Here is a 54,951-nt window from a genome sequence, read left to right on the forward strand (position 1 = left end):
GTGGCCGCCGCGGCCCGGGGCGGGGGGGGGCGCGGCTTCTCCCCCCTCCCCCCCCCCCACCCCCGCCGCCCCCCCCCGGGGGCGGGGGTCGGCGCGCGGCCCCGCCATAGGGCGGGGCTCGTCATTGCGACGGCAACCTAGGGCCGCGGGCGGATCGCATCAACCACGGCCGCGAAACGGCCGGGGCCGGGCCTTGCCTGCCCCCTCCTGCGCCCCCTGCCGCTGGTGCGGCAGGCGGGCGCTGCCGGTCAGGCGGCGGGGCGGGACGGGTTGGCGGCCTGCGTCGTGCCGGTCGTCTGCGCGCCATGCGGGGCGCCCGGCGCGGCGATGGAGCCCGCGGGCTGCGCGGGCGTCTGCGCCGCCGGGTCGGCCGCCATGGAGGCGTCCTTCACGTCGTCTTCCTTCATGTTCTGCTTGAAGGACTTGATGCCCTTGGCCAGGTCGCCCATCAGGCCGCTGATCTTGCCGCTGCCGAAGAGCAGCAGGATGACCAGCAGCACCACGAGCCAGTGCCAGATGCTGAAGGAACCCATCGTGACGCCTCGATCCCAAAGGGGCCTGCCCCCAAGGTGAATCCCTGGGGCCGGCCGGACAATTTCCAGGCGGGAGACTAGTGCGCGTCCCCGCCCGGCGCAAACCGTCACATGGCGCGTCCGTCATCTTCACACAACGGGGGGTGGACATTTTGCCGCCACGCGGCCCCTCGCCCGGCCCCTGTACCGCCAGCCCGGTGGTAGCCGTTGCCATCACGCGCCTTAGGTCGCGGTTAACGTTTCATCCCCATCATGGCGCCATAGAGCCGCGATGCGCCGGAACGCCCGTGGCCGGCGCCAAATTTCATGGATAAGGGATTGCGTGAGGGTAATGCCTCCTCTATCTCGGTCCTGATCCGGGCCCCTCTGGCGTCCGGGCGTCGCGTGCCCGATGGGCCGCCGCGCCCGTCGCGATGTCGGATCGCCAGAGAATAACACACGACCCGGCCCGGATCGTGTCCGCGCCGGGACACCCCATTCACGTCTTGTGGCCACCCCACGGATTGGCCCCAGCGGCCCGGAGCGAACAACCATGGAATTCATGATGGCCGAGTGGATCGGCAAACCCGTCTGGATGTGGGCCGGCTTCTTCACCATCGTCTTCACGCTGCTCGCCTTCGACCTTGGCGTGCTGCACAAGGAAGACAAGGAAATGGGGATCGCGGAAAGCCTCAAGCTCTCCGCCTTCTATATCTGCTTCGCCATGCTCTACGGCGGCGCGATCTGGTGGGCCTATGAAGCCGGCCACATCACGACCGAGGACGGCACCCATGCCGGCCTGACCTACTTCACCGGCTTCTTCATCGAAAAGGCGCTGTCGATCGACAACGTCTTCGTCATCAGCCTGATCTTCGGCTTCTTCGCCATCCCGCGGAAGTACCAGTACCGCGCGCTGGTCTGGGGCATCATCGCCGTCATCGTGCTGCGCGGCATCATGATCGGCATCGGCGCCGCCCTGGTGCAGGAATACAGCTGGATCCTCTACGTCTTCGGCGCCTTCCTGATCGCGACCGGCATCAAGATGCTGGTGGTGCCGGAAGGCGACCAGGACGTGTCCAAGAACCCGGTCGTGCGCTTCCTCAAGAAGCGCATGCGGGTGACGGACGAGCTGCATGGCGAGAAGTTCTTCGTCCGCCAGCCCGACCCGAAGACCGGCAAGGTCGTCGCCTGGGCGACGCCGCTCTTCCTGGCGCTGGTCGTCATCAACATCGCCGACCTCGTCTTCGCGGTGGACAGCGTGCCGGCGATCTTCGCGATCACGACCGACACCTTCGTCGTCTACACCGCGAACATCATGGCCATCCTCGGCCTGCGCGCCCTGTACTTCGCGCTGGCCGCCATGGTGCACCGCTTCCACTACCTGAAGTTCGCGCTCGCGATGGTGCTGGTGTTCATCGGCGGCAAGATCTTCTGGAACCAGATCTTCGGTAAGGTGGACCCGGCCATCTCGCTCGGCGTCACCCTGGCGATGATCGCGGGCGGCATCTTCTACAGCCTTTGGAAGACCCGCAACGACCCGCCGGTCGCCCCGGCCGCCTGACAACGCCGGGCCTGAAAGGGTCCGCACAACGGGGGCCGGCCGGCAGCGATGCCAGCCGGCCCCTTTGCGTTCCAGGCGTCGATGCCGATGCCATCCCTGCGCGCCGGGCAACACCCCTTTCGGCCGCCCGCTTCGCCCATCCTGATGCAATCAGGCGGCATGACGCCGCGCCGGCGCGCGTCGCACGGGTCGTGGCGAGCGGACGGACGGCCGAAGCTTCGCGCGGTGGCGGGGGTGGAGGCGGTAGCGGGGGCTGGCGCTCAGTGCCGGCGGAAGCGACGGGCCAGGTACAGTGTCTGCCGCCGCTCCAGCGCCCCGCGCAGTGTGGAACCGCGCATGGCGGCGAATTCCCGCGTGATGGAGTGGAAGGCGGGCTGGCGCGCGATCTCGGCGGCCTTCTCCGCCTCCATCGCGTCCAGCGCCGCCAGCACCCCGTCATTCAACTCGGCACCGTCGAGCCGTTCCAGCGCCGGATGGGCGAAGGCCGCGTCCAAGGCCGGCAGCATGGCGGGGCTGCGCATATCGGCCCAGGTGAAGACCCCGCCCGGCCGCAGCACGCGCGCCGCCTCCGCCACGAAGCGGTCCATGCGCCCGTAGCAGTGGGAGGATTCGATGTTCACCACCGCATCGAAGCTGCCGTCCGGGAAGGGCAGCGCCTCCGCGTCCCCCTGCCGGAAGACCAGGCCGGGCACGTCCCGGTTCAGCGCCCGCGCCTTGGCCACGGTGGCGGCGGAAAGGTCCACGCCGGTGACGCTGGCGGCGCCCGTGTGCCGTGCCAGCCAGGCTGCGCCGCCGCCATGGCCGCTCCCCACCTCCAGCAGCGCAGCGCCGCGCAGGTCCAGCCCCTGCACCGCCTGGTGGTACAGGCCGATGAAGGCGCGCTCCGCCTCCTCCGCCGCATCCAGCACGAAGGGCGGTCCGGGGGGAATGTAGCCGTAGTTCATGAAACGCCAGCGCGGCTGACGCCAGGCACCGGAGATCACCGTATAGGCCAGCTTCCAGCCGGCGCGCCGCAGGCGGGGGAAGGCGCCGCGCTCCGTCGCGCGCAGCATCCGGGCGAAGATCGGGCTCGGCATCAGGCCATGGCGGCGGCGGGCGCCTGCCGCTGGAGTGGCGGCGCGGCTTGCGGGGGGTCCTGCTCCAGAAGCCGCCGCCCTTCCGCCAGCAGCGCCGCATCCACGGGGCCACCGCCGCCGGCGTAGCCGGGCCGCAAATAGGCGAGGTAGGGCATGATCAGCGCATAGGCGAAGCCGGGCCGGCCGAGCAGCACCCAGGCCAGCCGCGACCGCAACCGCCAGCCGAGCTTGCCATCCTTCGCGCCCAGCAGCGTCTCCATGTTCGACACGGCCAGGCCGAACATCCGCAGGATGACGATGTTCAGGACCATGACCCTGTTCAGGTAGCGCCGCCAGGCCGGCATGCGCAGGTCCACCGCCCGCATCACCCGCAGTGCCACGGCGGAATGCTCGATCTCCTCCAGGGCGTGCCAGCGCCACAGTCGGCGATAGGCGGGCGCGGCCTGATCCATCAGCGCCGGGCGCTTGAGGATGAAGCGCGCCAGCGCGAAGGTCAGTTGTTCCATCGCGCAGGTCGCAAACAGGCGCTGTGCCGGGCTCTTCACAGCCCCCAGCACACTCGCCGATCGCGCCTCCATCGCATCCACGTCATGGCCGAAGTCGCGGATGGCGTCGTTGTAGGCCTCGTGCTCCCGCGTGTGGAAGGCTTCCTGGGCGCCGAAGGCGTGGATCGCCTCCCGCAGTGCCGGATCCTCGATGCCCGGCAGATAGGCACGGAGGGAGCGGATGAAGAACCGTTCCCCCTCCGGCAGCATCACGGCAAAGCCGTCGAAGACGGCGGAAAGCACGGGATCACCGCCGAACCAGGCGCAGTCCGCATTCTCGCGTACCCCGAAACGCAGGTTGCGCGGCACGATATCCTCGGCGGCATCCACTCGGTTCGCGCCCCTGGGTCACGGAAATGAGATGTCCGGTGGGCGATAACAAAGGAAACCGTTTTGAACAATTAAGAAATCACGGCGGAGCCGCGCCACCCCGCGTCACCGGGGCGGTCCGTCCTGCAACCCCACCAGCGCCAGGTAGCGCGGCAGGGCCCGCGGCCAGACGAACTCCGCCCGCACCCGCGCCGCGGCCCGCTCGCCCATCGCCCGCAGGCGGTCCGGTGCCGCCAGGAGGTTGCCGATGGCGGCTTCCACCGCGGCCCCATCGGCACCGTCGCAAAGCATGCCAGTCACCCCATCCTCCACCGCATCGGCCGCGCCGCCATCCAGGCCCGCGAGGGAAGGCAACCCATGCCAGGCCGCCTCCAGGTACACCAGGCCGAAGCCCTCCACCGAATTCCCCTCACGCCGCGTCGGCATGACGAAAAGGTCCACGGCCTGGAACAGCGCGGCCTTCATCGCCTCATCCACCCGCCCCAGCCAAATGACGCGGGAGGCAACGCCAAGCTCCAGGGCCAGCGCCTGCAGCCGCCCCTGGTCATCCCCGCTGCCGGCGATGAGGTAGCGAAGCCCCGGATGCCCCGCGACGAGCCCAGGCAGGGCACGCAGCACGGCATCGATCCCCTTGCGCGGCTCCAGCCGCCCGATCGTCAGCAGCACCGGTCCCTCGCCCGCCATCATGGCGCGCAGTTGCGCCGCCTCGGCCTCTCCCGGCAGGGGTTGGGGTCGGATCGGCAGGCCGATCGGCACACAGGGTACGGTGGGCGGCAGGTAGGGCCGCAGCAGGCCCGCCGTGTAGCGGGAATTGGGGGCGATGGCGGTGGCGCGGGAGAGTGCGGCCCGGATTCGCGCCGCCTTGCGCGCCGAAGGCCCTGCCGGGAATTCCATGCCATGGGCCAGGGCCAGCAGGGGCGCCACGCCGGGTGGCAGGGCCTCGATGCTCTTCCAGCTGTCGCAGATGATGGCGTGCGGCGGGCGGCGCGCCGCGGCCCGGGCGATGGCCCAGCGCTTCGCCACACGACGCAGGGGCCGGGGGCCGCCGAAGCGGCGCAGCACGAAGCCCGGCGACACGAGCTCTGCCGCATCGCCACGGATGCGATCGGCGAAGACCTCCACCGGATGGCCCGCCTCCACCAGCGCCTGGGTGAAGGCGCCCATCAGGGCCTGGATACCGCCGGTGTCCGGCGGAAAGTTCTGGGTGACCACGAAAAGCGGCGGCTTCACCATGGCCGGAGGCCAGGTCCTGTGAGACCAGCTGCGAACTCTCGCCCCCCTCTCATTCGGCCCGCCCCTTCCCCCGTCCTGGCGGCGGCCTCAGCTTTCCGGCCTCACGCCCAGGCGGCGGATCAGCCCACCCCAGCGTTCGATTTCCGCCTTCTGCAGGGCGACGAAATCGGCCGGGCTGCTGCCCACCGGCTCGAACCCGGCCGCTTCCAGGATGCGGCGCTGGTCGGGATTCTGCAGGCCGATGCGGGCCTCCGCCGCCAGGCGCGCGACGCGGTCCGGGGCCATGCCGGCGGGGCCGAACAGGCCGATCCAGGCCACCACGGGCTCCCCCGGCGCGCCGGCTTCCCGCAGCGTCGGCACCTCCGGCAATTGCGGCATCCGCGCCGGGCCGGTGACGGCCAGCGCCCGCAGCGCGCCTTCACGCACCTGGCCCGCCACACCCGCCAGCGGCGCCATGAAGACCTGGATGCGCCCCGCCACCAGGTCCAGCACCGCCTGCGCAACACCGCGGTAGGAGACGTGCACCGCCTCAAACCGCTCCGCCGCCGCCAGATCCTCCGTCGCCAGGTGGGACAGCGTGCCGGGGCCGGTTGATCCGTAATTGAGCTTGCCCGGATTGGCGCGGGCATAATCGAACAATTCACGCGCGGTCCGGGCGGGGACGGAGGGATGCACCACCAGCACGAAGGGCAGGCGGGCGAGCAGCGAGATCGGCACCAGATCCGTCGCGGGATCGTAACCCAGCGCGGGGTTCAGGATTTTCGCCGTGCTGCCGGGGCCACCGATCGTCACGCCGATGGTGTGGCCATCGGTCGCCCGCGCCACCGCTTCCGTCCCGATCGCACCGCCGCCGCCGGCGCGGTTGTCCACCACGAAGGGCTGGCCGAAGACCGTGGCGAAATGCCCCGTGACGGCGCGCGCCGCCATGTCCGGCGTCGATCCCCCGGGGAAGGAGACGATGACCCGCACCGGCCGGTCTGGCCAGGCAGGTTGGGCGGGGGCCAGACGTGGCACGGCGACCAGCGCGGCGGCGGAGGCGGCAAGGCCGCGGCGGGTGAGGCGCATGAGGAATCCTCCCGGGATGTTGCGCGGGAGAATGCCCTACCGTGGCGTTGTCCTCAACGCGCCGCGACGGCCATCTGCGCATGGACGAAGCCCCGCGCGGGAAAGGCGGTGGTGCCGAGGTCGTTGATCCGCGGATACCACACCCGCACCAGCGACCAGTCGTTCCTGGGCGAGACATCCACCACGCGCTGATCCGTCGCGATCCGCCCCCGCGCGGCGCCGGACGCCCAATTGGCGTGGTCCACCAGGACTTCCCGGCTGTTCACCACGCGGGTGACGACGGAGAGGTGCCCCGACGGCATCCGCGCCGTTCGCTGGATGACGAGCACGCTGCCCGCCCGCGGCGCTTGCCCGCGGTCATACCGCCCGGCCGCCGCATCCCACCATTGCCAGGCGTCGCCGGCCAGGCTGATGCCCGACCGGGCGCGGGCGTAGGGGACGCAGGAGATAGGCTCCCCCAACTCCGCCCGGTGCGGCGCCAGCGCGCCGGTCGCCGGGCCCGCCTGGCGGGAGGACCCGCAGGCGGCCAGGCCCAGCAGCAGCAGCATGGCAAGGACGGCGCGCATGCGCTTGTTCTAGCGCCGCAATCAGGGCGACGCCACGACGGAATCAGCCCCTTCCGCCCTATGCCACCCGCGCCGCCGGCACCGCCCGCATCCGCCCGCCCGGCAGCGCGCCCGGGATGGCGGCGGCGTAGTCGGCGGCCTGCAGCAGCTTCGTCCAATCGATGCCCGTGCTCACGCCCATCCGGCGCATCAGCCAGGCCACATCCTCGGTCGCCACATTGCCGGTCGCACCCGGCGCGAAGGGGCAGCCGCCCAACCCGCCGGCGGCGCTGTCGATCACGCGGCACCCGGCTTCCCAGGCGGCGGCGCAATTGGCGACGCCCATGCCGTAGGTGTCATGGCCATGGAAGGCCATGCGCGGCTTGCGATCCGCACCGGGCCAGGACCGGATGGCGTGGTCGAAGATGCGGCCCACCTGGTCCGGCGCCGCATTGCCGGTGGTGTCGCAGATCGCGATCTCGATGGTGGGATCCAGCGCGACGACGCGCTCCACCCAGTCCAGCGCGTCATGCTCCGACACCACGCCCTCGAACGGGCAGTGGAAGGCGCAGGAGAGGTTGAACCGCACCTTCATCCCCGAAGCCACCGCATCCCGCACGATGCCCGACAGATCCGCGAAGCTGTCCTCGCGCGACCGGTTCACATTCGCCTTGTTGTGGCTTTCCGTGACGGACATGAAGACGCCGACACGATGCGCCCCGGCATCGCGCGCCATCTCGAACCCCTTGCGGTTCGGCGCCAGCACCGTGCTCTCCAGCCCCGGCAGGGCGAGTGCCGCCTTCAGCACCGCGCCCGTATCCGCCATCTGCGGGATCGCCCGGGGGCTGACGAAGCTGCCGATCTCCATCCGCCGCAGCCCCGCGGCGTGGAGCCTGCGCACCAGCTCGATCTTCATCTCCGTGGCCACGAAGGGACCGATGGATTGCAGGCCGTCGCGCGGCGCGACCTCGCTGATGATGGCTTCCATCGCGGTCATTCCTCCCCGAGCAGTTCACGAAACACATGGTCGTTGTGCGCGCCGACCGCCGGCCCCGTCCAGCGCACCATCTCGCGCGGCTCGATGCCATCGAAGCGGAAGGGGGCGGCGGGGTGCAGCAGCGTCTCCCCCACCAGCGGGTCCGCCACCTCCATCACCGTCTGCCGGGCGCGGAAATGCGGGTCCTCCGCGCAGTCCCGCATGTCGAACAGGCGGGAGCACGGAACATCCACATCCTCCAGCCGCGCCTGCGCGTCGGCCGCCGGCAGGGTGCGGGTCCAGGCGCCGATGGCCTCGTCCAGTTCGCGGGCATTCGCGCAGCGGCCGCGATTATCGGCCATGCGGGGATCGTCGCGCAGATCCTCCCGCCCGATCAGCGTCATCAGCCGGTGGTAGATCAGGTCCGAATTGCCCGCCACGCAGAGCCATTTCCCATCCGCGCAGAGATAGGTGTTGGTCGGCGCCGCCGTCAGGATCGCCGATCCCGCGGGCTGCCTTATGGCGCCGGTCAGCCCGTATTCCGGCAGCATCCCCTCCATCAGCGAGAAGACGGAGGAGACGAGATCGACATCGATCACCCGCCCCTTCGCATCCGGATCACCCTTCACGCCCCAGCAGGCGGAAGCGACGGCGAGCGCCGCGTACATCCCCGCCAGATCGTCGCTGATGGAGACCCCGCAGCGCGGCGGCGCATGTTCCGTGACACCCGGCGTCGCCGTCAAATGCCGCAGCCCGCCCATCGCCTCCCCGATCGCGCCGAAGGCGGGCTTGTCGCGATAGGGGCCGTCCTGCCCGTAGCCGGAGACGCGGGCGATGATCAGGCGCGGATTGGCCTGGTGCAGCGCATCGGGGCCGAGGCCGATGCGCTCCAGGTAGCCGGGCCGGAAATTCTCCACCAGCGCATCGGCCCGCGCGCAGAGCTTGCGCAGTCGCTCCCGCCCCTCCGGCTTCTTCAAATCCAGCGTGACGGAAAGCTTGTTGCGGCCATGGATGCTGAACCAGACGGGATGGCCATTGTGCCGGCTGCCCCAGCCGCGGATCGGGTCGCCCTCCGGCGGCTCCACCTTGATGACCTCGGCCCCCAGATCGGCCAGCAGGCGCGTGGCGAAGGGCCCGGCGATGTAGTGGCCGAGTTCCACCACCTTGAGGCCCTGAAGCGGCAGGTTCCGCGGCGTCGTCATGCTGTGTCCCGTCCCGGCGTGGTCGTACCCCCTTACCGCAAAGCGGGCGGGTCGGCAGCCGGGGGGCCGCTCACGCGGATTCGATGGCCAGAATCGAAAAGTTGGCCCTCCGGAAAGGATCGGGAAACCAAGCTGCGCGATAACACCCTTGGGTTGCCGATCTTCGCAGCCCGTCTCTCCCTCCCGGGTGCCGGCCACTTCCCCCCGATCTTGCCGGTACCCATCAACTTGGCCGGGGCTTCCCCAGGGAAGCCCCGGCTGATTTTTTTCAGCCCGGTTTGGTCAGCCTGCTTTGTTCAGCCCGCTTTGATCAGCCCTGGCGTCCGATCCAGGCCGCCAGCAGCGCGGCCACCGACAGCAGCAGGCCGGCACCGAAGACCGCCGCATGGCTCTCCGCCGTGGCCGCGAACAGCGCCGCCAGCGCGAAGGCCGTGCCGGCCTGCGCGATCGCATAGCCCGCCGTGGCCCGCACCCAGACGATGGAAGCCTGCACGCCCGCGACCTCCCGCGCCGCCACCAGCGTCACCGCCGTGGCGCCCACGCCGGCGAAGCCGCCGAGCGGCGCCGCCAGCAGCAGCGCCGGCCACCAGGGCAGCAGCGCCGCGGCCAGGGCCACCACCTGCACCGCCATCCAGGCGGGCAGCGCGCGCCGCCCGCCGATCCGCCCCGCGATCCGCCCGCCCAGCAGCGTGCCCGCCACCGCGCCCGCGCCGAACAGCACCCAGACCAGGCTGCCCGATGTCACCGCCAGGCCGCGCCCCCGCACCGCCAGATCGGCCAGGTAGACCATCGGCGCCACCATCCCCGCGCCGGAAAGCCCGTAGGCCAGCAGCAGCCGCACGGCCCGGGGCACGCCCTGCCCGGCCCCCGGCGCGGGCACCACGGCGGGGTCCGGCCACCAGCGCCGCACCACCAGCCATATCACCAGCACGGCGACCGATAGCCCAAGCCAGGCCATCGCCAGCCCGCCCCCCAGCAGAAGCGGCACCAGCAACCCCGCCAGCATCACCCCGGTGCCGGCACCCGCCATGACCATGCCGCCCGCCAGGCCCCGCGCCTCCGCCGGCACGCTCGCCTGGACGGATGGCCCGGACAGCGCCATCAGGAACCCGCCCGCCACGCCGGCCAGAGCCCGCCACAGGCAGAACCAGGCAAGCCCTCCCTGAACCGCACAGGCGGCAAAGGACAGCGCTGCCAGCGCCATGCCCGCATCCAGCGCCCGCGGCACGCCGACGCGCCGCGCCAACCCCCGCCCCGCCATGACGCCCGCGAGGTAGCCCGCCAGGTTCGCCGCCCCCAGCAGCCCGCCACCCCCGCCATCCACCCAGCCGGCCGCGACCATGGCCGGGAACAGCGGCACATAGGCGAAGCGCGCGAGACCGATGCTGGCGCAGATCGCCCCCCAGCCCGCAACCGCCGGCCGCCACCAGGTCATCGAAGAAACGGGCCCCTGGCCCCGCCCTCAGCCCCCTTGGGCGTGGGTCGCGCGCAGCGCGCGGCGGAGCTTGGCGATGCCGGTCCGGATATGCCCGCTGTCGCAGAGCCGAAGCCCCTCCGCCGCCAGGGCCATGGCCTGCCGGTCCACCCCCTGCTGGGAGGTAAGCCGGGCGGCGAGAAGCCCGCAATACTCAGGACTGTCGGTGGTGACGCGCAGCGGCTGGTCCGCGATCGCGGGGGCGGCAAGGGCAACACCGAAGAGCAGGGACGGCAAGCGCATGCCCGGATCATGGCAAACCGCACCCGGGCCAGCCCGTGGCCTGCCCGTGAAACCGGCGTCATGCGGCAGCCCGCCAGCGCAACGATCGGCCCCCGCTGCCTGGGCTGTGCCGCTTCATCCCTTCGGCAGGCGCAGCCGCACGGTCAGCCCCGGCGGCTGTCGGCCACGCACCGTATCCTCCAGCACCACAACGCCCCCATGCAGCGCCACCACCGCGCGCACCAGCGACAGGCCGAGCCCGGACCCCGGCGTGTTGCGGGAGGTATCGGCCCGGAAGAACCGTTCCCCGGCCCGGGCGCGATCATCCGGCGCCAGGCCCGGCCCGCTATCCGCGACCGCGATCTCCACGACCCCATCCAGCACCCGCGCCGACAGCGCGACCCGCCCGCCATCCGGGGTGAACTTCAACGCGTTGTCGAGCAGGTTTGCCACGGCCTGCAGCAGCAGATCGCGGTCGCCCACCAGGTTCAGCGCCTCCGGCAGGTCCACCGCCAGTTCCTGCTCCCGCGCCTCCGCCGCCGCGCCATACAGGTCTGCCGCATCGGCCAGGGTCGGCACCATGTCCACCGGCGCGAAGGCGGCACGGCGGGCGCCGGCCTCCACCTCCGCGATGCGCAGCACCGCCTTGAAGACGCGGGCGATGCCATCGAGGTCGGCGATCCCCTGCTCCACCGCCGCGCGCAAGGCTTCCTCATCCGCCGCGTCGTTCAGCGCCTCCTCCAGCTTCGCCCGCGCCCGGGCGATGGGGGTGCGCAAATCATGCGCGATGGCGTCGGACACGCCGCGCACGCCCTCCATCAACTGCGCGATGCGGTCCAGCATCGCGTTCATCGTCATGCCCAGCCGGTCGAATTCATCCTGCCGGTCGGATAGCGGCACGCGGCGGGACAGGTCGCCGGCCCCGATCGCCGCCGCGGTCCCATAGACCGGCATCAGCCGCCGTTCGAGCGACCGTCGCAGCAGCCAGGCCCCCAGCAGCGCAATGGCGGCGGAGGAGGAAGCCGCCCATGCGATCCCCTCGCTCAGCAGCCCGCGCAGCCGCAGTTTCTCCGCGACATCGCGGCCGACCAGCAGCCGATGCTGCCCGGCGAGGTCGATGCGCAGCATCCGCGCCTCGCTCTCCGTGCCGTCGCGCAGCAGGGGCATGCGGATCCAGGGGGCATCCGCCTCCGCCTCCGGCGGCCAGACCGCCAGGTTGCCGGCCAGCACGCGGCGATCCGGGGAGAGCAGGAGGTACAGGCTCTCATTCTGCACATCGAGCGCCAGGCGATCTTCGATGGCGGCGACCAGGCCGGGCAGGCCGGCATCGCGCTGGCGTTCGACCAGGGCGGTGGCATCGGCGCGGATCGCGGCATCCGTCTGCCGGTCCAGCGCCCCGGCGGTGTTCCACCACAGCACGACGGCCGCCGCGGTGGCGGCGGCGGCGAACATGGCGGTGAACAGCAGCGCGAAGCGGCCCGACGCGCTGCGCAGCAGGCCGATCAGCGGCAAATTGGCCGGCGACGTATTCGGCATCACGTCATTCCCGGCCGGCGATCCGGCGTGCGGCGGTTCAGGCTTCCGCGCGGATCATGTAGCCGGCGTTGCGCACCGTGTGGATCAGCGGCTTGTCGAAGCCCTTGTCCAGCTTGTGGCGCAGGCGGCTGACATGAACGTCGATCACGTTGGTCTGCGGGTCGAAATGATAGTCCCAGACCTTCTCCAGCAGCATGGTGCGCGTCACCACCTGCCCGGCATGGCGCATCAGATGCTCCAGCAGCCGGAATTCCCGCGGCTGCACATCCACCTTGCGGCCACCGCGCGTCACGGTGCGGGACAGCAGGTCGAGTTCCAAATCCGCGACCTTCAGCCGCGTGGTCGGCACCTCCGCCGCCGGGCGGCGGCCCAGCGCCTCCACCCGCGCCAGCAATTCGGCGAAGGCGAAGGGTTTCGTGAGGTAGTCGTCGCCGCCGGCCTTGAGGCCCTTCACGCGTTCATCGACGGCGTTGAGCGCGGAGAGGAACAGCACGGGCGTGCGGTTGCCCTGGCCGCGCAGCGTCTCCACCAGGCGCACGCCATCGACGCCGCCGGGCAGCATGCGGTCGAGGACCAGCACGTCGAAGCTTTCGGACGCGGCCATGAACAGCCCGTCCCGGCCATTCGGCGCATGCTCCACCGTATGCCCCGCCTCCTGCAGCCCCTTCTTCACGAAGCGGGCCACCTCGGCGTCGTCCTCCACCAGAAGGATTCTCATGCCGTTCGCACCAATCCAGAGAGAAGTCGGACACTAGTCCCGGGGCGGGCCAGCGGCAACGCCCCTCTAAAACCAAGAACTTACAGCCGCGTCATCCCGTTTTCGAACGCCGTGGCGGGGGTACGGGCGCCGCGGTCGCGGGCAGCGGCGGCAGCACCAGCCCACGCAGCCCCGCGCCCAGATGCGCCGCGGGCTCCGAGGGCGGCGCGACGCGGCGGCGCGTCTCCTCCGCCTGCACGCAATCCCGCGTGCGCTCCCGGATGCCCAGCACCGGCCCGCCCTGCGCCAGGGATTGCAGCAGGCAATCGTCGAAGACCGTCAGCTCGAACCCCGCCCCGCAGCCGAAGGAGGACCGGTCCGGCCGCGCCGCCGTCAGCACCACCCGGTTGTCCCGCGCCATCGCCCCCGTGGCGAAGGACCCTGTGTAGCAGCCGGAGGCAACCACCAGCGTCGGCGCATTCCCGCAGCCGAGTTGCAGCACCTTGTCGAGCAGGTTGGGCGTCAGAACCTGGTTGCCCGGCGCGAAGACCAGGCCCGCATCCTGCGCGCCATGCATGGTCAGGAACACCAGGCACCCCTCCCCCGCCGCGGGGCGAAGCGCCTGGATGGCCTCGATCGCCGCGGGAAGGCCGCCGGGCCGGGCGCCCGACGCCACTTCCTGTGGCCGGGCGGAAAGCCGCGTCACCTGGCCGGGCACCACCACCCCGGCCGCGACCAGCCTTTCCGCCAGGGCCCTCGCGGCATTGTCCCAGACCGGCAGCGTGGGATCACCCGCCACAAGCACCGCCCGCCAGCGGATACCGACCGGCTGGGCCCCCGCCGGCTGCGCGGCCGCTGACAGGCCGGACATCGCCAGCACGGCCACCAGGCCCAACAGGGCTCTCATCCTCATGCGGCACCTCTCATCCCGGGCGGGCCAGCCTGCCAGGGTACCGGCGCCGCTTCAAATCATCCCTGCGGCTGGGCCGGGCGGCGGCCGACCTGCACGGGCAGTTCGCTCGGCCGTCCCTCCCGCAGGATGGAAAGCCGTACTGTCTGACCCGGAGTGATGGCAGCGATGCCGCGCACCAGGGCGCGGGATGTCTCGACCTTGTCGCCATTGATGGCCAGCACCTGGTCCCCCGGCCGCAGCCCCGCCCGCGCCGCCGGGCTGCCCCGCTCCACCCCCGCCACCAGCACGCCCCGCGGCACGGCGGCAGCGGCGGCAGCGGCGGGTGCTCCGCGCCGCGGCGCTTCCTCCGGCCCGCCCGCATCCTGCACCGACACGCCGAGCCACCCGCGTTCCACCCGCCCGCTGGTCCGCAGCTGGTCGATCACGCCCCGCGCCAGATCGGACGGCACCGCGAAGCCGATGCCGACGGAGGCGCCGGAGGGCGAGTAGATCGCCGTGTTGATGCCGATCACCTCCCCCGCCATGTTGAACAGCGGGCCACCGGAATTGCCGGGATTGATCGGCGCATCGGTCTGGATGAAATCGTCGAAGGGCCCGGCCCCGATCTCCCGCCCGCGCGCGGAGACGATGCCGGAGGTGATGGAGCCACCGAGCCCGAAGGGATTGCCCGCCACAAGCACCCAATTGCCGACGCGCATGGACCCCGAACTGCCCCAGGGCACGGAAGGCAGCGCGCCGCGCGCTTCCACCCGCAGCAGCGCCAGGTCGGTCAGATCGTCCATCCCGACCAGCCGCGCCTGGTATTCCTGGCCGTTCTGCAGCGCCACCACCACGCGGGTCGCGTTGCCGATGACGTGGTTGTTGGTGACGACCAGGCCGGAGGGATCGATGATGAAGCCCGACCCCGCCCCCTGTACCGGCTGGCCGCGGCCACGGAAGCGGTCGCGGAAATAACGCTCGAAGGGCGTGCCGCGCAGCTCGGACGGAATCTCGCCCCGCTGTTCGGAGGTGACGGCGATGTTCACCACCGCCGGCAGCACGCGTTCCGCCAGATCGGCGAAATCCGGCAACAACGCCCCCCGTTGCGCCCGGGCGGGCGGGACGGCGCAGCCAACCACGGGAACCAGGGCAAGGCCGGCCAGGGCACGACGGCTGAGCAAGGGGGACATGCGGGCTCCGGGGTCAGGGAACGAGAGCAGCAACAGGGGCGGATATAGTCGGTTCGCCCCTGCACGCCATGCTGGCAAAGCGGGGGCCTGGATTCACGCCCGAATTCGCGGGGGCTACGCCGTATGGCGCGGGGGCTACGCCGTATGGCGCGGCGGCGGCGGTTCGGCGCCCCAGGGCTCCTCCGGCCAGGCGTGCTTCGGGTAGCGCCCGCGCATGTCCTTGCGCACATCCGCCCAGCCGCCGCGCCAGAAGCCGGCCAGATCGGCGGTCACTGCCACCGGCCGCCCGGCGGGGGATAGCAGCGCGATATTCAGCTTCACTCGCCCTTCCGCCAGGGGCCGCAGCGACGCCAGGCCGAACAGGTGCTGGGCGCGCGCCTCCAGCGTCGGCACGTCCCGGTCATAGTCGATCGCGGCGCTGCGGCCGGCGGGAAGATCAAGGCGCGCCGGCAGCGCCGCATCCAGCCGCCGCGCCTGCGCATGGGGCAGCATCCCCCTCAGGATGGAAACCAGGTCGAGCCCCTTGGCCTCCGACAGCTTGGTCCGGCCATGCAGGTGCGGCGCGAGCCAATCCCCCGCGGTCGCCACCAGCACGGCATCCGACAGGTCCGGCCAATCGCCGGGTTCCACCCGCGCCATCCAGCCGATTCGCGCCCGCATCTGCTTCGCGCCCTCCGACCAGTCGAGGTCCCGGAACCCCCGCTCCGCGATGGCGGTGGCCAGCGCCGCCGCGACCGTCGCGGCATCGGGGGTCGCGAGGATGTGTTCCTCCAGCACCAGCGGCCCGAACATCAGGCGGCGCCGGGCGAGCACCGCGCCTGCCCGCTGGTCGAAGGCCGCTTCCTCCCGCCACCGCAGCCGGTCGGGGAAGCGGGCCTCCAGCGCCGCGCGGTCCAGCGGCGCCGCCATGCGGATGCGCGCCTCCGTGCCTTGCAGTTCCAGGTCCGCCACCGCCAGCAGCGGCGCCTTGCCCAGCCGGTCCGTGGCCGCCAGGCGCGCGCCCTGGCCCGATGCCAGGCGGAACGCGCCCTCCATCGTCCCGCGCCGCGCCGCGATCCGGTCCGGGAACCCCGCCGCCAGCAGCGGCCCGGCCTCCCCGCCCGGCAGGGCATTGCCATGCAGGCGCAGGCGGCGGCGGTGGAGCGCGGCGGCGCGGGCGATGCGGTGGATGGTGGCGCGGTCCGCATCCCGGTGATCCCCGCCATGCAGCAGTTCAAGGCGGAGGTTGATATCCGCTGGCGCCTCCCGCCCCCGGATCGGATCGCGTTCCTCCAGCAGCGCGGCGAGGTCCGCGGCCAGCGCCTTCTCCCCCTCATCCACCGCGGCGAGCAGCATCCGGGCCAGCCTCGGATGCGTACCCATGCGGGCCATGGCGCGGCCCATGGCGGTGATGCGCCCATCCTCATCCAGCGCATCGAGGTCCCGCAGCAGCGCCCGCCCGGCCGCGAGCGCGCCGGCCGGGGGCGGATCGGGGAATGAAAGCTGGGAAGGCTCCGCCCCCCAGGCCGCGCAATCCAGCGCGAGGCCCGACAGCTCCGCCTCCAGGATCTCCGGCCGGTCCTGCAGCGGCAGGCCGCGATGCAGCGCCTCCGTCCACAGCCGGATCGCGACACCCGGCGCGGTGCGCCCCGCGCGCCCCGCCCGCTGGTCCGCCGCCGCCCGGCTGATCCGCACCGTCACCAGCCGCGCCAGGCCGGAAGCGGGGTCGAGCCGGGGGGTCCGCCGGAACCCTCCATCCACCACGATCCGCACGCCGGGGACGGTCAGCGAGGTTTCGGCGATCGAGGTCGCGAGCACGACCTTGCGGCGGTCGGAGGGGTTGAGCGCCCGGTCCTGCTCGGCCGGCGGCATCTCCCCATGCAAGGGCAGCACGTCAGCCGCGATGCCGGACAGGCGTTCGGCGGTGCGGCGGATCTCCCCCCATCCCGGCAGGAAGGCCAGGACATCGCCGGGATGCTCCGCCAGCGCGGCCCGGATGGCACTCGCCATCGCCTCGGGCAGGTCGCGCGTCTCCGTGATGTCGCGCATCCGGTATTGGGTGGCGACGGGGTATTGCCGGCCCAGGCTCTCGATGACCGGACAATCGCCGAGCAGCGCCGCGAAGCGCCCCACATCCAGCGTCGCCGACATCGCCAGCAGGCGCAGTTCGGGGCGGAGTTCCTTCTGCAGATCGAGGCAGAAGGCCAGCGCCAGGTCGGTATCCAGGTTGCGCTCATGCGCCTCGTCGAACAGCACGGCGGCGACGCCATCGAGGCCGGGGTCGGATTGCAGGCGCCGCACCAGCAGCCCCTCCGTCACCACCTCCACCCGCGTGCGGTCGGACACCAGCCGGTCCAGCCTGGTCGCCAGGCCGATGGTCCCGCCGGGCTGCCCCTCCCCGATCAGATCCGCCATCCGGCGCGCGGCGGCGCGGGCGGCGACGCGCCGGGGCTCGAGGACCAGGATCTTCTGACCCTCGGCCCCCCGTTGGGCCCACGGCTCCGCCATCAGCGCGATCGGCACCAGCGTCGTCTTGCCCGCGCCAGGGGGCGCGACCAGCACGGCGTTGCTGCCGGCGCGCAGCGCCTCGGCCAGGCGCGGCAAAGCCTCGGTGACGGGAAGGTCGGCCAAGGGGGGCTTCGGCAGGTTCATGGGCTGCTGCGTAATGCGCGGCGAAACAGAAGTCACATCCGGCGATTCCCGCGAAACGGCGGCGCAACAGACGAAGCCCGCACGCAACCCGACGGTATGGGACGAAGTCGGCATCGCAACGGCCTGGTGCAGAAGGGCGTCCGAGAACGCGGCCCTGCCGCCCCAAGGACCAAGCCCGATGCGTATCGCCAGCCTCGCCGCCGCCTTCTGCCTGATGGCCCTGCCCGTCCTCGCTTCCCAGCAATCCAGCCGCGCCAACCAGAGGGATACCCAGCGCGATACGGCCGCGATGTGTCGCGCGGAATGCCTGGCGACGGCGGCTTCCCGCCCCGGTGGCGCGGCGCCCAATGCGGCGCAGGCCTGCGCGCTGCGCTGCGATGCGGCGGCGGCCTACCTCCGCAGCCAGCGGGCCCAGGGCACGGCGGAGGCAACGGGGCGCGGCGCGGTGATGCAGCCGGTGGCGATGATGAACCCCGCGCGGCCCGCCTCGGCGCGAATGGCCCGCCCGGCGGCGACGCATGGCGTGATCTATGGCGCGCGCACCCCCTCCCCCGCCTTCGGCATGGTGGTGGGCGACGCCGATCGCCTGGCCGCGCATCGCAACGCGGAGCGCGCCTGCGCCGCCGCCGGCCCCGGCTGCCGCGTGCTGGCCGAGTTCACGGAGGCCTGCGGCGCGGTGGCGCAGGGCTACCGGCGCAGCCAATGGGCGCTGTTCGTCACCAGCGACCCCAATTCCTACGTCATCACCAGCCTCTCCCCCGGTGCGGGCCCGACGCAGGACCAGGCGGAGCGCCAAGCCCTGGCGGAGTGCCGGTCCCGCGACCCGCAGGCGAATTGCCGCGTCATCGCCGCCACCTGCGCCGGCCAGCGCGGCTGAACCGCCCTTCACGGTTACACTCCGCAAGCCACCGCCGCGCTGCACCGCCGCCGTTTCGTGCTAGGGTCCGGCCATGTCGCGCCTCCCGGCCCTCCTCCTCGGCCTGTCCCTGGCCGCCCTGGCCCCCGCTGCCCTGGCGCCCCCCGCGCTGGCGGTGGAAAGCGCGCCTGTCCGCTCCCCCCGCGCCACCGTGACGCTTGCCGCCGATGTCGCCGCCGTGGCGCCGGGAGAGGCCTTCCGCCTGGGTCTCCGGCTGCGCCTGGCGGAGGGCTGGCACACCTATTGGCGCAATGCCGGCGATGCCGGCGCGCCGCCGGAGGTGACGCTGGCGCTGCCCGAAGGCGTCGCTGCCGGCACGATCCAGTGGCCGATCCCGGACCGCATCCCCTACGGCCCGCTGGTGAATTACGGCTACAAGAACGAGGTCCTGCTGCCCCTCCAGGTCAGCATCCCCGCCGCCTTCACGGGCGATACGCTGGCCGTGCGGGCGGAGGCCACCTGGCTGGTCTGCGCCGATGTCTGCATCCCCGAGGATGGCGCCTTCACCCTCACGCTGCCGGTCGCCCCCCGCGCCGTGCCATCGCCCATCGCCGCCCCCTGGTTCGAGGCCGCGGAGGCGCGGCTGGCGCGCCCCTCCCCCTGGCAGGCCCGCGCGGGCGCGGGCGGCGGGCGGGCGAGCCTGACCCTCACCGGCGCCGGCATCGGCCCGGCCGCGGTGAAGGACGCGCTGTTCTTCCCGGCCGAGCCCGGCGTGCTGGACAACACCGCCCCCCAGGCCGTGATGGTGCGGGACGGGTCGCTGACCATCGGCCTGACACTGGCGCAAGGCGTCGCCACGCCCGGATCGATCGACGGGACGGTGGTGCTGCGCGATGGCGGCGGGCAGCGCGCGGGCTTCGATGTCGCCGCAGGCGTCGGCGGGCCGCCGGAAGCGGCGGGCGGGCTGGCGCTGTGGCACGCCATGCTGCTGGCCCTGGCCGGCGGGCTGATCCTGAACCTGATGCCCTGCGTCTTCCCGGTGCTGGCGATGAAGGCCATCGGCCTCGCGCGCCTGTCGGGCGGCGCGGCGCGGGAGGTGCGGCTGCATGCCGCCAGCTACACCGCGGGGGTCCTCACCTGCTTCGCTCTGGTCGGCGGCGCGCTGATCGCGCTGCGGGCGGGCGGCAGCGCCGCCGGCTGGGGCTTCCAGTTCACCGAACCCGCCTTCGTCGCCGCCATGGCCTGGCTGATGCTGGCTGTCGGGCTGAACCTGTCCGGCGTCTTCGCCATGGGCGCCACGGTGGGCGCAGGGCAGTCGGTGGCGGGGCGCGGCGGGCATCTCGGCGCCTTCGCCACGGGCGGGCTCGCGGTGCTGCTGGCCACGCCCTGCACGGCACCCTTCATGGCCGCCGCGCTCGGCGCGGCGCTGGTCATGCCGCCGGCGGGAACCATGGCGGTGTTCCTGGCCCTCGGTCTCGGACTCGCGCTGCCCTATGCGATGCTGGGCGTGTTTCCGGCGTTGGCCCGGCTGCTGCCACGGCCCGGCGCCTGGATGGAGAGGCTGCGCCAGGGCCTGGCCTTCCCGATGTATGGCGCGGCGGCCTGGCTGGTCTGGGTGCTGGCGCAGCAGGCCGGGCCGGATGGCGTGCTGTTCGGCCTGGGCGGCGCCTTGGTGCTGGCGGCCGGGCTCTGGGGCCTTGGCTTGGCGCAGCGCGCCGGCGCGGGGCGCGGGCGGATCGCGGGCGCCATCGGCATGGGCCTCGCGGTCGTGGTCGCCGTCGCGCTGCTGCCCCGCCTCTCCGCCGCCCCCGCCGCGGCCGCCGCCGCCGATCCGGGCGCCGAGCCATGGTCCGCCGCGCGGGTCGAGGCCCTGCGCGCGGAAGGCCGCCCCGTCTTCGTCAACGCCACCGCCGCCTGGTGCATCACATGCCAGGTGAATGAACGGGTCGCGCTCCGTGCCCCTGGCGTCCGGGACGCCTTCGCTGCCCGGGGCGTCGCCTATCTCAAGGCGGATTGGACGCGCGGCGACCCCGCCATCACCGCCCTGATCCGCGACCAGGGGCGCGAAGGCGTGCCGCTGTATCTGTACTGGGCGCCCGGCGCCGCCGCGCCGGCGGTGCTGCCGCAGATCCTGACCGAGGGCCTTGTCCTCCAGGCCCTGGGCGGCGGCGTGTAAACACTCCGGTCATGCATCCCGCGCAGGGTGCGGCGCATGATCCGCGCATTGTCCGTGCTTTTCGCCCTGGCCGCGTCGTCCCTTCCCGCTTTCGCGCAGCAGCCCCCGGCCTGCGGGCCGCAGCGCGCGGGCACGGTCGCCTGCATGTCGGGCAAGCTGTGCGAATGCCGGTATGAACGCGGCGGCAGCATCACCGGCGTCCCATCCGGCCACCGCTGGGATTGCGGCATCCTCCGCCCTTCCTGCGGAGAGGCCCTGGCCCCGCCCACCGTCCCCAACCAGCAGATGTCGCCCATGCCGTTCCAGCCGCAGATCCTGATCGACCCGCGCCAGCCGCGGGGCGGCTACCCGTACCGCTGAATTGCACCGGCTCGCGGAGCACCCCTAGCATCCGGGGTGATGCACCCCGCCCCGCCGCGCGACCGACCGAGCAACCACGCGTGGATCATGCTGGGGGGCGCCTTCCTGGCCTTCAGCATCGGCGCCAGCCTGATGCACGCCTACACCGTCTTCCTGCTGGCCTTCATCGCGGAATTCGGCTGGACGCGGGCGGAAGCCAGCCTGGCCTATTCCGTCGCGCAGCTGGTGGCGGGGCTGAGTTCGCCGCTGATCGGCTACCTGGTGGATCGGATCGGCCCGTCGCGCATGGTGCTGCTGGGGTCGGGGCTGCTGCTGGCGGGGCTGGTTGGCACGTCCCAGGCCGGGGCGCTGTGGCAGGTGGTGCTGCTGTATGGCGTGGTGATGACGGTCGGCGCCAATTGCCTGGGCCTGCTGGTCTTCGTGCCGCTGGTGGCGGGGCTGTTCCCGGGGCGGCGGGGCATGGCCATCTCCGTCCTGCAATCCGCCAATGCCTTCGGCCGCGCCGTCTCCGCCCCCGTGGCGCAGATGCTGATCAGCGGCATCGGCTGGCGGATGGCCACCCTGGTGGAGGCCGCGGCCCTGGCCGCCGTGACCTTGCCGCTGGCCGCGCTGTTCCGCCGCAAGCCACCCATCCCCGCAGGCGGCACCCCCGCCCCGCCCGCCGCCGCCGGCCAGCAATGGACCCTGGCGGAGGCCGTGCGCACGCGGCGTTTCTGGGTGCTGTTCCTGGTCTACATGCTGACCAGCGTGGGCAGCTTCCTCGTCTCCCTCCACCAGATCGCCTTCGCGGTGGATGCGGGGTTCGACCCGCTCTATGCCGCCGGCGTGCTGGGCGCGGGCGCCTTCCTGGCGCTGCCCGGCGTGATCCTGACCGGCATGATGTCCGACCATATCGGGCGGGAGATGTCGGCCTTGCTGGCCTACGGCATCTCCATCATCGGCTGCCTCTGCGCGCTGGCCATCACCGGGCCGGGCGACCACGTCCTGCTGTGGCTGCACGCGGTGCTGTTCGGGCTGACCTGGGGGGCGCGGGGCCCGGCCATCACGGCCAAGACGGCGGACCTGTTCCCGGGGCCGCGACTCGGCACCATCCTCGGCGTCATCACCGTGGGGTCGGGGCTGGGGGCGGCGCTCGGGTCCTGGGGGGCGGGCCTGGTCTTCGACCTGTCCGGCAGCTACCGCTTGGCCTTCCTGCTCTCCATCGCCGCCTATGTGGCGGGCGCGGCCTGCTTCTGGTCGCTCCGGCGGTGGCCTGGCAAGGGCAGTGTCTAGAAGTCATTGAATCTATAGCAGGAAATGCGTCCAGATGATTCCATCTGAACGAATATTGCTCTAGCTGCCCTCAATCGCCGGGCGCCGGCTGCGCCAGCTTGGCTTCGCCGGACTGCCGGCGGGCGGCATCCGCGGCCTCGCCCGCCTGTGGCGGGCGCCAGGTGCCGACTACTTGCGGCCGCGCGGCGCCGGTGCGGCGGCCGGCGCCGGCGGCAGGTCTTCCTCGAGGATGCTGAGCGTGACGGCGTAGGAGACCTCGCCCTCCTCATCGTCGCGATGGACGGTGCCGATCACCTCGCCCTCCACCGCGACCTCCACCGTCAGGCCCGGCCGGGGCGGGGCGATGAGCGTGACCCGGTCCGAACCCAGGATGCGGCGCAGATAGGCCTGCACGCGCGCGATTTCGGTCGGCTTCATCCCGGTAACACTCCCATGACAGCGATCGGGCGCCCCTATGCACCGCCGGACGCCGCCGGTCGAGGCACGCAGCCCAGGCCCTTTCTCAGAAAGCGGGCTTGCCCGTCATTTTGGCGAAGACCATCCGGTCCCGGTTCTCCTGCATCAGCATGGTGAAGCCGGTGATGGTATCGAGGCCAAGGCCCCGCGGCAGGCCGGTATCGGGGTCCGGCTGCACGTCGCCATAGGCGGCGCCGGTCATCTTCTCCCACTTCCCCGCGGGCTTCTTCACCTCGACATGCACGACGGTGGCCTTGAGCACCAGGCGCACGATCGCTTCCTTCGGCGATCGCGGCTTGGTCAGGCTCGGCATGCCCGCCATCATCGTCCAGCCATTGGACAGCGCCCAGGCCGTGAGTTCTTCCTTGGTCATGGCGCGCGGCCCCTGCGATGAAGCCCCGCTATGGGCCGCCCGGCCGCGGCGGGTCAATCATCGCGGTCACTCGATCGGCGGGCGCCGAAGGCGACCGAGGCCGCGAACGCGGCCCGCGGCCAATGCCGCGAAGCCAAGCCGGCGCAGCCGGTGCCCGGCGCCTGAGGGCAGGGCAAAGCCTTCAATCGGCCCGGATGTTCCCCTGGCGCACCACGTCCCGCCAGCGGATGCGCTCCGCGCTCACCAGCGCGGCATAGTCGGCCGGCGGGCCGCCACGGGCCTGCGTGCCGCGTTCCGCCAGCTGCCGCACGAAACCAGGATCGGCCAGCGCCGCGCGGGCGGCATCGGCCATGCGGTCCACCACCGCATCGGGCGCACTGCGATGGGCGTGCAGGCCGAACCAGGCTTCCGATTCGAAGCCCGCCAGGCCAAATTCCTCCCCCAGTTCGGACAGCGCCGGCACATCGGGCAGGTCCGGCAGCCGCGCCCGCGATGTCACCCCCAGCGCCACCACCGTGCCGGCCCTGATCTGCGGGAGGGCCGTCGGGAGGTTGTCGATGAAGGTATCGACCTCGCCGCCCATCACCGCCGCCATGCCGGGGCCGGCGCCGCGATAGGGCACGTGCTGCATCGGCGCGCGCGCCAGCTGCGCGATCAACTCCCCGGTCAGATGGGTGGAGGTGCCATTCCCGGCGGAGGCGAAGGTGCGGATCATCGGCCGCGCACGCGCATCGCGCAGCAGCGCGCGCGCATCGCCGCCCGGCACGTTGCGCGCATTCGCCACCCAGACATTCGGCACCGTCACCACCAACGTCACCGCGCGGAAATCACGCTCGGGGTCATAGGGCAGGTTGGGGAACAGCGCGGGGCCGATGGCGTGGGACGCGATCTGCGACAGGAACAGCGCATGGTCATCCGCTTCGCGTGCGAATCGCCCGGCGGCCGTGGTGCTGCCCGCGCCCGGCTGGTTCTCCACCACCACGGCGCGGCCGATCCGGTCCCGCATCGCGCCCGCCAGCATGCGCGCGACCACATCCGTGGTGCCGCCCGGCGGAAAGGGCACGATCAGACGAAGGTCGCGCTGCGGCCAGGCCTGGGCACGGGCGATGCCCGGCACGGCCAGCAGGGCGGGGGCGGCAAGCAGCACGCGGCGAAGCATTGGTTCGTTCTCCCGTTGTCGTTGCCCGGATGCTCGTCTGTGTCGCGGCGCCTGTCGAGGCTTCCGGCGACACGCCCGCGCCGATAGCCTGCCGCCAAGCACCGAGGAACGCCGCCATGCACGACCTGCCCCCGACCCACCCGCCCCACGACGCCGGCGGCCGCCATGATGGCCCCGTGCAGCGGGAGGAGCATGAGGCCGCGCATTGGGAGCGCGAGGCGGATGCCATCCGCATGCTGCTGGCCGATGGCAAGCGGCGGCTCTTCACCACCGATGAAAGCCGGCGCGTGCAGGAGCAGCTTGATGACGCGACCTATTGGGCGATGCCCTATTACGAACGCTGGATTCTCGCCTTCTCAACCCTGCTGCTGGAGAAAGGCACGCTGACGATCGCGGAGCTGGAGGCGGAGGAGGCGCGCCTGCGGGCGGAGGGCCTGGACCGCGTCGCGGAGGAGGCCGCCGGGCACCACCACGACCACGACCACGACCACGACCACGACCACGACCACCACCACGACCACGACCACGACCACCATGAGCACGACCATGACCATGACCACGACCATGACGACGATCATCCCTACCAGGAGGATCACGATGCGGAGGAGACGGTGCTCTCCCCGCTCCGCCTCCGCGGCATGGCCGTGCGCAACCTCATCGTCGCGAAGGGCGTGCTGACACCTGGGGAGATCCGCGCGGAGATCGAGCGCATGGATGCCCGCAGCCCGCATAACGGCGCCGCGGTGGTGGCGCGCGCCTGGGTGGATGCGGATTTCGCCGCGCGGCTGGCGGCGGATGCGCCGGCGGCGGTGAAGGAGTTGGGGCTGGATGCGGCGGGGACGAAGCTGGCCGCGCTGTTCAACACGGCAGATCGCCATCACCTCGTCGTCTGCACGCTGTGCTCCTGCTACCCCCGCACGATCATCGGCCGCCCGCCCGCCTGGTACAAAAGCCGCGCCTACCGCGCCCGCGCGGTGCGGGACCCCCGCGGCATCCTCCGCGAATTCGGCACGGAATTGCCGCCGGGCACGGAGTTGCGCGTCCATGACAGCAATGCGGAGCTTCGCTACCTCGTCATCCCCGCCCGTCCCACGGGCACGGAGGGGTGGGAGGAGGCGCGGCTCGCCACGCTCGTCACCAGGGATTCGATGATCGGCGTCACCACCGCGCGCGCGCCCTGATACCAACGGGACGACGGAATAACCTGCGGCCGGCGAAGCCGACCGAGGCCGCGAATGCGGCCCGCCGCTTATGCGGCGAGCCAAGCGGCCGGAGGCCGCGCCCGGCGCATGAGGGAAGGAAAAGCATGCCAACGAGTCGCTGCAAGCGGCCGTTGGTATGAGATCAGGCGATCGGGCGCAGGCCTGCCTCCATCGCGGTGGCGATCACCTGCGCCTGGTGCGCCACGCTGCCGCGGCCCAGGCGTTCCATCAACCGGTGCTCCACCGCGGCACCGGCCAGGATGCCGGGCGCCAATTCGCCGGAGAACGCCATGCTCCGTCCCGCGAAGCGGCGGGATGCGATGGGGACGAATTCCAGCAGCCGCACATCCCTGTGCCGCGGGTCCAGCAGGATGCGGTCGAAGGTGTCCAGCACCGCGGGGCCCGGACCTTCCAGCACCTGCGCGAAGCATCCGTCACCAAGGCAGAGCGCCCCGGTGAGGGAAACACTCCCGTTGCGGGCGCCGGCATGGTCCGCGATCTCCCGCGCCACGCGATGCAGGCTGCCGCTGTCACGTTCCATCGCGCGGCTGACATAGGACAGCGCGAACAGCCCGCCGCGGCCGCCGACCCCGTGGGGCGTCATCAGCGGCGCGGCCCGGCACCACCCGCTGCCATCACTCCGCCGCGCGGGGCAGCGCGAAGCGCGCCGTCAACTCCCGCTCCACATAGTCCAGGCTCTCCACATCCGCGAACTTCATGTCGAGGTCGAAGAGGTTGGCTCGATGCGCGCTGGCGCTGCGGTCCCCGCAGGCATCCTCCACCAGCACCGTGCGGAAATTGTGGGAGAAGGCGTCCATCGCCCCCGCCCGCACGCAGCCGGAGGTGCTGATGCCGCAGATGATCACGGTATCGACCTCGTCGTAGCGCAAGAACGCCTCCAGCGGCGTCGCGAAGAAGCAGGATGGCTTGTTCTTCATCACAACCCGGTCCTGCTCCCGCGGTGCATAGGCCTCCGGCCATTCATCGGCGCGGGGGTCGCGGCTGTACTGGTAGTCCCCGGCGGTGCCGAGCTTGAGGTTCCAGATGCCGCGATAGCTGGGATGGGTGCGGTCATCGCGCCGGGAGTAGTAGATCGGCAGGTCGAGCTTGCGGAACAGCGCCGTCAGCCGCGTCAGGGACGCCAGCAGTTCCGGCATCTCCCGCCCGCATTGCGAATAGGCGGGATCGACGAACATGTAGGTAGTGTCGATGTTCAGCAGCGCGGGCCGGCGGCCGATGCCGATCCGGCGCGCGAAGCCGCCCTTGCGATAGGTCTCCAGTTCCTCATCCGGCACGAAGCCCCGCCATTTCGCGAGCTTCTCCAGGTCTTCCGTCATTGTCCGTCCCCCGTGCTTGTTGGGGGCAGCATAACGCAGCGGCGCGGCGCGTGAAGCCGCGGCTTCGGCCGTCAGAAGGCGCGCTTCAGCCCCACCATGCGCTCGATCGCCAGCACCCCGATCACGGCCGCGATCACGGACAGCGTCGCCGCCGCGGCCGCCGTGGGGTCGAAATCGTAGGTCAGGAAGTCGAACAGCGCGAGCGGCAGCGTGTTCCCGCCAACCGGCTTCAGCAGCAGGGAGATGGTGAACATGTCGAAGCTGACGATGAAGGCGAAGAGCCCCCCCGTCAGCATCCCCGGGCGGATCAGCGGCAGCAGCACGCGCCGGAAGGTCCCGAACCCCCCGGCGCCGAGGCTGGCCGAGGCCTCCTCCATCGCCGGGTCCACCTGTTCCAGCGCCGCCACGATGGCGAGGAAGGCGAAGGGGAAGGCGATGACGACATGCGCGATCTGCAGCCCCGTCAGCGTCTTGCCCAGGCCGAGGCCGTTCAGGAAGAACAGCAGCCCGATCGCCGTCAGCAGTTCCGGCAGAAGCAGCGGCAGCGTCATCGCCACGCGGTAGGTGGCGGCCAGGCGGCGCGACAGCGCGCGGTGGCACAAGGCGGCCAGCGTCGCCAGCACCACCGTCACCACCACCGTCGTCACCGCGACCTGGAGCGACAGCAGCAGCGCCTCCCGGAAGGTCTCGCTCGCCAGGAAGCGGGCGAACCATTTCAGTGACAGACCCTGCGGCGGCACGCGCATCAATTCGCCCGCCGTCAGCGACGCCGCCACCACCGCCACCAGCGGCAGCAGCAGGAAGGCGTAGATCACGCCGAGCACGGCGGCGGAAAGCGCCCGCATCATCCGCGCGTCCGTTCCGCCAGCCGGTGCGTGGCCAGGGTGAAGACGGTCACGACCGCCAGCGTGGACGCCGCCATGATGACGGCCAGCGCCGCGCCGAAGGGCCAGGCGAAGGACCCGATCAATTCGCGCACCACCACCGCCGGCATGTAGGCGATGCCCTGCCCGCCCAGCAGCGCCGGCGTCACATAGGCCGCGACGGACAGCACGAAGACCAGCGTGACACCCGCCTGCACGCCGGGGAAGGACAGCGGCAGCGTCACGCGCCGGAACGTCTCCCACCCCCCTGCGCCGAGCGAGGCCGAGGCATCGCGCAACTCCGGCCGGACATTGCGCAGCGCGGTCGCGATGGGCAGCACCATGAAGGGCGTGAAGACATGCACCAGCGCCATCACGACCAGGCCCTGGGTGAACAGCACGCGGAACGGGCGCTCGATCAGCCCCGCCGCCAGCAGCCAGCGATTGAACGGCCCATCCACCGCCACCAAGACCATCCAGCCGAAATTGCGCACCAGCACGCCGATCAGCAGCGGCGACACGATGCAGGCATAGAACACGACATGCCAGCGCCCCTGGAGGCGGGAGAGATGCAGCGCCAGCGGGAAGGACACCACCAGGCAGAGCGCCGTGATCAGCGCCCCCGTCAGCAGGCTGCGGATCAGCGCGCCGGTATAGATCGGGTCGCCCAGCGCGCGGCCGTAATGCATCAGGGTGTGGCCGCTGCCGAAGGGCTGGCCGAAGGCCGGTGCCCGGAAGCTCATCGCCACCATCTCGACATAGGGCAGCACGAAGAACAGCGTCAGCAGCGCCACCGCGGGAAGGCCGAGGAGAAGACGCGGCAGCAGCCGCCTCACTGAGGTATATCCGGCATCAGCCAGGCATGGGCGGTATCCACCCGCAGCCCCACCGTCACCCCCGCCTGCACCGGCGCATGCGGGCTGGCCTGCAGGCGCAGCCGTGTGCCATCGGCCAGCGATACCTCGCAGGCCAGGGCGGCGCCGAGGAAGGCGGTGCCGAGCACCAGCGCGGGGATGACACCCTCCGCCCCCGGATCGATGAGGGAAAGCGCCTCCGGCCGCAGCATCAGCATGGCGGGATCGCCGGGGCGGATGCCGTCCACCCCTGGCACGGGCAGCACGACGCCGCCGAAGGGCACATGGAAGCCGCCATCCGCCGTGCGATCCCGCGGACGGGCGGGGATGATGTTGGCATCCCCCGTGAAGCGGGCGACATAGGCTTCCGACGGGCGCTGGTAGATCTCCCGCGGTGTCGCGAATTGCGCGACGCGGCCCGCCTTCATAACCGCGATACGGTCGGACAGCGCCATCGCCTCCGCCTGGTCATGCGTGACGTAGAACGCCGTGATGCGGGATTGCTGCTGCACGTCGCGGATCAGCCAGCGCACCTCCTCCCGCAACCGCGCATCCAGGTTCGCCAGCGGTTCGTCCAGCAGCAGCAGCCGCGGGCGGATCACCAGCGCGCGGGCCAGCGCCACGCGCTGCTGCTGGCCGCCGGACAGGGCGCGGGGCAGCCTGTCCTCCAGCCCCTGCAGGCGTACCATCGCCAGGGCATCGCCCACGCGGGCGCGCTGTTCGGCCTTCGGCAGCCGGCGCACCGCCAGGCCATAGGCGACGTTCTCGAACACCGTGAGATGCGGGAACAGCGCGTAGTTCTGGAACACCACGCCGAAATCGCGCTTCTGCGGCGGCAGGCCCGTGACGCTGGCGCCATCCACCAGGATGTCCCCGCCATCCGGGTCCATGAACCCCGCCATGCAGCGAAGCGTCGTCGTCTTGCCGCAGCCCGAAGGGCCGAGGAGGGAGACCAGCTCCCCCTCCCTCGCCTGCAGGCTCACGCCATCCAGCGCCAGCGTGGTGCCGTAGCGCTTGGTGAGGCTGACGACATCGATCTGCGTCACGCCAGCGCCCCCCGCGCCGCCGCCGCCGTCAGATCGCCCGTGCCCAGCGCTCATTCATCTGCGTCGCCATCCGCGCGGCCAGGCCCCAGTCGAAGGTCAGCGTGCGGCGCAGCGCGTCCTGCGTGATGGGCAGGGCATCGGCCAGGTCCTGCGGGATGGCGACGGTCGAATTCACCGGCGCCACGAAGAACTCCCGCGCGAGCTGCAGCTGCAATTCGGGCGATAGGATCAGGTCGATATACTTCGCCATCGCGTCCCGGTCAGCGGCATTCGCGCTGGCGGCGATGCTGAAGGTCTGGTCGAACATCATCATCCCGTCTTCCGGCTGGATGATCTCGATCGGCACGCCGCGGCGCTTCAGGGGAATGACCTCCCCATAGTCCAGCGGCGCGATCGCCACCTGGCCCTGCGCCAGCAAGGGCGCGATCTGGCCGGAGAAGGCGACCTGCGGGAAGGGCTTCAGCTCCGCCATCTTGGCGATGCCCGTATCCAGGTCGTCCGGCCCGCGGCCGAACATGGTGCCCGCCTGCATCAGCAGCATGATCGCCGCGGAGTTGGTGATGGAATAGAGGCCGAGCTGCCCGCGGTAGCGCGGGTCCCACAGCTCCCGCCAGCTCTTCGGCGGCACACGCACCATGTCCGTGCGGTAGGCGATCCCGATGGGGGAGATCATGCCGATCACCCCCATCCCCCCCGCCGTGCGCGCCACGGGCAGCACATTCGCCAGGTTCGGGATGCTGGCTGCCGGCAGGGCGGAGAAGAATTCCTCCTGCCGCAGCAGCACGGCGAAGCGTTCATTCGTCATCAGCCCCGGGAAGGGCGGCGCGCCCCGGCCGGCGGCGCGGAAATTCGTCACCCACCCGCTGCCGACCCCGATGTCGAGCCTGACGGGGCGGCCGATGGCCTGGGTCAACCGGGGCACGATGGCGCTGCGCCAGAACTGCTCCCACCGCCCGCCATAGGTGTTGATGACGAAGGGCGCACCGGATTGCGCCTGCGCGGCCTGGCTTGCGGCCAGCGCCGCGATGCCGCCGATTGCGGCGCGTCGGGTCAGGTTCATGGCGGGCGATCCTTGGGCGTCGTGACAGGGCGTGATGGGGCGGGGCATGTCAGGCGGAGGGCGCCTGGCGGTAGGCATAGTTCTTGTTCAGCCGTTCCAGCAGGTAGTCGCCATAGAGCACGGGCGGGAAGCGCGGCGGGTTCGCTTCATCGGTGCAGGTGGCCAGGCATTCCACCCGCGCATCCATGTCCATGTCGAAGAAATAGGGGCAGGAATAGCGATCCCCGCCCGAGAGGTTCTTCACGCGGTGCGGCGTGGACTGCCAGCGGCCATTGGTCCAGCGCGCCAGCATGTCCGCCACATTCACCACATAGGTGCCGCGGATCGGCGTGGCCTTCAGCCAGGCGCCGTCCTTGCGCCGCACCTCCAGCCCGCCCGACATGTCCTGCAGCAGGATGGTCAGGAAGCCGTAGTCGGTATGCGGCGCCGATCCGAATTCGTCATCCGCGCTGTCCGGCGCCTGGGGCGGGTAGTGCAGCAGCCGCAGGAAGGTGGTCGGCTTCTCGAAGAAGGGCAGCAGGAAGTCGGGCGCCAGGCCGAGCGCGATGGCGACGGGCCGCAGCAGCCGGCGGCAGAAATCCTCCATCGCGGCCTGGTAGGCCAGCACCGCGTCGCGGAATGCCGGCAGTTCCGCCGGCCACTGGTTCGGCCCCTGGAGCGGCAGGCCGAAGCGCGGATCATCCGGGGGCACCTCATGCATGAACATGAAGCTCTCGGAGAAATTGGGCTTGGTGACCTTGGCGACCGAGGATGTGGCGATGACGGAGGTCTTGGGCGCCATGTAGCCGCGGTGGAATTCGTTCATGTCGATGGCGCGCTTGGCGGCATCGGGCAGCGCGTGGAAGGCGCGGGACGCCGCGACGATGGCGTCCTGCTGCGCCAGGCTGATCGGCGTATTGGCGAAATAGGCGAAGCCGATGCCGCCGAAGGCCGCGTCCAACTCCTTCGCAATGGCCGCGTCGCCATCCGGCGTGCCAAGCGCCGACAGGTCCACCACGGGAAGCCTGTCCGGAAGCAGGGCAGCCTCTGCCACTGTCATGTGCAACCCCTTCGCTGGCCTTAACCGCAAACGCGGTGCGCAGCATGCATCCCAGGGGATGATGCCTCAAGGCGGACGAAGGGCAGCAAATGCCGTGCCGGGGCACGAAGCCTGACCGGGTGTGAAGGCCGGGCCTGCTGAGACGCGCCCGGCTTCCCCATCATCGCCGGGCCATGACGGTCGGCCGGCGAAGGCGGTCAGGCGTTCGCGACGGCCTTTTCGATATCCTGCAGGCTATGCCCCGTCAGGTCCTTGGCGACCTCCCCCACCAGCTTGGCGGACAGTCCCTTGTGGTAGTGCTTGCGCATCTCCCCCAGCGTCCGCGGTGCGGCGATGATGACCAGGCTGCCGATGTGGCCGGCCATCACCTGCGCGTTCAGCATGGCGGAGACGCCGGCGGCGAAGCCGTCCTCGCTCTGCTGGCTGTCGTCGGGGTTGGCGGCGCTGCTCTGGTGGCGCCCACCGGAACTCCGGTCGCTGCCATCGACGCCAGGCACCGACATGGCGACCAGGCTTGGCGTGCCGTCCTTGCTGGTATTCTGGAACAGATTCAGCTTCTCGCCATCGACAACGGCCACGAAGGCCTCGTTCGGGATCAGCATGGTGGCTCCTGGGGACATGGGCCGGCCGTGGGAGAGGACCGGGGCAATGCACAAGCGGCGTGCCCGACGCGAACGCGGGGCGGGCAGGGCAGTTGCGGCCGATGGGGCACAGGAGGGCGCTGGCACCGCACCGCCGGCGCCCGGAAATCCAGGTGGCCGCCAAGGCGCCTGGTCGGCGCGAACGGGTCGGTGGGAGAAGATGGAGCGGGCGGGGGGAATCGAACCCCCGACATTCAGCTTGGGAAGCTGACGTTCTACCTCTGAACTACGCCCGCGCGCCCTCTCCATACCGCGACCCCCGGCCACCCCGCAAGCCGTGCCGCACCCCCTCACACTGTGCCTTGACCCCACCCGCACCCGCGCTTATCCGTGAAGCCAGCGCCAAGGCGCTCCTCGCGATTTGTCCGGCCTGATTGCGGCGAGGTCCCGGCGACACGGGCGGCGGTTCGACCCGCCGAAAACAAGCGCGCTAAAGGGCCGCCGGGTGGGCCGTGCGCCGCCCGACGTGTCCCGGAAGGGGGCCGGACGCCGCGTTTTGGCAGCCAAAGCTGCCCAGAAGGTGCTCCGATGGCCAAGTCCCTGCCCGACCGTCCGCTCCGCCCCGCCACGCTGCTGGTCCGCGGCGGGCAGATGCGCTCCAACCATGACGAGACGTCGGAGGCGCTCTACCTCACCTCCGGCTTCGTCTACGAAAGCGCCGGCCAGGCGGAGGAAACCTTCCTCGGCACCGTCCAGCACTACCAGTATTCCCGCTTCGGCAACCCGACCACGACCATGCTGGAAGACCGGCTGGCGGCGCTGGAGGGGGCGGAAGCCTGCCGGCTGACGGCCACGGGCATGGCCGCCGTCCATGCCTCCATGCTGTCGCACCTCAAGGCCGGCGACCGCGTCGTCGCCTCCCGCGCCCTGTTCGGGTCCTGCCACTGGATCTGTTCCACGCTGCTGCCGCGCTACGGCATCTCCTGCGATTTCGTGGATTGCGGGGACCTCGACCAGTGGAAGGCCGCGCTGTCCCGGCCCGCGAACCTCGTGCTGCTGGAAACGCCGTCCAACCCGATGCTGGAACTGGTGGACATGGCCGCGGTCTGCGACCTGGCCCATGCCGCCGGCGCCATCGTCGTGGTGGACAACGTCTTCGCCACGCCGCTGCTGCAGAAGCCCATGCAGTTCGGCGCCGATGTCGTCGTCTACTCCTGCACCAAGCACATGGACGGCCAGGGCCGCGTGCTCGGCGGCGCCGTGCTCGGCCGCAAGAAGTGGGTGGATGAGGTGCTGCAGCCCTTCATCCGCAACACCGGCCCCTCCATCAGCCCCTTCAACGCCTGGGTCATCCTGAAGGGGCTGGAGACGCTGCACCTCCGCCTGCCCGCGATGTGCCGCAGCGCCGCCGCCATCGCCGATTTCCTGGCGGAGCGCAGCGAGATCGCCCGGGTTCTCTACCCCTTCCGCGTGGACCATCCGCAGCATGCGCTGGCCAAGGCGCAGATGGCGGCCGGCGGCAGCCTGGTGACCTTCGACGTGAAGGGCGGCAAGGAGGCGGCGTTCAAGTTCCTTGATGCCCTCAAGCTCATCGACGTTTCCAATAATCTCGGCGACGCTAAGTCGCTCGTGACGCATCCCGCGACCACGACGCATATGCGTGTCGGCGCGGAGGAACGCGCGAAGCTCGGCATCACCGACGGCACCATCCGCTTCTCCGTGGGGCTGGAGGATGTGGCCGACCTGATCGCCGATGTGTCGGAGGCGCTGGACATGATCGCCCCCGCCCCCGCGCCGACCCGCCGCGCGCCGATCGTCGATGTGGCGCCCCTGCCGGAGGCAGCGGTCGAGCCCGCTTCCAAGCCGAAGAAGCCCGCCAAGCCCAAGGCGGCGCCCAAGGCGGAACCCGCCGCGGACGCGACGCTGTTCGAACTGACGGCGCCGCTGCCGGAAGCGCCGAAGCGCAAGGGCGGATAGCGGCATGGAGCTTTCCACCTGGCTCGCCTTCTGCGCCGCGGCGGCGGTGATGGTGCTGATCCCCGGCCCCACCATCCTGCTCGTCATCGGCCAGAGCCTGGGTGGAGGGCTCCGCAACGCCTTGCCGCTGGCGGCCGGGGTGGCACTGGGCGACCTGGTCGCCATGGTGCTGTCCTTGGCCGGGCTCGGCGCGCTGCTGGCGGCCTCCGCCACGCTGTTCACCGCGGTGAAGTGGGTGGGCGCGGCCTACCTCGTCTGGCTTGGCGTGACGATGTGGCGCGCCCCGGTAACGGCGGAGGCCTCGCCGCCCCTGCCACCCTCCCGCGCCTTCCGCCAGGCCTTCATCGTCACGGCGCTGAACCCCAAGGGCATCGTCTTCTTCGTGGCCTTCGTCCCGCAATTCATCGATGCCCGGGGCAGCTTCGTGACGCAGGCCGCGATCCTGGTCGCGACCTTCGTCACCATCGCAACCGTCAACGCCCTGTCCTACGCGCTGCTGGCGGGGAAGCTCTCCGGCGCCGTGCGGCGGCCCTCGGTGCGGCGCCTGTTGAACCGGGCGGGCGGGTCCGTGCTGGTGGCGGCGGGCCTGGCGGTGGCGCTGCGGCGCGCCTGAAGGGCGGGGCCTGACCATGGCTGGACAGCGCCCGGCGCGGCGTCCAGGATTCGGGACGGGGGAACAACGCCATGGCTGACGATTACAGCGAGACCACGCGGGATATCCGCGTCTCCGTCCGCAGCTTCTACCTGGCGGACCAATCGGAGCCGGAGCGCAGCCACTTCGTCTGGGCCTATCGCGTCACCATCGAGAATCGCGGCCGGCATACCGTGCAGCTGCTCCGGCGCAGCTGGCGCATCACGGATGCGCAGGGCCGCACCCAGCAGGTGCATGGCGAAGGCGTGGTCGGCGAACAGCCGGTGCTCGAGCCCGGGCAGAATTTCGAATACACCTCCGGCACGCCGCTCTCCACGCCGTCGGGCTTCATGCGCGGCGCCTACCACATGGTGGTGACGGGAACGGGGGAGCCGTTCGACGTGGCGATCCCCCCCTTCAGCCTGGACAGCCCCCACCAGCCCACCAGCCGGGTGCACTGAACAACTCATCCCGCGGTTGCGCGCTTCCCCCCTCTCGGGCATACGCAGCCCATCCCGTCGATACCGCGCGGGAGAGAGCGGGCGAATCGCCCCGGGTCATCTCCCGGACGCGATCATCACCGCCGCCGAAGGCGCAACCGGCCCCCGGAAACGCTCAGGCAGAAGGAACCGCGCGGAGAAGGGACCTCTGGAAAGCCTGCATCCCGAACGGGGTGTGGCACCGACGGAGTAAGGCACCCCCTGAACGGGTCGGGCCGAATCTCTCAGGTCACGGGACAGAGGGGGGCCACGGAACAACCCGCGCCACTTCGGCGAGGGGTAACGCCTGTGGGGGCACCGTGGCCGAAAATACCAGCAGCGAAACGCTGCTTGAGACGCCGTTGGCAGCATTGCACCGGGAATTGGGGGGCCGCATGGTCCCATTCGCCGGATACTCCATGCCCGTGCAGTACCCCCTCGGCATCATGGGGGAGCATCTGCACACCCGCGCCGCCGCCGGGCTGTTCGACGTCTCCCATATGGGCCAGGCCGAACTCGTGGGCGCCAATGGGGTCACCGATGCGGCGGCGGCACTCGAGAAACTGACGCCCGCCGACGTCCATGCGCTGAAGCCCGGTCGCCAGCGCTACGGCGTGCTGATGACCGAAACGGGCGGCATCCTGGATGATTTCATGATCGCCAACCTCGGCGACCGGCTGTTCCTGGTGCTGAACGCGTCGCGCAAGCACCTCGACATCCCCGCGATCGAGGCCGTGCTGCCGACGGGCGTCAGGCTCAACCCCCTGCCCGACCGCGCGCTGATCGCCCTCCAGGGCCCCGCCGCCGTCGCCGCCATCGCGACGCTGGCGCCAGGCATCGCGCAGCTCACCTTCATGGGCATCGGCCAGTTCACCATCGCCGGAATCCCCGCCATCGTCAGCCGCAGCGGCTACACGGGGGAGGATGGGGTCGAGGTCTCCGTCCCCGCGGACCAGGCGGAAGCTTTCGCCCGCGCCCTGCTGGCGCTGCCCGGCGTGCAGGCCGCCGGCCTCGGCGCGCGCGATTCACTGCGGCTGGAAGCCGGCCTCTGCCTCTACGGCAACGACCTCGATGAGACGACGAGCCCGGTGGAGGCCAATCTGGTCTGGTCCATCGGCAAGCGCCGCCGCATGGCCTTCGACTTCCTCGGCGCCGACCGGGTGAGGGAGGAGCTGGACAACGGCCCGAAGCGCCTGCGCGTCGGCATCCTGCCCGAAGGCCGCCAGCCCGCCCGCGGCCACACCCCCGTCCACGCCCGCGGTGGCGATGTGGTGGGGGAGATCACTTCCGGCGGCTTCGGCCCCTCCGTCAACGGCCCCGTCGCCATGGGCTACCTGGCGCGCGGCGCCGCCGCGGACAATGCGCCGCTCGACCTCATGGTGCGCGGCAAGGCCCTGCCCGGCCGCGTCGCCGCCCTGCCCTTCACCCCCCACCGCTACGCCCGCTGAGGAGTTCATCCGATGGCCGATATCCGTTTCACCAAGGACCATGAATGGGTGCGGCTGGAGGGCGATGTCGCCACCATCGGCATCACCGACCACGCGCAGAACGCGCTGGGTGACGTCGTCTTCGTGGACCTGCCCGAGGCCGGCCGCGAAGTGACGGAAGGCGAGGCCTGCGCCGTCGTCGAAAGCGTGAAGGCGGCGTCCGACGTCTATGCCCCCGTCGCCGGCCGCGTCGTCGAATCCAATGCCGGCGTCGCGGAGAATCCCGCGCTGATCAACAGCGACCCGACCGGCGATGGCTGGTTCTTCAAGCTGACCGCCGTGGACGAAGCCGCCATCGCCGCCCTGATGGACGAAGCCGCCTACGCCGCCTTCCTGGAGACGCTGGCATGAGCCACCTCTCCGACCTGACCGCGCTGGAAGACAAGGGCGAATTCGCCCGCCGCCACATCGGCCCGTCCGAGGCCGAGATCGCCGCGATGCTGGAGACGGTGGGCGCGGAGAGCCTTGAAGTGCTCGCCGCCCGCACCGTCCCCGCCGCCATCCGCAGCACCACCGCGCTGCCCCTGCCGCCCCCGGCGACGGAGGCGGAGGTGATCGCGGAACTGCGTGGCCTGGCCGCGAAGAACCGCGCCGACATCAAGTCGCTCATCGGCATGGGCTACCACGGCACGCTGACGCCGCCGGTGATCCTGCGCAACGTGCTGGAGAATCCGGGCTGGTACACCGCTTACACGCCCTACCAGGCCGAACTCGCCCAGGGCCGCCTGGAAGCGCTGCTGAATTTTCAAACATTGGTCACGGACCTGGCCGGGCTGCCCGTCGCGAACGCGTCCCTGCTCGATGAAGCGACGGCGGCCGCGGAAGCCATGGCGCTCGCCCATGCCGCGACCAAGGGCAAGTCGGACACGCTGATCATCGCCAGCGACGTCCACCCGCAGACCCGCGCGGTGGTGGAAGCGCGCGCGGAGCCGCTCGGCTTCGAGATCATCATCGCGACGCCGTCCGAGATCGTGGCGACAGCGGCGGCGAAGAAGCCGTTTGCGCTGCTGCTGCAATACCCCGGGACCACGGGCGAAGTCCGTGACCTGACGCGGGAGATCGCGGCGGTCCACGGCGCCGGCGGCCTCGCCATCGTCGCCGCCGATCCGCTCTCCCTCGTGCTACTGAAGCCGCCCGGTGAGATGGGCGCCGATGTCGTCATCGGCTCCACCCAGCGCTTCGGCGTGCCGATGGGCTATGGCGGCCCGCACGCCGCCTACATGGCCGTCAAGGACGCCCACAAGCGCCTGATGCCGGGCCGCCTGGTCGGCGTCTCGCTCGATGCCGCCGGCCATCCCGCCATGCGCCTGGCGCTGCAGACGCGCGAACAGCACATCCGGCGGGAGAAGGCGACGAGCAACATCTGCACGGCGCAGGTGCTGCTGGCCGTCATGGCCTCCATGTACGCCGTGTGGCACGGGCCGGAGGGGCTGGCCCGCATCGCGAAGCGCGTCGCGCTGCAGGCGCGCCTGCTGGCGGGTGCCGCGAAGCGCGCGGGCTTCAAGCTGCGCCACCACGATTTCTTCGACACCATCACCATCGAAGCCGGCAGCAAGGCCGATGCGCTGATGGCCGCCGCCCTCAAGCGCGGTTTCAACCTGGCGCGCCACGCGGACCAGGGCATCGGCATCGCGCTGGACGAGACCGTCACGCGCGATGACCTCCTCGCCCTCGTCGCCGCCATCGCCGAAGCCGCCGGCACCGCGGCGCCGAAACTGGATGCGGTGGATGCGGAAGGGGGCATCCCGGGTTCGCTGACCCGCGCCAGCGCATTCCTGACGGCGGAAGTCTTCCGCAGCCACCACGCCGAACACGCGATGCTCCGCTACCTCAAGAAGCTTGAGGACAAGGATGTCGCGCTGAATCGCAGCATGATCCCGCTGGGGTCCTGCACGATGAAGCTGAACGCCACCGCGGAGATGATCCCCGTGACGTTCCCCGGCTTCGGCGCCATCCACCCCTTCGCCCCGGTGGACCAGGCGGTGGGCTACCTGGAGATGATCAAGCGGCTGGAAGGATGGCTCTGCGCCGTCACCGGCTTCGCCGCCGTCTCGCTCCAGCCCAATGCCGGCAGCGCCGGTGAATATGCCGGGCTGCTCGCCATCCGCGCCTATCACCGTGCGCGGGGCGATACGCAGCGCGATGTCTGCCTGATCCCGTCCTCCGCGCATGGCACGAATCCGGCCTCGGCAGTGATGGCAGGGATGAAGGTCGTCGTCGTCGGCTGCGACCGGGACGGCAATGTCGATCTCGACGACCTCCGCGCCAAGGCGGACCAGCACGCGGAACGCCTCTCCGCGCTGATGGTCACCTACCCCTCGACCCATGGCGTGTTCGAGGAAGCGATCCGGGAAATCTGCGCCCTGATCCATGAGAAGGGCGGCCAGGTCTATATGGACGGCGCCAACATGAACGCGCAGGTGGGCCTGACCTCACCGGCCGCGATCGGCGCCGATGTCTGCCACCTCAACCTCCACAAGACCTTCTGCATCCCGCATGGCGGCGGCGGCCCCGGCGTCGGCCCGATCGGCGTCGCGGCGCACCTCGCACCCTACCTGCCCTCGCATCCGCTGCTGGCGGAAGCGGGGCCGCAGGCGACGTCGCACGGGCCGGTCAGCGCCGCGCCCTTCGGCAGCGCCTCCATCCTGCCGATCTCCTACGCCTATATCCGCATGATGGGGCCGGAAGGCCTCAAGCGCGCGACGGAAGTCGCCATCCTCAACGCCAACTACATGGCGGTGAAGCTGGCGGAGCACTATCCCGTGCTCTACCGCGGCCGGCAGGGCATGGTGGCGCATGAATGCATCCTGGATTGCCGTGGCTTCCAGCAGAATGGCGGCGCCTCGGTCGAGGATATCGCCAAGCGCCTGCAGGACTACGGCTTCCACGCCCCCACCATGTCCTGGCCCGTCACCGGCACGCTCATGGTCGAACCGACGGAATCCGAGACCAAGGGCGAGCTCGATCGCTTCATCGAAGCCATGGTCTCGATCCGCGCTGAAATCCGCGCCATCGAACAGGGCCGGATGGACGCCCGCGACAACCCGCTGAAGAACGCGCCCCACACCGCCGCCGAAGTCACGGCAGAGGAATGGGCGCACCCCTACAGCCGCCAGCAGGCCGCCTTCCCCCTGCCCTACGTCGCCCGGCAAAAATACTGGCCGCCGGTCAAGCGCGTGGACAATGTCCACGGCGACCGCAACCTGGTCTGCACCTGCGCGCCGCTCGAGGCCTACGCGCAGGCGGCGGAGTAGCTCTGATTGCTCGCAGGGGGGCGCTGCCCCCCTGCACCCCCCGCCAGGAGGCAGCGGCCTCCTGGACCACGGGCATAACGGCGAAGGGGGAGGGGGCACTTCGGCCCCCTCCCCCTTCGCCGTTTTATCTCAAGGGTTCCAAGGGCCCGCTGGCCCTTGGTGGGTGGGGTGCGGGGAGGGCAACGCCCTCCCTGCGGCAACCAGCGACGCCCTACGAAGGCCCCATTACGCGCATCGCGCGGGCGCCCCAGCGCTTCGCCAGGAAGGTCACCAGCGCCACCGATCCGCCGTGCCAGATCAGCACCATCGCGGCCGCGTCCAGGTGGTGCACCAGGGACAGCCCGACGGAGGCGATGGCGGCGGCGGCGAGGCCCGCCAGAGCGGCGACGGGCCCGGGCCGCAGCGGGGCGGCGTGGCGCGTCATCCACAGCATGCCGAGCGTCAGCGGGATGCCGAAGCCGATGATGAAGCGCATGCAGCCGAAGCTGGTGGACAGTGCCGGGAAGCCCTGGTCCACGAATTCCTGGATGCAGCCCCAGCCGAGGCCGGAGACCCAGAAGGCCGCGAAGGGCAGCGGCAGCAGCGCCCAGCGGTCGCTGCGGTCCGGCAGCGCCAGGTGGAAGGCGGCGATGGCGGCCGCTGTGCCGGTCAGCAGCGCCGCCGCCAGATTCACCTGTTCATGCATCAGCATCAGGCGCTGTTCAATGTCGTGCCGGAAGCCGGAGACGGCGACGCCGAGGGCCACCACGGCCGTCGCCATCGCCAGCCAGCCCAGTGCGGCCAGCAGCGGCGGGGGCACGCGGCGCACCGGCGTCAGCCCGGCGGACAGCCGGCTGATCAGGTCATCGGTCCGCATCACTCATCCCCCTTCACGCCGAAGCGCTTGCGCAGCGACTGCATCGCGCGGTGGGTCGCGACCTTCAAGGCACCGATACTGAGGCCCGACCGGGCGGAGGCCTCGGCCAGCGACAGGTCTTCCAGCTTCGCCAGGCGCAGCGCCGTGCGTTGGCTTTCCGGCAGCGCAGACACCGCGTCGCGCAGGTTGCGCGCGGCGATCCGTTCCTCCGCCACCGGCGCGACGGAAGCCGCCCCTTCGGGCAGGTCGTCAATATTGGATTCGCGCCCCGCGCCCCGGCCGCGGCGCCGCAGCCGGTCCACGGCCCGGCGGGTCGCGATGGTGCTCAGCCAGGGGCCGAAGGGGCGTTCGGGGTCGTAGGTGTGACGCAGCGCGTGGATGGTCATCAGCGCATCCTGCACGGCGTCCTCGGCCTCCGCCGCATCGCGGATGCGGGCACGGCATAGGCTGCGGAGCCGCGGCGTGATCTCCCGGAGCAGCGTGTCATAGGCGCGCCCATCGCCGACCTGCGCGGCGGCCAGCAGGCTACCCCAGCGGGCTTCCTGGGTCGCGCGGGTGGGGGCGGCGTCGCTCATGGGGGTGTAGCCGGCCTCGAGGCTGGCGGCGGCCATGTCACGCTTCGGCCAGGCGGGGCCAGTTCGCCGCTGCCCGCGCGATATGGCCAGGAATGTCGCGACGCCATTGCCGTTGCACGCCCCGATCGTAGTTGAGGTAGAGCACGCCCGCCTCGATGTGCCACGCCTCCGGATCGATATCCACCTTGTAGCCGCGGGCGACGCCGAAGGCGCAATAGCCGCCAAAGGCGGGGGCGAAGGCGGCGGGATCGGCCTCGAACCGCGCCAGGTTGGCGGCGGAGGCGAAGTGCCAGGCGACGCCGGCGTGGTCCGCCTGAAAGGCCGCTTGGCCGCGGCGCGGCCGGCCCTCGGTGAACCAGGCGACCGTGTCATGGCCGCGCAGTGCCACGCCGCCGGCATTGTTCACCGCGCGCACCCGCGGCATGGCGAGGGCCGGCTGGACGAAGGGGATGGCGGCCAGGGTGAAAAGGCTGCGGCGCAGCATGGCGGGGATCTTCCGATGACGAGGATGCCAGGCGCTTCGCCAGGCGCGGGCCCCTGGTTACGGCCCCTTGCGCGCCCCCGCATCCCGGCGCCACGGTGCCGCATGGACGAAACGCCCCCCTGGACCACCACATCGTCGCAGACGCTGGTGGAGGATCGCTGGATCAAGCTGCGCGCGGACCGGCTTCTGACGCGATCAGGCCAGGAGATCGCGCCCTGGTACGTGCTGGACTACGCCGACTGGTGCTGCGCCGTGGCCATCACGCCCGATGGCCGCGTGGTGATGGTGCGCCAGTGGCGCCATGGCGCGCAGGCCTGGTCGCTGGAACTGCCGGGCGGCGTGATGGACCCCGGCGATGCCGACGCCATCGCCGCTGCGCGGCGCGAGTTGCGGGAGGAGACGGGCTATGACGCCCCCGAATGGCGCTTCCTCTACGCCGCCCACGCCAACCCCGCGATCCAGACGAACCGCCTGCACATCGTGCTCGGCCTCGGCGCCGTCCCCGTCGCCGCCGCGACGCCGGAGCCGACGGAGGAGATCGCCGTGGTGCTGATGACGGTGGAGGAAGTGTTGGCCGCGGTGGCCGGGGGCCGCATCGGCCAGTCCATGCATGTGGGCGGCATCCTCGTCGCCCTCGCCGCCGCCGGGCGAATCCGGCAGGAGATCGCGTGATGAGCAGCGTGAACGTCGTCCGCCTGGCGCCGCACCACCGGGAGGCGTGGGAACGCCTCTATGCCGGCTACGCCGCCTTCTACAAGGTCACGCAGACGCCGGAGATGCGCGGCCGCGTCTGGGGCTGGATCATGGACCCGGCACATGAGGTGAAGGCGCTGGTGGCAGAGAATGAATCCCGCGCCGTCCTGGGCCTCGCCCATTACCGCCCCTTCGCGCGGCCGCTTTCCGCCAGCGTCGGCGGCTTCCTCGACGACCTGTTCGTGGACCCCGCCGCGCGCGGGCAGCGGGTGGCGGATGCGCTGATCGATGCGGTGGCGGAGGAAGGCCGCCAGCGCGGCTGGACCGTGATCCGCTGGATCACGGCCGATGACAATTACCGCGGCCGCGGCGTCTATGACCGGCTGGCGACGCGGACGATGTGGATCACCTACGACCGCAAACTGGGCTGAGAACGCTCCCTCCCCCGCGCTTGCGGGGGAGGGCGGCGCCCCTCAGTTGCCGACGCGCACGAAGCGCAGCGGGAAGTAGTTGTCCGCCAGCTGCTGGAGCTGGATGTTGGACCTGGCCGCCCAGATCACGGTCTGCTGGTGGAGCGGCAGGTGCCCCACCGCATCGGTGTGGATCTTCAACGCTTCCTCGATCATCGCCTGGCGCGCCTGCGGGTTGGTCTCCACCGCCATGCGCGTCACCAGTTCGTCGAAGCGGGCGTTATTGAAGCCACCCACGTTGAACAGGCCGCGGTCGCCCTGGCGCGACGCCATCAGGTTGAAGAAGGCGTTGTGGGCGTCATAGGTGTTGGGCGTCCAGCCCAGCATGTAGAAGCTGGTGTTGTAGCGCGGGCCCAGGATCTCCGCGAAGTAGCGGGCGCGGGTCTGGGCGTTCAGCGTCACCCGCACGCCGATGCGCGCCAGCATCGAAACCACGGCCGTGCAGATCGCCTCGTCATTCACGTAGCGGTCATTCGGGCAGTCCAGCGTCACGCCGAAGCCCTGCGGGTAGCCCGCTTCCGCCAGCAGGCGGCGCGCGAGGTCCGGGTTGTAGGCCGCCACCTGGTCGCCGGCCGTGGTGTGGCCATTCACGCCCGGGCCGATCATCAGCCCCGTCGGCCGCGCCTGGCCGCGCATCACGGTCCGCACGATGGCGGCGCGGTCGATCGCGTGGTTGAAGGCCTGCCGCACGCGCAGGTCCTGGAACGGGTTGCGGCCGCGCACGTCGGACTTCAGCAGTTCCGGCCGCATCTGGTCGAAGCCGAGGTAGATCGTCCGCAGCTCCGCCTGCTGGTGCACGCGGATGTTCGGCGTGCGGGACAGGCGGTCCGTGTCCTGCGGCGGCACAGTATAGACCATGTCCACCTCCCCGCTCAGCAGGGCGGCGATGCGCGTCGCGTCATTGGCGATGACGTTGAACTCGACGCGCGTCAGATTGTGTTCCGGCCGGTCCCACCAGCCCGGGTTGGGCGCCAGCACCGTGCGGCGATCGGGCTCCCGCGACACCAGGCGGAAGGGGCCGGTGCCCATGGCGTTGCGGGTCGCGAAATTCTCGGCGCCCGTCGTCAGGTCGGCGCTGCGGGTGGCGTTGTTCGCCTCCGCCCAGCGGCGGGACATCATGCCGATGCCGGTGATCTCCTCCAGGAAGATCGGGTTCGGCGCGTGGGTTTCGACATCGACCGTGTGGTCATCGACCCGCCGCGCTTCCTTCACGCTGGCGAGCGACCCACCGACATTGGACCCCTGCGCCTTGGCCCGACCGATGGAGAAGACGACGTCTTCCGCCGTGAAGGGTGTGCCATCCGTGAAGGTGACGCCGCGGCGGAGGTGGAAGCGCCACACAGTCGGCGCGGTCTGCTCCCAGCGCTCGGCGAGCGAGGCCTCGACCTGCAGCTGCCGGTTCCGCCGCACCAGCGGCTCATAGACGTTCTGCATGAAGCTCAGCAGGAAGGTCTCCTGCCGGGCATAGGGGTCCATGGAGTTCACGTCTCCGTCATTCGCCCAGCGGAACAGATTGGCCTGGGCGGACGGGGCGGCGAAAGCGGTCGCCGCGAGCAAGGCGGCTGCCAGAAAACCACGCTTCACGTTATCTCTCCGACATGATGTTGCGTTGAGCCTAACCTGAGCCCGGCTACGCGACCAGCATCCGGGCTTGATGCGAAGCATTGATTTCGCCATGAACGTCGTTAACGATCGTTAAGGACCTTGACCATGGCCCGCCTCATCCTGTCCCAGAATCCGCCCTTCGACCCGATGGGCGCCATTGATGACATCGCGAACCCCACGGTCCGCACGCGCAATGCCAGTACCTTCATCATCGAGGGCACCCTGCTCGGCCGCCCCGCGAGCCTCGAACTCTACGGATCGGGCTTCGGCGCCAACTCGCTGAACCTGACGGCCTTCAACAGCAGCGCCATCGTCACCGATGTCCGCCTGGTTGTCGGCGGCGAACGAGTGATCGACATCAACGGCGCCTTCATCTCCGGCAGCAATCTCTACAACTGGCTGGTGCTGGGCAGCGGCACCGCCTTCGACAACGCCATCATGGCCGGCGACACGGAAATCCGCCTCTCCAACTTCAGCGAGGCGCAGAACGCGCAGGGCGGCAACGACATCGCCTTCGGCTTCGGCGGCAACGACACGCTGGGGGGCGATGCGGGCAATGACAGCATCTGGGGCGGCGATGGCGACGATGTCCTGACCGGCGGCACGGGCAACGACCTGCTGCTGGGCGAGGCCGGCTTCGACGTCGCCCGCTTCATCGTCGGCCGTTCCAGTGCCGAATGGTCGCGGCTGGCCGACGGGTCCTGGCGCGTCACCACCACCTCCGACGGCACCGACATCATCAGCGGCATCGAGCGGATCGACTTCATCGGAACCTCCATCACGCTCGGCAACACCGCCCGCCCGCGGGACCTGAACGGCGACGGGCTCGCGGACCTCGCCTGGCGCGGCGCCGATGGCACGGTCGCGCTGTGGACGATGAACAACCTGTCCATCACCGGCGGCGGCATGGTGGCGCGCGTCGGCAATGACTGGCAGTTGCTCGGCCTGGCGGAGACGGACAGCAACGGCCGCGCCGACCTCGTCTGGATGTCCACCGGCGGTTCCATCCAGGTCTGGAGCATGAACGGCGCCAGCGTCGGCCTCGCCAATGTCCCGGGCGCCCGCCCCGGCAACACGACCTTCCAGGGCCTGGCGGACCTGACCGGCGACGGCAACGCGGACCTGGTGTGGCGGGACATGTCGAGCGGCGCCGTCAGCATGCAGCGCCTCGACGGCGTCTATGGCATCAGCACCGCGCGCAGCATCGGCACCGTCGATACCAGCTGGTCCATCGCGGCGCTCGGCGACCTCAATGGCGATGGTCGCGCGGACATCCTCTGGCGCGGCGCGGCCGGGCAGGTCGTGGGCTGGGCCATGGATGGCAACACCGTCGCCGGCGGCGGCTCCATCGCCCAGGTCGGGCTGGACTGGCAGGTCCGCGGCCTGGCCGATTTCAACGCCGATGGCCGTGCGGACATCGTCTGGCGCAACGGCACCACGGGCGATGTCGTGATCTGGCTGATGGACGGCACTTCCATCATCGGCGGCGGTGCCGTCGGCCAGGTGGAGACGTCGTGGAACATCCACGCTCTCGGCGACGTCAACGGCGATGGCCGCGCCGACCTGATCTGGCGCAGCGGCGGCGGCACCGTGGTGAACTGGTTCATGGATGGCAACGCCGTGCGCGGCGGCGGCGTGGTGCTGGACGTCAGCCCGGATTGGCAACTGGTCTGAGGATGCCTCCGGGCCCCGCCGCACAGGCGGGGCCCGGGCAGCACCCCAGCCACCTGGGCATCAAGAAGCCGACACGAAAAAGGGGGCCTCACGGCCCCCTTTCTTCATTCCAGCGATGGAGCGGCGTTCAGGCCGCCTTCAGCGCCCGCGGCAGATCCGCCACGGCGGCGTCAATCAGCGCGGCATCCGCCTGGGCGTCCACCGTCTGCGCCAGCACGTCCCGCGCGGCGATGATCGCGATTTCCGCGGCGGCGTTGCGAACTTCCGTCACGGCACCGGCCTCGGCGGCCGCGATCCGGTCCATCGCCATGCGCTCGCGGCGCTTGGCGGCGGTCTCGGCCTCCACCGCCGCGGCCTGGGCCAGGCGCTCGGCCTCGGCACGGGCGCGGGCGATCAGGTCCTCGGCTTCCGCCAGCGCGGCGGCGCGGTCGGCGATCGCCTGCTGGCGCATCGCCTCGGCTTCCGCGCGAAGCTGGGCGGCTTCGGCCAGCTCGGCCCGGATCCGGTCACCACGGCCATCGAGGCGCGAGGTGATCTGCTTCCAGCCGGTCTTCGCGACCAGAAGGACGAAGAGGACGAAGGAGACCGCGACCCAGAACTTCGGGTCGAGCCAGAAATGCGCGTAGTGATGTTCCATGGCGCGTCTCCTTAGCCCTGGCCGCGGGCGGCGAGCGCACGGTCCACGGCGGCACCCAGCGCCGCCTGGTCGCTGCGGCCGGTCAGCCGCACCAGCAGCGCATCCGCCGTCTCGGTCGAAACCTGGCGCAGCGCGCCCATGGCGGCGTCGCGGGCACGGCCGATGCGGGCTTCCGCCTCATCGATCTGCTTCGCCAGCCGGGCGGCCAGCGCGTCGGACCGTGCGGTGGTTTCCGCCTGGGCCGATGCCATCGCTTCCGCGATCGCGGCCTGCGCTTCCGCCCGGGCCTTGGCCGAGGCTTCGCGATAGGCAGCGATCGCCGCATCGGCTTCCGCCTTGGCGGCATGCGCGGCTTCGAGGTCACCCTCGATCCGCCGGCGGCGATCCTCCAGCACTTCCGCCACGCGCGGCAGCGCGTAGGTGGAAAGCACGAAGTAGAGCATCCCGAAGATGATCAGCAGCCAGACAATCTGGGCGATGATCAGCGGATTGCTGAACTCGAGCTGCGGCATGGTGTATCGGCTCTCCTCGGTCAGTCCGCCGGCACGCCGCCGGAAGTCTGGCGGCGTGCTTCGATCCCCTCGGCCACGGGCGGGAAGGCTCTCGCCCCGCCCGCCGCGGCGGGCGGGATCAGGTGAACAGGATGAGGAACGCGATCAGCAGCGCGAACAGCGCGACCGCTTCCGTGAGCGCGAAGCCCAGGATGCCGATCGGGAACACCGCATCGCGAGCCGCAGGATTGCGGGCCACGCTGGTGATCATCGCGGAGAAGATGTTGCCGATGCCGAGGCCCACGCCGAACAGCGCGATCACGGCGATGCCAGCCCCGAGGGCCTTCGCGGCAGCCACTTCCATCTGTGTATCCTTCCGTCTTGTGTGAACTGGGGGTGGGATTGGTCTGAACGGTCGCCGGCCTGCGGATCAGTGCAGGTGCACGGCGTCGTGCAGGTAGATGCTGGTGAGGATGGCGAAGACATACGCCTGGAGGAACGCCACCAGCACTTCGAAGCCGACCAGCGCGATGTTCACCCCGAGCGGCAGCACCGCCACGAAGGGACCGACGGCGCCCAGGCCACCGAGCAGGACGATGAAGGTGGCGAACACCTTCAGCATCACGTGGCCGGCGACCATGTTGGCGAACAGTCGGATGGACAGGCTGACCGGGCGCGAGAGGTAGGACACGATCTCGACCGGGATGATGATCGGCGCCAGCCAGATCGGCGCGCCTTCCGGGAAGAAGTATCCGAAGAACTTCCGGCCATGCAGCGTCAGCGCCACGGCCGTGATGAGGACGAACACGATCGCCGCCAGCGCGAAGGTCACCGCGATGTGGCTCGTGAAGGTGAAGGAATAGGGCAGCAGGCCCAGCAGGTTGCCGAACAGCACGAACATGAACAGCGTGAAGACGAAGGGGAAGAAGCGCTTCCCCTCATCCCCGACCTGCCCCAGCACCAGGCCATGCACGAATTCGTAGGAGCTTTCGGCCAGGCTCTGCAGCCGGCCCGGAACCACCGCGCGGGCGGACATGCCGAACATGATCAGCGCCGTGATCAGCCCTGCCGCCAGCAGCATATACGCATTGGACTGCGAGAACCCGACCGAGGAGCCGATCGGGCCCAGCACGGTCGCGAGCTCGAACTGGCTCAGCGCGTCGATCGTCTTACCTTCGGCGGCCACTCTCGATTCCCCCGGTCGCCGCATCAGCGGCAGCCTCGATCCCTAACCAGCCCGCCGGGGATGAACCCCCCGGGCCTATTGCCGTGCCGCATCGCGTGGCTTGAACAGCCGATAGACGTTCAGGACACCCGCGACGCTGCCGAAGACGAAGAACAGAAGGAAGAGCCACGGCCAGGTGCCAAGCCAGCGGTCCAGGAACCAGCCAGCCGCCACGCCGACGACAAGTGCCGAGACAACCTCGACCCCCGCCCGAAACCCGATGCCCCAGGTGCTGCCCGGCGGCAGGGTTCCCGATGTGCCGGGCTCGGGATCCATCCCTTGCCGCGACCGGGCCTGCCGGAGCCGATCCTCGAAGCCGTCTGGTTTCTTCACGCCTGCTCTCCCCCGCGGTGCCCCGCCCGGAAGGCGCGCGCTCCCTACGATGTGGGGTTAGCAGTGTCAAGGCGATGGCTGCGGTGCAGCATGGCCGGGATGAAGGATTCGTGACGCGCGCGCCACCAGGAACGCCCTGCCATCGCCCCGGTTTCAGGCCCCCGCCAGGTCCAGCAGCCGCTTCATGGCGGTGGGCATCGCGGCCCGCGCGGCGGCGGCGTCCCACCAGGAAAACCCCTCCAGCGCCAGGCCCTTCGGCGCCTCGGCCCGCCACAGCGCCATGCGCAGCTCGAAATGGGTGAAGCCATGCGCGGCCTCCCCGTTCAGGGGCTGCCAGGCGATGCCCGCCACCGGCGCGTGGGAAGCGGCCTCGGCAGCCCCCCAGGCTTCCTCCCGCCAGGGCGTCCCCGGCACCTCCAGCATCCCGCCGAGCAGCCCGGATTCGGGCCGCCGCCGCAGCAGCAGCCGCCCGGCGGCATCGGACAGCAGGAAATGCACCCCGAAGCGGGTGGGCCGTGGCTTCTTCGCGGTCTTGCGCGGCAGGCTGGCCTGGATCCCCGCCTGCCGGGCCACGCAGCAATCCCGCCAGGGGCAGATGGCGCAGGCGGGGTTGCGGGGCGTGCAGACCGTGGCGCCCAGATCGAACAATGCCTGCGCGAAATCCCCCGGCCGGGCGCGGGCGGCGGCGTTTTCCATCCATCCCTGGGCGAGCATCGCCAGCCGTGCCTTGGCCGCCGGCAGGGGCTGGTCCACCGCATGGATGCGGGCTGTCACGCGCTCCACATTCCCATCCGCCGGCACCACCGGCCGGCCGAAGGCGATCGCCGCCACCGCCGCCGCCGTGTAGGCACCGATTCCCGGAATTTTCCTCAGTTCCTCGACCGTGGTCGGGAACCCCCCCGCCGCCAGCGCCCTCGCCCCCGCATGCAGGTTCCGCGCCCGGGCGTAATAGCCGAGTCCCGCCCATTCCTCCGCCACCTCCTCCCAGGATGCGGCGGCTAGCCGCCCCACATCCGGGAAGCGGGCCAGGAACCGGGCATAGCGGGGGCCGACCGTCGCGACCGTGGTCTGCTGGAGCATGACCTCCGACAGCCAGACGCGGTAAGGATCAGGTTTGCCGCCCAGGGGGCCCGACGGCATCCGCCAGGGCAGGCTGCGCTTGTGCCGGTCGTACCAGGCCAGCAGAAGGGTGGGATCAGAAGAAGGGGTCATGCATGGCGAAGGATGGGGACGACCGCCGATTCTCGACAGGGCCCCTGCCCGTGGGTGGCATGATCGCGCGCCTCACCCGCCCCGCCTTCCGCAAGCGCAGCCCCGCCGGCGCCCAGTTGATGGCCGATTGGCCCGATGTGGTCGGCCCCGCGCTCTCCGCCGTCACCCAGCCGCTGCGCCTTTCCGCCGGCACCCTGACGCTCGGCTGCGCCGGGCCGGTCGCCATGGAATTGCAGCATCTGGCGCCCGAGCTCATCGGCCGCATCAACGCCCATCTCGGCCGCGCGGCGGTGGAACGCCTGCGATTCGTCCAGCAGGCCCCGCCGGGCGCCGCCCCCGCCCGGCCGAAGCCCAAGCCGGTGGCCCTTCCCCCGGAGCTCGAAGCCCGCATCGCCTCGATGCCGGAGGGCGAGTTGCGGGATGCACTGGCAAAGCTGGCGCTTGGCGTCTATCGGAAGCGGTGACTGGCCGGGCGCTTCCCGGCCTCCCGCCCCCTTCGGCTTTGTCCGGAGGAGGCCGAAATCGGAGTCTGCCCGGATGACCGACCGCCGTTCGCTCCTCGCCCTCGCCGCCGCCGCCCCGCTCCTTGGCGCCCGTGCCGCCCTGGCCCAGGCCCCCGCAGCCCCGGCGCCGCTGGCCGCCGACGACCCCCGGATGACGGAACGCAGCATCGGCCGTGCCGGCGCGCCCACCGTCATCGAATACTTCTCCCTCACCTGCGGCCATTGCGCGTCCTTCCACAAGGACACCATGCCCCGCGTGAAGCGCGAACTGGTGGATACCGGCCGCGTCCGCATCGTCTTCCGCGACTTCCCGCTGGATGCGGTGGGGCTCGCCGCCGCCCAGGTCGCCCGCAGCCTGCCGGCCGAACGCTATGAGCCTTTCGTCGCCACCCTGTTCCAGCAGCAGGACCGCTGGGCCTTCGCCCGCGGCGCCAACCCGCAGGAGGAGTTGTTCAAGATCGCGGCCGTGGCCGGCATGTCCCGCGCCCAGTTCGACGCGGCGATCGGCGACCAGGCCCTGGCCCGCGGCATCCTGGAACAGCGCGTGGCCGGCCAGCAGCAGCACAACGTGAACTCCACGCCGACCTTCGTCTTCGGCACGCGGTCCGTCCCCGGGAACATGGCCTTCGACCGCTTCGCCGCCCTGGTCGCCGAGATCCGATAAGGCAGGCCGCGCGGGCCACCAGCATGGAGGCCGAGGCCCCCACTCCGCCGGAGGCAGCCCCTCCGGAGGACCCCGCGCGGACGGATGCGCAGGCGGAGGCCGCGCGCCATGCGCGCCTCACCCGCCTGCGCATCGCCGGCTTCAAATCCTTCGCGGAGCCGACGATCGTCGAGGTGATGCCGGGCCTGACCGGCATTGTCGGCCCCAATGGCTGCGGCAAGTCCAACGTGGTCGAGGCCCTCCGCTGGGCCATGGGCGAGACCAATGCGCGGTCCATGCGCGGTGGCGAGATGGACGACGTCATCTTCGCCGGCACCGCGACCCGCCCGGGCCGCAACCTGGCGGAGGTGACGCTCTCGCTCGAGGACGCCGCCGGCCTGGCGCCGCCCCCGAATGCGGAGGCCCCGGAGCTTGAAATCGTCCGCAAGATCGCGCGCGGAGAGGGTTCCTCCTTCCGCGTGAACGGCCGCGAACTCCGCGCCCGCGATGTACAGACGATGTTCGCCGATATCGGCTCCGGCGCCCGCTCCTCCGCCATGGTCAGCCAGGGCCGCGTCTCCTCCCTCATCCAGGCGAAGCCGGAAGACCGGCGCGCGGTGCTGGAGGAAGCCGCCGGCATTGCGGGCCTGCGCGCCCGCAAGCACGAAGCCGAACTGAAGCTCCGCCAGGCCGAGAACAATCTGGCCCGGGCCGAGGACCTGATCGGCCAGATGGAATCCGGCCGCCAGAACTTGCAGCGCCAGGCCCGCCAGGCCGCGCGCTACCGCAACATCTCCGGCCTGGTGCGGCAGGCGGAGGTCGAATGGCTCGCCATCCTCCGCGCCCGCGCCCAGGCCGCCCTCACCCACGCCCGCGACGCCTATACCAATGCGAAGCGCGCCACCGGCGATGCCGAGGCCGCCGCGGAAGCCGCCGCCCGCCGCGCCTTCGCCGCCGAACAGGGCATGCCCGGGCCGAGGGAGGCCGAGGGCGCCGCCCGCACCGCCCTCGAACGCCGGCGCGTGGAGGCCGAGACGCTGGGCGCCGAGGAAGCCCGGGCACGGGAAGCCCTGGCCGCGGCGGAGGCCCGCCACGCCGCCATGGCGCGGGATCTGGACCACGCCGCCCGCGTCGATGCCGATGCCGGCGCCGCCGAGAGCCGGTTGCTGGCGGAGGCCGAGGAACTGGCCGCCATGGCCGCCGCCCTGCCCGCCCGGGCGCAGGAGGCCGAGAGTCTGGAAGCCCAGGCCACCGCCGCCGTCGCCGCCGCCGCCGAGGCCGCCGACCGCGCGACGGAAGCCAGCGCGGAAGCCGCCGCCGCCGCGGGCGCCCTGGCCACCGCGGAACAGGAAGCCGCGACGCGCGCCGGCCGCCTCGCCCAGGCGCAGGCGAAGCTGGACCAGGACACGCGCGCCGCCCGCGCCGCCATGGTCCCGGATGCCGAACGCGCCGCCGCCGCCACCGCCGTCACCACAGCCGAATCGACCCTGGCGGAGGCCGAACAGGCCCTCGCCGCCGCCGAAGCCGCCCGCGCCACCGCCCAGGCCGCCCACGAAACGGCCCGCCGCGCGGCGGGGGAGGCCGAGACCGCCGAATCCCGCGCCACCAACGCCCTGCAGGCCGCGGAACAGACCGCCCGCCGCACCGCGGACCAGCATGCCCGCCTTTCCGCCGAACGCGACCAGGCCCGCGCAAGCGCCGTGCCCGCCGCCGAACTCGAAGCCGCCCGCGCCGAAGCCGCCCGCACCGCCGCCGCCCTGACCGAGGCGCGCCGTGCGCTGGAAGGCGCGGAGGCCGCCCGCGCGGCCGCCCAGTCCCGCCACGAACAGGCCCGCGCCGCCGCCAGCGAGGCCGAGGGCACCCGCGCCCGCGCCGCTGCCGAAGCCGCGGCCCTGACCGAAGTGCTCCGCGCGCGGGAAGCCGGCAGCGCCCTGCCGCCCGTGCTGGACAGCATCACCGTCCCCCCCGGCCTGGAAGCCGCGCTCGGCGCCGCGATCGGGGAGGCGCTGGATTCCGCGCTGGAGGAAGTGGCGCCGAAGCATTGGCGCGCCATGCCGCCGCTGGACCCGATGCCGCCGCTGCCGGCCGGCGCCACCCCCCTGTCGCGCCTGGTGGAGGCCCCGCCAGCGCTCGGCCGCGCCCTGTCCCAGGTCGGCCTGTTGCCAAAGGGGCTGGACGGCGCCGCGCTGATGGCACTCCTGAAGCCGGGCCAGGCGCTGGTGACGGAGGAAGGCGCGGTCTGGCGCTGGGATGGCCATTGCCTCCGCGCCGGCGCGCCGACCCCAGGCGCCGTCCGCCTCGCCCAGCGCAACGCGCTCCGCGCCGCCGGCATCCGCCAGGACCGGGCCGAGGCCGCCGCCGCCGCCGCCGCGGAGGCCCGGAAACAGGCCGCCACCGACGAAACCCATGCCCGGGCCGAGGAAGCGGCGCGCCGCGACACCCGCGCCCAGGCCGAACGCGCCCAGGCCGCCGCCGCCACGACGCTCGACCGCATCGCCGCCCGCGCCCAGCAGGCGGAACAGCGCCTGGCGGCCCTGGCGCCGGAGATCGAGCGCCTGGACCGGGAGCGGGAGGGCGCGAATGCGGCGCTGGCCGCCGCGCGGGAAGCCCGCGCCGCCGCCCCCGATGCCGCCGCCGCCCGGCAGGCGAGGACGCTTGCCGCCAATGACGAACAGGCCCGCATCCGCGCCGAATCCGCCGCCCGCGATGCCCGCCGCAACGCCGAACAGCGCCTGGCCGCCGCGCGCGATGCAGCCCGCCGCCTGGAAGCCCGCGCCACGGAAGCCGCCGCGCGCCTCGCCGCGCTGGAACCCGAACTCGCCCGGGTGACGGCGGAGCGCGAGGCTGCCGACGCGGCACTGGCCCAGGCGCGGCAGGCCCGCGCCGCGGCGCCCGACCTCGCCGCGCTGCGCGCCGCCGTGGACCAGGCCCGGGCGGCACTCGCGGAAGCCCGGGCCAATGAGGCCGGTTGCCGCGACACCCGCGCCATGCTGGCCGCCGAGGCCACGCGCATCACCACCCGCCAGGCCGCCATCGGCCCGGAGCGGGAGGAATGGGCCCGCCGGCGCGCCGAGGCCGCCGCCCGCCGCGCCGAACTCGCCGCCCGCGCCGGTGAAGCCGCGGCCGAACGCGAAGCCCTGTCCGACGCGCCGGAGGCCGCCGCCGCCCGCCGTGCCGCCGCCGGCCGTGTCCTGGCGGAGGCCGAGGCCACCCACGCCGCCGCTGCCGCCGCCCTGACCGCCGCCGAGCGCGAGGACCGGGAGGCGGCGCTGGCCCGCCGCACCGCCGACGCCGCCTTCGCCCAGGCGCGGGAAGCCCAGCTCCGCACCGAAGGCGCAGCATCCCAGGCCGAGGCCGCCGCGCTGGCGGTGGAGGAACGGATCGTCGAGCGCCTCGGCGAA

The 54,951-nt window shown here is 71.5% G+C and carries 53 protein-coding genes, 1 tRNA gene, 1 pseudogene and 2 riboswitches (1 of these 57 only partly in view); of the genes and pseudogenes, 18 read left to right on the plus strand and 37 right to left on the minus strand.

The features are described 5' to 3' along the window. Positions 1–248: 248 nt before the first annotated feature. Positions 249–533 (minus strand): twin-arginine translocase TatA/TatE family subunit, encoded by a 285-nt coding sequence (locus tag ACTIE5_RS21860; RefSeq protein WP_439551841.1) that lies wholly within the window; start codon positions 531–533, stop codon positions 249–251. Positions 534–1,065: 532 nt separating this feature from the next. On the opposite strand from ACTIE5_RS21860, the gene ACTIE5_RS21865 reads away from it, so the two are divergent. Next, positions 1,066–2,073 (plus strand): TerC family protein, encoded by a 1,008-nt coding sequence (locus tag ACTIE5_RS21865; RefSeq protein ID WP_439551842.1) that lies wholly within the window; start codon positions 1,066–1,068, stop codon positions 2,071–2,073. A gap of 260 nt (positions 2,074–2,333) precedes the next feature. Here ACTIE5_RS21865 and ACTIE5_RS21870 read toward each other — a convergent pair whose 3' ends face one another. The 14 genes from ACTIE5_RS21870 to hrpB form a co-directional block, all read right to left on the minus strand. Next, a complete protein-coding gene (locus ACTIE5_RS21870; RefSeq protein WP_439551843.1) occupies positions 2,334–3,149 on the minus strand; it encodes a methyltransferase domain-containing protein in 816 nt (271 codons plus the stop codon). Next, complete coding sequence (locus ACTIE5_RS21875; protein ID WP_439551844.1) at positions 3,149–4,024, minus strand: metal-dependent hydrolase; 876 nt, start codon at positions 4,022–4,024, stop codon at positions 3,149–3,151. The genes ACTIE5_RS21870 and ACTIE5_RS21875 overlap by 1 nt, the downstream gene beginning before the upstream one ends. A 105-nt stretch (positions 4,025–4,129) precedes the next feature. Further along, positions 4,130–5,257 (minus strand): glycosyltransferase family 4 protein, encoded by a 1,128-nt coding sequence (locus ACTIE5_RS21880; protein WP_439551845.1) that lies wholly within the window; start codon positions 5,255–5,257, stop codon positions 4,130–4,132. An 87-nt stretch (positions 5,258–5,344) separates the two neighbouring features. Further along, the gene (locus tag ACTIE5_RS21885; RefSeq protein WP_439551846.1) at positions 5,345–6,322 is read right to left on the minus strand and encodes a Bug family tripartite tricarboxylate transporter substrate binding protein; all 978 of its coding nucleotides are present in this window, start codon (positions 6,320–6,322) and stop codon (positions 5,345–5,347) included. A gap of 53 nt (positions 6,323–6,375) precedes the next feature. Next, positions 6,376–6,888 (minus strand): CHAP domain-containing protein, encoded by a 513-nt coding sequence (locus ACTIE5_RS21890; protein WP_439551847.1) that lies wholly within the window; start codon positions 6,886–6,888, stop codon positions 6,376–6,378. 58 nt (positions 6,889–6,946) lie between these two features. Next, a complete protein-coding gene (locus tag ACTIE5_RS21895; RefSeq protein WP_439551848.1) occupies positions 6,947–7,855 on the minus strand; it encodes a hydroxymethylglutaryl-CoA lyase in 909 nt (302 codons plus the stop codon). Between the two features lie 5 nt (positions 7,856–7,860). Beyond that, positions 7,861–9,045, minus strand: coding sequence for a CaiB/BaiF CoA transferase family protein (locus ACTIE5_RS21900; protein ID WP_439551849.1), 1,185 nt, complete (start codon positions 9,043–9,045; stop codon positions 7,861–7,863). 310 nt (positions 9,046–9,355) lie between these two features. Next, on the minus strand, positions 9,356–10,480 hold the full coding sequence (locus ACTIE5_RS21905; RefSeq protein WP_439551850.1) for a YbfB/YjiJ family MFS transporter: 1,125 nt from the start codon (positions 10,478–10,480) through the stop codon (positions 9,356–9,358). A 27-nt stretch (positions 10,481–10,507) separates the two neighbouring features. Then, positions 10,508–10,762, minus strand: coding sequence for a hypothetical protein (locus ACTIE5_RS21910; protein WP_439551851.1), 255 nt, complete (start codon positions 10,760–10,762; stop codon positions 10,508–10,510). A 114-nt stretch (positions 10,763–10,876) separates the two neighbouring features. Next, complete coding sequence (locus ACTIE5_RS21915) at positions 10,877–12,277, minus strand: ATP-binding protein (RefSeq protein WP_439551852.1); 1,401 nt, start codon at positions 12,275–12,277, stop codon at positions 10,877–10,879. A 37-nt stretch (positions 12,278–12,314) separates the two neighbouring features. Next, on the minus strand, positions 12,315–12,995 hold the full coding sequence (locus tag ACTIE5_RS21920) for a winged helix-turn-helix domain-containing protein (protein ID WP_092955877.1): 681 nt from the start codon (positions 12,993–12,995) through the stop codon (positions 12,315–12,317). A gap of 91 nt (positions 12,996–13,086) precedes the next feature. Further along, positions 13,087–13,887 (minus strand): C13 family peptidase, encoded by an 801-nt coding sequence (locus ACTIE5_RS21925; protein WP_439551853.1) that lies wholly within the window; start codon positions 13,885–13,887, stop codon positions 13,087–13,089. A gap of 56 nt (positions 13,888–13,943) precedes the next feature. Then, on the minus strand, positions 13,944–15,056 hold the full coding sequence (locus ACTIE5_RS21930; RefSeq protein WP_439551854.1) for a trypsin-like peptidase domain-containing protein: 1,113 nt from the start codon (positions 15,054–15,056) through the stop codon (positions 13,944–13,946). Positions 15,057–15,191: 135 nt separating this feature from the next. Further along, positions 15,192–17,687: an ATP-dependent helicase HrpB gene (hrpB, locus tag ACTIE5_RS21935; protein WP_439551855.1), complete on the minus strand. Its 2,496-nt coding sequence runs from the start codon at positions 17,685–17,687 to the stop codon at positions 15,192–15,194. Positions 17,688–17,865: 178 nt separating this feature from the next. On the opposite strand from hrpB, the gene ACTIE5_RS21940 reads away from it, so the two are divergent. The 4 genes from ACTIE5_RS21940 (at position 17,866) to ACTIE5_RS21955 (ending at position 22,351) form a co-directional block, all read left to right on the plus strand. Continuing rightward, positions 17,866–18,564: a DUF4189 domain-containing protein gene (locus tag ACTIE5_RS21940; RefSeq protein ID WP_439551856.1), complete on the plus strand. Its 699-nt coding sequence runs from the start codon at positions 17,866–17,868 to the stop codon at positions 18,562–18,564. 73 nt (positions 18,565–18,637) lie between these two features. Next, on the plus strand, positions 18,638–20,719 hold the full coding sequence (locus ACTIE5_RS21945; protein WP_439551857.1) for a protein-disulfide reductase DsbD family protein: 2,082 nt from the start codon (positions 18,638–18,640) through the stop codon (positions 20,717–20,719). 36 nt (positions 20,720–20,755) lie between these two features. Then, positions 20,756–21,079 (plus strand): hypothetical protein, encoded by a 324-nt coding sequence (locus ACTIE5_RS21950; RefSeq protein ID WP_439551858.1) that lies wholly within the window; start codon positions 20,756–20,758, stop codon positions 21,077–21,079. A 39-nt stretch (positions 21,080–21,118) separates the two neighbouring features. Continuing rightward, positions 21,119–22,351: an MFS transporter gene (locus tag ACTIE5_RS21955; RefSeq protein WP_439551859.1), complete on the plus strand. Its 1,233-nt coding sequence runs from the start codon at positions 21,119–21,121 to the stop codon at positions 22,349–22,351. A 168-nt stretch (positions 22,352–22,519) separates the two neighbouring features. Here the strand turns inward: ACTIE5_RS21955 and ACTIE5_RS21960 are convergent, their stop codons facing one another. From ACTIE5_RS21960 to ACTIE5_RS21970, 3 genes are all read right to left on the minus strand, one after another. Continuing rightward, positions 22,520–22,768 carry a DUF3126 family protein gene (locus tag ACTIE5_RS21960; protein WP_439551860.1) on the minus strand — a complete coding sequence of 83 codons (249 nt, stop codon included), beginning with the start codon at positions 22,766–22,768 and terminating at the stop codon, positions 22,520–22,522. Positions 22,769–22,853: 85 nt separating this feature from the next. After that, positions 22,854–23,180, minus strand: coding sequence for a hypothetical protein (locus tag ACTIE5_RS21965; RefSeq protein WP_439551861.1), 327 nt, complete (start codon positions 23,178–23,180; stop codon positions 22,854–22,856). A gap of 181 nt (positions 23,181–23,361) precedes the next feature. Further along, positions 23,362–24,339, minus strand: a complete 978-nt coding sequence (locus ACTIE5_RS21970; RefSeq protein WP_439551862.1) for a Bug family tripartite tricarboxylate transporter substrate binding protein — start codon at positions 24,337–24,339, stop codon at positions 23,362–23,364. Positions 24,340–24,455: 116 nt separating this feature from the next. Between ACTIE5_RS21970 and ACTIE5_RS21975 the strand changes: the two genes are divergently transcribed. Next, positions 24,456–25,520: a nitrile hydratase subunit alpha gene (locus ACTIE5_RS21975; RefSeq protein ID WP_439551863.1), complete on the plus strand. Its 1,065-nt coding sequence runs from the start codon at positions 24,456–24,458 to the stop codon at positions 25,518–25,520. Positions 25,521–25,683: 163 nt separating this feature from the next. Here ACTIE5_RS21975 and ACTIE5_RS21980 read toward each other — a convergent pair whose 3' ends face one another. The 9 genes from ACTIE5_RS21980 to ACTIE5_RS22020 form a co-directional block, all read right to left on the minus strand. Continuing rightward, the gene (locus tag ACTIE5_RS21980) at positions 25,684–26,145 is read right to left on the minus strand and encodes a BLUF domain-containing protein (RefSeq protein WP_439551864.1); all 462 of its coding nucleotides are present in this window, start codon (positions 26,143–26,145) and stop codon (positions 25,684–25,686) included. Between the two features lie 31 nt (positions 26,146–26,176). Continuing rightward, the gene (locus tag ACTIE5_RS21985) at positions 26,177–26,878 is read right to left on the minus strand and encodes an isochorismatase family protein (RefSeq protein WP_439551865.1); all 702 of its coding nucleotides are present in this window, start codon (positions 26,876–26,878) and stop codon (positions 26,177–26,179) included. A gap of 71 nt (positions 26,879–26,949) precedes the next feature. Further along, a complete protein-coding gene (locus ACTIE5_RS21990; RefSeq protein WP_092955832.1) occupies positions 26,950–27,726 on the minus strand; it encodes an ABC transporter permease in 777 nt (258 codons plus the stop codon). After that, complete coding sequence (locus tag ACTIE5_RS21995) at positions 27,723–28,577, minus strand: ABC transporter permease (protein WP_439551866.1); 855 nt, start codon at positions 28,575–28,577, stop codon at positions 27,723–27,725. Before ACTIE5_RS21995 ends, ACTIE5_RS21990 begins: the two co-directional genes overlap by 4 nt. Further along, a complete protein-coding gene (locus tag ACTIE5_RS22000; protein ID WP_439551867.1) occupies positions 28,574–29,641 on the minus strand; it encodes an ABC transporter ATP-binding protein in 1,068 nt (355 codons plus the stop codon). The genes ACTIE5_RS21995 and ACTIE5_RS22000 overlap by 4 nt, the downstream gene beginning before the upstream one ends. A 28-nt stretch (positions 29,642–29,669) precedes the next feature. Next, entirely contained in the window at positions 29,670–30,701 is a 1,032-nt protein-coding gene (locus tag ACTIE5_RS22005; RefSeq protein ID WP_439551868.1) for an extracellular solute-binding protein, read from the minus strand. A 49-nt stretch (positions 30,702–30,750) separates the two neighbouring features. Continuing rightward, entirely contained in the window at positions 30,751–31,740 is a 990-nt protein-coding gene (locus ACTIE5_RS22010) for an isopenicillin N synthase family dioxygenase (protein ID WP_439551869.1), read from the minus strand. A 197-nt stretch (positions 31,741–31,937) separates the two neighbouring features. Next, positions 31,938–32,342 carry a host attachment family protein gene (locus tag ACTIE5_RS22015; RefSeq protein WP_439551870.1) on the minus strand — a complete coding sequence of 135 codons (405 nt, stop codon included), beginning with the start codon at positions 32,340–32,342 and terminating at the stop codon, positions 31,938–31,940. Positions 32,343–32,542: 200 nt separating this feature from the next. Further along, positions 32,543–32,617: transfer RNA gene (locus tag ACTIE5_RS22020), tRNA-Gly, on the minus strand. Positions 32,618–32,909: 292 nt separating this feature from the next. Here ACTIE5_RS22020 and metZ point away from each other — a divergent pair. The 6 genes and pseudogenes from metZ to gcvP all read left to right on the plus strand — a co-directional run. Next, positions 32,910–34,091, plus strand: a pseudogene (metZ, locus tag ACTIE5_RS22025) (O-succinylhomoserine sulfhydrylase); the annotation flags it as partial. Positions 34,092–34,302: 211 nt separating this feature from the next. Next, entirely contained in the window at positions 34,303–34,911 is a 609-nt protein-coding gene (locus ACTIE5_RS22030) for a LysE family translocator (RefSeq protein ID WP_439551871.1), read from the plus strand. A gap of 71 nt (positions 34,912–34,982) precedes the next feature. Then, positions 34,983–35,390, plus strand: coding sequence for a Co2+/Mg2+ efflux protein ApaG (gene apaG, locus ACTIE5_RS22035; RefSeq protein ID WP_439551872.1), 408 nt, complete (start codon positions 34,983–34,985; stop codon positions 35,388–35,390). 58 nt (positions 35,391–35,448) lie between these two features. Beyond that, a riboswitch (glycine riboswitch) is annotated at positions 35,449–35,571 on the plus strand. Beyond that, positions 35,572–35,679: riboswitch (glycine riboswitch) on the plus strand. A 49-nt stretch (positions 35,680–35,728) separates the two neighbouring features. Beyond that, positions 35,729–36,856, plus strand: a complete 1,128-nt coding sequence (gene gcvT / locus ACTIE5_RS22040) for a glycine cleavage system aminomethyltransferase GcvT (protein WP_439551873.1) — start codon at positions 35,729–35,731, stop codon at positions 36,854–36,856. A gap of 12 nt (positions 36,857–36,868) precedes the next feature. Beyond that, the gene (gene gcvH, locus ACTIE5_RS22045) at positions 36,869–37,246 is read left to right on the plus strand and encodes a glycine cleavage system protein GcvH (protein ID WP_439551874.1); all 378 of its coding nucleotides are present in this window, start codon (positions 36,869–36,871) and stop codon (positions 37,244–37,246) included. After that, positions 37,243–40,149: an aminomethyl-transferring glycine dehydrogenase gene (gene gcvP, locus ACTIE5_RS22050; protein WP_439551875.1), complete on the plus strand. Its 2,907-nt coding sequence runs from the start codon at positions 37,243–37,245 to the stop codon at positions 40,147–40,149. Before gcvH ends, gcvP begins: the two co-directional genes overlap by 4 nt. Positions 40,150–40,360: 211 nt before the next feature. On the opposite strand, the gene ACTIE5_RS22055 is transcribed toward gcvP, so the two are convergent. The 3 genes from ACTIE5_RS22055 to ACTIE5_RS22065 are packed head-to-tail and all read right to left on the minus strand — an operon-like array spanning position 40,361 to position 42,064. Next, complete coding sequence (locus ACTIE5_RS22055; protein WP_439551876.1) at positions 40,361–41,005, minus strand: NrsF family protein; 645 nt, start codon at positions 41,003–41,005, stop codon at positions 40,361–40,363. After that, entirely contained in the window at positions 41,005–41,616 is a 612-nt protein-coding gene (locus ACTIE5_RS22060; protein ID WP_439551877.1) for an RNA polymerase sigma factor, read from the minus strand. The genes ACTIE5_RS22055 and ACTIE5_RS22060 overlap by 1 nt, the downstream gene beginning before the upstream one ends. Position 41,617: 1 nt before the next feature. Continuing rightward, positions 41,618–42,064, minus strand: coding sequence for a YHS domain-containing (seleno)protein (locus ACTIE5_RS22065; protein ID WP_439551878.1), 447 nt, complete (start codon positions 42,062–42,064; stop codon positions 41,618–41,620). Between the two features lie 102 nt (positions 42,065–42,166). Between ACTIE5_RS22065 and ACTIE5_RS22070 the strand changes: the two genes are divergently transcribed. Together ACTIE5_RS22070 and ACTIE5_RS22075 are read left to right on the plus strand one after the other, a co-directional pair. After that, complete coding sequence (locus ACTIE5_RS22070) at positions 42,167–42,736, plus strand: NUDIX hydrolase (RefSeq protein ID WP_439551879.1); 570 nt, start codon at positions 42,167–42,169, stop codon at positions 42,734–42,736. Beyond that, a complete protein-coding gene (locus tag ACTIE5_RS22075) occupies positions 42,736–43,188 on the plus strand; it encodes a GNAT family N-acetyltransferase (protein ID WP_439551880.1) in 453 nt (150 codons plus the stop codon). The genes ACTIE5_RS22070 and ACTIE5_RS22075 overlap by 1 nt, the downstream gene beginning before the upstream one ends. A 42-nt stretch (positions 43,189–43,230) precedes the next feature. On the opposite strand, the gene ACTIE5_RS22080 is transcribed toward ACTIE5_RS22075, so the two are convergent. Next, positions 43,231–44,811: an ABC transporter substrate-binding protein gene (locus ACTIE5_RS22080; RefSeq protein WP_439551881.1), complete on the minus strand. Its 1,581-nt coding sequence runs from the start codon at positions 44,809–44,811 to the stop codon at positions 43,231–43,233. A 126-nt stretch (positions 44,812–44,937) separates the two neighbouring features. On the opposite strand from ACTIE5_RS22080, the gene ACTIE5_RS22085 reads away from it, so the two are divergent. Further along, the gene (locus tag ACTIE5_RS22085) at positions 44,938–46,506 is read left to right on the plus strand and encodes an FG-GAP-like repeat-containing protein (RefSeq protein ID WP_439551882.1); all 1,569 of its coding nucleotides are present in this window, start codon (positions 44,938–44,940) and stop codon (positions 46,504–46,506) included. A gap of 127 nt (positions 46,507–46,633) precedes the next feature. Here the strand turns inward: ACTIE5_RS22085 and ACTIE5_RS22090 are convergent, their stop codons facing one another. The 6 genes from ACTIE5_RS22090 to ACTIE5_RS22115 form a co-directional block, all read right to left on the minus strand. Continuing rightward, positions 46,634–47,143, minus strand: coding sequence for a F0F1 ATP synthase subunit B family protein (locus tag ACTIE5_RS22090; protein WP_439551883.1), 510 nt, complete (start codon positions 47,141–47,143; stop codon positions 46,634–46,636). Between the two features lie 11 nt (positions 47,144–47,154). Further along, positions 47,155–47,655, minus strand: coding sequence for a F0F1 ATP synthase subunit B family protein (locus ACTIE5_RS22095; protein ID WP_439551884.1), 501 nt, complete (start codon positions 47,653–47,655; stop codon positions 47,155–47,157). Between the two features lie 118 nt (positions 47,656–47,773). Next, entirely contained in the window at positions 47,774–47,998 is a 225-nt protein-coding gene (locus ACTIE5_RS22100; protein ID WP_092955773.1) for an ATP synthase subunit C family protein, read from the minus strand. A 66-nt stretch (positions 47,999–48,064) separates the two neighbouring features. Continuing rightward, positions 48,065–48,844 (minus strand): F0F1 ATP synthase subunit A, encoded by a 780-nt coding sequence (locus tag ACTIE5_RS22105; RefSeq protein ID WP_439551885.1) that lies wholly within the window; start codon positions 48,842–48,844, stop codon positions 48,065–48,067. A 51-nt stretch (positions 48,845–48,895) separates the two neighbouring features. Then, entirely contained in the window at positions 48,896–49,192 is a 297-nt protein-coding gene (locus ACTIE5_RS22110) for an AtpZ/AtpI family protein (protein ID WP_439551886.1), read from the minus strand. Between the two features lie 153 nt (positions 49,193–49,345). Continuing rightward, positions 49,346–50,404, minus strand: coding sequence for an A/G-specific adenine glycosylase (locus tag ACTIE5_RS22115; protein WP_439551887.1), 1,059 nt, complete (start codon positions 50,402–50,404; stop codon positions 49,346–49,348). Between the two features lie 2 nt (positions 50,405–50,406). On the opposite strand from ACTIE5_RS22115, the gene ACTIE5_RS22120 reads away from it, so the two are divergent. From ACTIE5_RS22120 to ACTIE5_RS22130, 3 genes are all read left to right on the plus strand, one after another. Continuing rightward, positions 50,407–50,868: a DUF721 domain-containing protein gene (locus ACTIE5_RS22120; RefSeq protein WP_439551888.1), complete on the plus strand. Its 462-nt coding sequence runs from the start codon at positions 50,407–50,409 to the stop codon at positions 50,866–50,868. Positions 50,869–50,941: 73 nt separating this feature from the next. Next, positions 50,942–51,571 carry a DsbA family protein gene (locus tag ACTIE5_RS22125; RefSeq protein ID WP_439551889.1) on the plus strand — a complete coding sequence of 210 codons (630 nt, stop codon included), beginning with the start codon at positions 50,942–50,944 and terminating at the stop codon, positions 51,569–51,571. A 23-nt stretch (positions 51,572–51,594) separates the two neighbouring features. Further along, positions 51,595–54,951: the 5' portion of a chromosome segregation SMC family protein gene (locus ACTIE5_RS22130; protein ID WP_439551890.1), read on the plus strand. 750 nt of this gene lie beyond the right edge of the window; only the first 3,357 of its 4,107 coding nucleotides appear in the window; its start codon is at positions 51,595–51,597; its stop codon lies beyond the right edge, outside the window.

It is taken from the genome of Falsiroseomonas sp. (assembly GCF_051859025.1).
Classification (GTDB): domain Bacteria; phylum Pseudomonadota; class Alphaproteobacteria; order Acetobacterales; family Acetobacteraceae; genus Falsiroseomonas.

What these genes read in the sequence shown, in the direction of transcription:
- ACTIE5_RS21860 (WP_439551841.1), bottom strand. Translation starts at nt 533, where the DNA reads ATGGGTTCCTTCAGCATCTGGCACTGGCTCGTGGTGCTGCTGGTCATC.
- ACTIE5_RS21865 (WP_439551842.1), top strand. Translation starts at nt 1,066, where the DNA reads ATGGAATTCATGATGGCCGAGTGGATCGGCAAACCCGTCTGGATGTGG.
- ACTIE5_RS21870 (WP_439551843.1), bottom strand. Translation starts at nt 3,149, where the DNA reads ATGCCGAGCCCGATCTTCGCCCGGATGCTGCGCGCGACGGAGCGCGGC.
- ACTIE5_RS21880 (WP_439551845.1), bottom strand. Translation starts at nt 5,257, where the DNA reads ATGGTGAAGCCGCCGCTTTTCGTGGTCACCCAGAACTTTCCGCCGGAC.
- ACTIE5_RS21885 (WP_439551846.1), bottom strand. Translation starts at nt 6,322, where the DNA reads ATGCGCCTCACCCGCCGCGGCCTTGCCGCCTCCGCCGCCGCGCTGGTC.
- ACTIE5_RS21890 (WP_439551847.1), bottom strand. Translation starts at nt 6,888, where the DNA reads ATGCGCGCCGTCCTTGCCATGCTGCTGCTGCTGGGCCTGGCCGCCTGC.
- ACTIE5_RS21895 (WP_439551848.1), bottom strand. Translation starts at nt 7,855, where the DNA reads ATGGAAGCCATCATCAGCGAGGTCGCGCCGCGCGACGGCCTGCAATCC.
- ACTIE5_RS21900 (WP_439551849.1), bottom strand. Translation starts at nt 9,045, where the DNA reads ATGACGACGCCGCGGAACCTGCCGCTTCAGGGCCTCAAGGTGGTGGAA.
- ACTIE5_RS21905 (WP_439551850.1), bottom strand. Translation starts at nt 10,480, where the DNA reads ATGACCTGGTGGCGGCCGGCGGTTGCGGGCTGGGGGGCGATCTGCGCC.
- ACTIE5_RS21910 (WP_439551851.1), bottom strand. Translation starts at nt 10,762, where the DNA reads ATGCGCTTGCCGTCCCTGCTCTTCGGTGTTGCCCTTGCCGCCCCCGCG.
- ACTIE5_RS21915 (WP_439551852.1), bottom strand. Translation starts at nt 12,277, where the DNA reads ATGCCGAATACGTCGCCGGCCAATTTGCCGCTGATCGGCCTGCTGCGC.
- ACTIE5_RS21920 (WP_092955877.1), bottom strand. Translation starts at nt 12,995, where the DNA reads ATGAGAATCCTTCTGGTGGAGGACGACGCCGAGGTGGCCCGCTTCGTG.
- ACTIE5_RS21925 (WP_439551853.1), bottom strand. Translation starts at nt 13,887, where the DNA reads ATGAGGATGAGAGCCCTGTTGGGCCTGGTGGCCGTGCTGGCGATGTCC.
- ACTIE5_RS21930 (WP_439551854.1), bottom strand. Translation starts at nt 15,056, where the DNA reads ATGTCCCCCTTGCTCAGCCGTCGTGCCCTGGCCGGCCTTGCCCTGGTT.
- hrpB (WP_439551855.1), bottom strand. Translation starts at nt 17,687, where the DNA reads ATGAACCTGCCGAAGCCCCCCTTGGCCGACCTTCCCGTCACCGAGGCT.
- ACTIE5_RS21940 (WP_439551856.1), top strand. Translation starts at nt 17,866, where the DNA reads ATGCGTATCGCCAGCCTCGCCGCCGCCTTCTGCCTGATGGCCCTGCCC.
- ACTIE5_RS21945 (WP_439551857.1), top strand. Translation starts at nt 18,638, where the DNA reads ATGTCGCGCCTCCCGGCCCTCCTCCTCGGCCTGTCCCTGGCCGCCCTG.
- ACTIE5_RS21950 (WP_439551858.1), top strand. Translation starts at nt 20,756, where the DNA reads ATGATCCGCGCATTGTCCGTGCTTTTCGCCCTGGCCGCGTCGTCCCTT.
- ACTIE5_RS21955 (WP_439551859.1), top strand. Translation starts at nt 21,119, where the DNA reads ATGCACCCCGCCCCGCCGCGCGACCGACCGAGCAACCACGCGTGGATC.
- ACTIE5_RS21960 (WP_439551860.1), bottom strand. Translation starts at nt 22,768, where the DNA reads ATGAAGCCGACCGAAATCGCGCGCGTGCAGGCCTATCTGCGCCGCATC.
- ACTIE5_RS21965 (WP_439551861.1), bottom strand. Translation starts at nt 23,180, where the DNA reads ATGACCAAGGAAGAACTCACGGCCTGGGCGCTGTCCAATGGCTGGACG.
- ACTIE5_RS21970 (WP_439551862.1), bottom strand. Translation starts at nt 24,339, where the DNA reads ATGCTTCGCCGCGTGCTGCTTGCCGCCCCCGCCCTGCTGGCCGTGCCG.
- ACTIE5_RS21975 (WP_439551863.1), top strand. Translation starts at nt 24,456, where the DNA reads ATGCACGACCTGCCCCCGACCCACCCGCCCCACGACGCCGGCGGCCGC.
- ACTIE5_RS21980 (WP_439551864.1), bottom strand. Translation starts at nt 26,145, where the DNA reads ATGACGCCCCACGGGGTCGGCGGCCGCGGCGGGCTGTTCGCGCTGTCC.
- ACTIE5_RS21985 (WP_439551865.1), bottom strand. Translation starts at nt 26,878, where the DNA reads ATGACGGAAGACCTGGAGAAGCTCGCGAAATGGCGGGGCTTCGTGCCG.
- ACTIE5_RS21990 (WP_092955832.1), bottom strand. Translation starts at nt 27,726, where the DNA reads ATGATGCGGGCGCTTTCCGCCGCCGTGCTCGGCGTGATCTACGCCTTC.
- ACTIE5_RS22005 (WP_439551868.1), bottom strand. Translation starts at nt 30,701, where the DNA reads ATGAACCTGACCCGACGCGCCGCAATCGGCGGCATCGCGGCGCTGGCC.
- ACTIE5_RS22010 (WP_439551869.1), bottom strand. Translation starts at nt 31,740, where the DNA reads ATGACAGTGGCAGAGGCTGCCCTGCTTCCGGACAGGCTTCCCGTGGTG.
- ACTIE5_RS22015 (WP_439551870.1), bottom strand. Translation starts at nt 32,342, where the DNA reads ATGCTGATCCCGAACGAGGCCTTCGTGGCCGTTGTCGATGGCGAGAAG.
- ACTIE5_RS22030 (WP_439551871.1), top strand. Translation starts at nt 34,303, where the DNA reads ATGGAGCTTTCCACCTGGCTCGCCTTCTGCGCCGCGGCGGCGGTGATG.
- apaG (WP_439551872.1), top strand. Translation starts at nt 34,983, where the DNA reads ATGGCTGACGATTACAGCGAGACCACGCGGGATATCCGCGTCTCCGTC.
- gcvH (WP_439551874.1), top strand. Translation starts at nt 36,869, where the DNA reads ATGGCCGATATCCGTTTCACCAAGGACCATGAATGGGTGCGGCTGGAG.
- gcvP (WP_439551875.1), top strand. Translation starts at nt 37,243, where the DNA reads ATGAGCCACCTCTCCGACCTGACCGCGCTGGAAGACAAGGGCGAATTC.
- ACTIE5_RS22055 (WP_439551876.1), bottom strand. Translation starts at nt 41,005, where the DNA reads ATGCGGACCGATGACCTGATCAGCCGGCTGTCCGCCGGGCTGACGCCG.
- ACTIE5_RS22060 (WP_439551877.1), bottom strand. Translation starts at nt 41,616, where the DNA reads ATGGCCGCCGCCAGCCTCGAGGCCGGCTACACCCCCATGAGCGACGCC.
- ACTIE5_RS22065 (WP_439551878.1), bottom strand. Translation starts at nt 42,064, where the DNA reads ATGCTGCGCCGCAGCCTTTTCACCCTGGCCGCCATCCCCTTCGTCCAG.
- ACTIE5_RS22070 (WP_439551879.1), top strand. Translation starts at nt 42,167, where the DNA reads ATGGACGAAACGCCCCCCTGGACCACCACATCGTCGCAGACGCTGGTG.
- ACTIE5_RS22075 (WP_439551880.1), top strand. Translation starts at nt 42,736, where the DNA reads ATGAGCAGCGTGAACGTCGTCCGCCTGGCGCCGCACCACCGGGAGGCG.
- ACTIE5_RS22085 (WP_439551882.1), top strand. Translation starts at nt 44,938, where the DNA reads ATGGCCCGCCTCATCCTGTCCCAGAATCCGCCCTTCGACCCGATGGGC.
- ACTIE5_RS22090 (WP_439551883.1), bottom strand. Translation starts at nt 47,143, where the DNA reads ATGGAACATCACTACGCGCATTTCTGGCTCGACCCGAAGTTCTGGGTC.
- ACTIE5_RS22095 (WP_439551884.1), bottom strand. Translation starts at nt 47,655, where the DNA reads ATGCCGCAGCTCGAGTTCAGCAATCCGCTGATCATCGCCCAGATTGTC.
- ACTIE5_RS22100 (WP_092955773.1), bottom strand. Translation starts at nt 47,998, where the DNA reads ATGGAAGTGGCTGCCGCGAAGGCCCTCGGGGCTGGCATCGCCGTGATC.
- ACTIE5_RS22105 (WP_439551885.1), bottom strand. Translation starts at nt 48,844, where the DNA reads ATGCGGCGACCGGGGGAATCGAGAGTGGCCGCCGAAGGTAAGACGATC.
- ACTIE5_RS22115 (WP_439551887.1), bottom strand. Translation starts at nt 50,404, where the DNA reads ATGACCCCTTCTTCTGATCCCACCCTTCTGCTGGCCTGGTACGACCGG.
- ACTIE5_RS22120 (WP_439551888.1), top strand. Translation starts at nt 50,407, where the DNA reads ATGGCGAAGGATGGGGACGACCGCCGATTCTCGACAGGGCCCCTGCCC.
- ACTIE5_RS22125 (WP_439551889.1), top strand. Translation starts at nt 50,942, where the DNA reads ATGACCGACCGCCGTTCGCTCCTCGCCCTCGCCGCCGCCGCCCCGCTC.